The 43190-nt window shown below is 36.7% G+C and carries 40 protein-coding genes and 4 pseudogenes; 40 read left to right on the top strand and 4 right to left on the bottom strand.

The features are described 5' to 3' along the window. Positions 1–1026: 1026 nt before the first annotated feature. The 9 genes from ACSR9O_RS25965 (at position 1027) to spoVK (ending at position 10833) form a co-directional block, all read left to right on the top strand. A complete protein-coding gene (locus ACSR9O_RS25965; protein WP_101226038.1) occupies positions 1027–1482 on the top strand; it encodes an SMI1/KNR4 family protein in 456 nt (151 codons plus the stop codon). Between the two features lie 72 nt (positions 1483–1554). Next, the gene (locus tag ACSR9O_RS25960; RefSeq protein WP_101226039.1) at positions 1555–2262 is read left to right on the top strand and encodes a response regulator transcription factor; all 708 of its coding nucleotides are present in this window, start codon (positions 1555–1557) and stop codon (positions 2260–2262) included. Further along, entirely contained in the window at positions 2259–3320 is a 1062-nt protein-coding gene (locus ACSR9O_RS25955; protein ID WP_491725329.1) for a sensor histidine kinase, read from the top strand. Before ACSR9O_RS25960 ends, ACSR9O_RS25955 begins: the two co-directional genes overlap by 4 nt. Positions 3321–3418: 98 nt before the next feature. Continuing rightward, entirely contained in the window at positions 3419–4195 is a 777-nt protein-coding gene (locus ACSR9O_RS25950; RefSeq protein WP_101226041.1) for an ABC transporter ATP-binding protein, read from the top strand. Next, positions 4173–6113, top strand: coding sequence for an FtsX-like permease family protein (locus ACSR9O_RS25945; RefSeq protein ID WP_491725328.1), 1941 nt, complete (start codon positions 4173–4175; stop codon positions 6111–6113). The genes ACSR9O_RS25950 and ACSR9O_RS25945 overlap by 23 nt, the downstream gene beginning before the upstream one ends. A gap of 551 nt (positions 6114–6664) precedes the next feature. After that, positions 6665–7987 carry a sensor histidine kinase gene (locus ACSR9O_RS25940; RefSeq protein ID WP_491725327.1) on the top strand — a complete coding sequence of 441 codons (1323 nt, stop codon included), beginning with the start codon at positions 6665–6667 and terminating at the stop codon, positions 7985–7987. A gap of 366 nt (positions 7988–8353) precedes the next feature. Next, positions 8354–9274, top strand: a complete 921-nt coding sequence (gene miaA / locus ACSR9O_RS25935) for a tRNA (adenosine(37)-N6)-dimethylallyltransferase MiaA (protein WP_491725513.1) — start codon at positions 8354–8356, stop codon at positions 9272–9274. A 3-nt stretch (positions 9275–9277) separates the two neighbouring features. Beyond that, the gene (hfq, locus tag ACSR9O_RS25930; protein ID WP_034313436.1) at positions 9278–9511 is read left to right on the top strand and encodes an RNA chaperone Hfq; all 234 of its coding nucleotides are present in this window, start codon (positions 9278–9280) and stop codon (positions 9509–9511) included. Positions 9512–9876: 365 nt separating this feature from the next. Then, entirely contained in the window at positions 9877–10833 is a 957-nt protein-coding gene (spoVK, locus tag ACSR9O_RS25925; protein WP_101226045.1) for a stage V sporulation protein K, read from the top strand. A gap of 37 nt (positions 10834–10870) precedes the next feature. Here the strand turns inward: spoVK and ACSR9O_RS25920 are convergent, their stop codons facing one another. Beyond that, entirely contained in the window at positions 10871–11479 is a 609-nt protein-coding gene (locus tag ACSR9O_RS25920) for a trimeric intracellular cation channel family protein (RefSeq protein ID WP_101226046.1), read from the bottom strand. A gap of 168 nt (positions 11480–11647) precedes the next feature. Here ACSR9O_RS25920 and hflX point away from each other — a divergent pair, with 168 nt between their 5' ends. The 4 genes from hflX (at position 11648) to glnA (ending at position 16154) form a co-directional block, all read left to right on the top strand. Next, positions 11648–12898 (top strand): GTPase HflX, encoded by a 1251-nt coding sequence (gene hflX, locus ACSR9O_RS25915; protein ID WP_101226047.1) that lies wholly within the window; start codon positions 11648–11650, stop codon positions 12896–12898. A 15-nt stretch (positions 12899–12913) separates the two neighbouring features. Further along, positions 12914–14182 carry a methionine gamma-lyase family protein gene (locus tag ACSR9O_RS25910; RefSeq protein ID WP_491725326.1) on the top strand — a complete coding sequence of 423 codons (1269 nt, stop codon included), beginning with the start codon at positions 12914–12916 and terminating at the stop codon, positions 14180–14182. A 197-nt stretch (positions 14183–14379) separates the two neighbouring features. Further along, positions 14380–14784: a MerR family transcriptional regulator gene (locus ACSR9O_RS25905; protein WP_101226049.1), complete on the top strand. Its 405-nt coding sequence runs from the start codon at positions 14380–14382 to the stop codon at positions 14782–14784. A gap of 35 nt (positions 14785–14819) precedes the next feature. Next, positions 14820–16154 carry a type I glutamate--ammonia ligase gene (glnA, locus tag ACSR9O_RS25900; RefSeq protein WP_034313424.1) on the top strand — a complete coding sequence of 445 codons (1335 nt, stop codon included), beginning with the start codon at positions 14820–14822 and terminating at the stop codon, positions 16152–16154. Positions 16155–16270: 116 nt separating this feature from the next. Here the strand turns inward: glnA and ACSR9O_RS25895 are convergent. Beyond that, positions 16271–17405, bottom strand: a pseudogene (locus ACSR9O_RS25895) (site-specific integrase). A 20-nt stretch (positions 17406–17425) separates the two neighbouring features. Here ACSR9O_RS25895 and ACSR9O_RS25890 point away from each other — a divergent pair. The 14 genes from ACSR9O_RS25890 (at position 17426) to ACSR9O_RS25825 (ending at position 29364) form a co-directional block, all read left to right on the top strand. Further along, the gene (locus tag ACSR9O_RS25890; RefSeq protein WP_491725512.1) at positions 17426–17818 is read left to right on the top strand and encodes a histidine phosphatase family protein; all 393 of its coding nucleotides are present in this window, start codon (positions 17426–17428) and stop codon (positions 17816–17818) included. Between the two features lie 152 nt (positions 17819–17970). Then, on the top strand, positions 17971–18159 hold the full coding sequence (locus ACSR9O_RS25885; RefSeq protein WP_230178248.1) for a hypothetical protein: 189 nt from the start codon (positions 17971–17973) through the stop codon (positions 18157–18159). Positions 18160–19192: 1033 nt separating this feature from the next. Beyond that, entirely contained in the window at positions 19193–19600 is a 408-nt protein-coding gene (locus ACSR9O_RS25880; RefSeq protein WP_491725325.1) for a GNAT family N-acetyltransferase, read from the top strand. Between the two features lie 525 nt (positions 19601–20125). Next, on the top strand, positions 20126–20830 hold the full coding sequence (locus ACSR9O_RS25875) for a hypothetical protein (protein WP_230178253.1): 705 nt from the start codon (positions 20126–20128) through the stop codon (positions 20828–20830). Positions 20831–21017: 187 nt separating this feature from the next. Next, positions 21018–22814: a M3 family oligoendopeptidase gene (locus ACSR9O_RS25870; RefSeq protein ID WP_101226116.1), complete on the top strand. Its 1797-nt coding sequence runs from the start codon at positions 21018–21020 to the stop codon at positions 22812–22814. A gap of 774 nt (positions 22815–23588) precedes the next feature. Continuing rightward, complete coding sequence (locus ACSR9O_RS25865; RefSeq protein ID WP_260357152.1) at positions 23589–23963, top strand: hypothetical protein; 375 nt, start codon at positions 23589–23591, stop codon at positions 23961–23963. A gap of 571 nt (positions 23964–24534) precedes the next feature. Continuing rightward, positions 24535–25695 (top strand): CapA family protein, encoded by a 1161-nt coding sequence (locus tag ACSR9O_RS25860; RefSeq protein WP_101226119.1) that lies wholly within the window; start codon positions 24535–24537, stop codon positions 25693–25695. Between the two features lie 260 nt (positions 25696–25955). Further along, positions 25956–26156: a hypothetical protein gene (locus ACSR9O_RS25855; protein ID WP_230178258.1), complete on the top strand. Its 201-nt coding sequence runs from the start codon at positions 25956–25958 to the stop codon at positions 26154–26156. Positions 26157–26430: 274 nt separating this feature from the next. Continuing rightward, a complete protein-coding gene (locus tag ACSR9O_RS25850; RefSeq protein WP_101226121.1) occupies positions 26431–26640 on the top strand; it encodes a helix-turn-helix transcriptional regulator in 210 nt (69 codons plus the stop codon). Then, the gene (locus ACSR9O_RS25845; RefSeq protein WP_101226122.1) at positions 26637–27101 is read left to right on the top strand and encodes a hypothetical protein; all 465 of its coding nucleotides are present in this window, start codon (positions 26637–26639) and stop codon (positions 27099–27101) included. The genes ACSR9O_RS25850 and ACSR9O_RS25845 overlap by 4 nt, the downstream gene beginning before the upstream one ends. A gap of 201 nt (positions 27102–27302) precedes the next feature. Beyond that, positions 27303–27773, top strand: a complete 471-nt coding sequence (locus ACSR9O_RS25840) for a hypothetical protein (protein WP_061461637.1) — start codon at positions 27303–27305, stop codon at positions 27771–27773. 348 nt (positions 27774–28121) lie between these two features. Further along, a complete protein-coding gene (locus tag ACSR9O_RS25835; RefSeq protein WP_157830938.1) occupies positions 28122–28259 on the top strand; it encodes a hypothetical protein in 138 nt (45 codons plus the stop codon). Positions 28260–28371: 112 nt separating this feature from the next. Continuing rightward, entirely contained in the window at positions 28372–28917 is a 546-nt protein-coding gene (locus ACSR9O_RS25830) for a GrpB family protein (RefSeq protein WP_491725324.1), read from the top strand. Between the two features lie 306 nt (positions 28918–29223). Then, the gene (locus ACSR9O_RS25825) at positions 29224–29364 is read left to right on the top strand and encodes a hypothetical protein (RefSeq protein ID WP_157830939.1); all 141 of its coding nucleotides are present in this window, start codon (positions 29224–29226) and stop codon (positions 29362–29364) included. Here the strand turns inward: ACSR9O_RS25825 and ACSR9O_RS25820 are convergent. Beyond that, positions 29355–29510 (bottom strand): annotated as a pseudogene (locus tag ACSR9O_RS25820) (tyrosine-type recombinase/integrase); the annotation flags it as partial. The gene ACSR9O_RS25825 and the pseudogene ACSR9O_RS25820 sit on opposite strands and share 10 nt — an antisense overlap. A gap of 384 nt (positions 29511–29894) precedes the next feature. Between ACSR9O_RS25820 and ACSR9O_RS25815 the strand changes: the two are divergent. The 8 genes and pseudogenes from ACSR9O_RS25815 to ACSR9O_RS25780 all read left to right on the top strand — a co-directional run bounded on the left by ACSR9O_RS25815 (position 29895) and on the right by ACSR9O_RS25780 (position 36768). Further along, positions 29895–30089, top strand: coding sequence for a hypothetical protein (locus tag ACSR9O_RS25815; RefSeq protein ID WP_101221495.1), 195 nt, complete (start codon positions 29895–29897; stop codon positions 30087–30089). Positions 30090–30178: 89 nt separating this feature from the next. Next, positions 30179–30394: a hypothetical protein gene (locus ACSR9O_RS25810; RefSeq protein WP_101221496.1), complete on the top strand. Its 216-nt coding sequence runs from the start codon at positions 30179–30181 to the stop codon at positions 30392–30394. A gap of 35 nt (positions 30395–30429) precedes the next feature. Beyond that, positions 30430–30993 (top strand): annotated as a pseudogene (locus ACSR9O_RS25805) (ABC transporter permease); the annotation flags it as partial. Between the two features lie 467 nt (positions 30994–31460). Beyond that, positions 31461–34076: a phosphoenolpyruvate synthase gene (gene ppsA, locus ACSR9O_RS25800; protein ID WP_491725323.1), complete on the top strand. Its 2616-nt coding sequence runs from the start codon at positions 31461–31463 to the stop codon at positions 34074–34076. Between the two features lie 350 nt (positions 34077–34426). After that, a complete protein-coding gene (locus tag ACSR9O_RS25795; RefSeq protein WP_101221498.1) occupies positions 34427–34705 on the top strand; it encodes an ArsR/SmtB family transcription factor in 279 nt (92 codons plus the stop codon). 102 nt (positions 34706–34807) lie between these two features. Continuing rightward, positions 34808–35191, top strand: coding sequence for a VOC family protein (locus ACSR9O_RS25790; protein WP_260357158.1), 384 nt, complete (start codon positions 34808–34810; stop codon positions 35189–35191). A 293-nt stretch (positions 35192–35484) separates the two neighbouring features. Beyond that, positions 35485–36105: a GyrI-like domain-containing protein gene (locus tag ACSR9O_RS25785; protein WP_491725322.1), complete on the top strand. Its 621-nt coding sequence runs from the start codon at positions 35485–35487 to the stop codon at positions 36103–36105. A 408-nt stretch (positions 36106–36513) separates the two neighbouring features. Continuing rightward, positions 36514–36768, top strand: a complete 255-nt coding sequence (locus ACSR9O_RS25780; RefSeq protein WP_402942954.1) for an alpha/beta hydrolase — start codon at positions 36514–36516, stop codon at positions 36766–36768. A gap of 444 nt (positions 36769–37212) precedes the next feature. On the opposite strand, the gene ACSR9O_RS25775 is transcribed toward ACSR9O_RS25780, so the two are convergent. Further along, on the bottom strand, positions 37213–38115 hold the full coding sequence (locus ACSR9O_RS25775) for a DMT family transporter (protein ID WP_491725321.1): 903 nt from the start codon (positions 38113–38115) through the stop codon (positions 37213–37215). Positions 38116–38275: 160 nt separating this feature from the next. On the opposite strand from ACSR9O_RS25775, the gene ACSR9O_RS25770 reads away from it, so the two are divergent. The 5 genes and pseudogenes from ACSR9O_RS25770 to ACSR9O_RS25750 all read left to right on the top strand — a co-directional run. After that, positions 38276–39652 carry an aminotransferase-like domain-containing protein gene (locus tag ACSR9O_RS25770; protein WP_491725320.1) on the top strand — a complete coding sequence of 459 codons (1377 nt, stop codon included), beginning with the start codon at positions 38276–38278 and terminating at the stop codon, positions 39650–39652. A 290-nt stretch (positions 39653–39942) separates the two neighbouring features. Then, entirely contained in the window at positions 39943–41112 is a 1170-nt protein-coding gene (locus ACSR9O_RS25765; protein WP_491725319.1) for an MFS transporter, read from the top strand. Positions 41113–41340: 228 nt separating this feature from the next. After that, positions 41341–41655, top strand: coding sequence for an MTH1187 family thiamine-binding protein (locus ACSR9O_RS25760; protein WP_230178269.1), 315 nt, complete (start codon positions 41341–41343; stop codon positions 41653–41655). 894 nt (positions 41656–42549) lie between these two features. Continuing rightward, positions 42550–42678, top strand: coding sequence for a hypothetical protein (locus tag ACSR9O_RS25755; protein WP_260357164.1), 129 nt, complete (start codon positions 42550–42552; stop codon positions 42676–42678). Further along, positions 42675–43190, top strand: a pseudogene (locus tag ACSR9O_RS25750) (collagen-like protein); the annotation flags it as partial. The gene ACSR9O_RS25755 and the pseudogene ACSR9O_RS25750, both read left to right, overlap by 4 nt.

Below are 43190 nucleotides of genomic sequence, written 5' to 3'. Positions count from 1 at the left end.
AAGCTGATCTAGGATATCCAATTGTTCTTGGTTTGCAGAAATATTAAGTGTTTCATGTTCAGGTTTTGTGACTACATCTACCATATCTAATTCCCCTTTAAACTTATTTATTTTGATTTATGTGTTTTCCGCCGATACTACTAATCATACGACTCTAATCTCTTAATTTCAAATATTTCTTTTGTGATACGAATATAATTTTAATAGATATAAATAAGAGTTATTAGGTGGGTTTGAAGATTTATCTTAATATTCCGAGAAAATATTAAGATTATTCTGATGATAATACCTTTTTTCTCATTCCTTATAATATAGAACACTATAATGTCTATAATTTTTGAATATGCCATGCTTGAATGAGACCCAAGAATATTTTATCTGATTTTGGGTAAATAATATTATCGGAATTGGAGATGATGCCTTTGGTAGAACGCAGGATGTTAAAGATCCGTGGTGAGAATATTGAAATATCCTCTAGGTACAATGAAAAATATAGTAAATGGAATTGTACAGCTAAAATTCCCAATAGTTCCATCATTGCTTATTGTCGTGATAAGAATAAGATACGTGCTGAGACAGTTTCTATGAGCAGGTTATTAATTACTTATGATGACTATAAAATTATCTGAGTTGTAAAAGGCGCCAACCTTGGAGAGGAAGTGGGCGCCTTTTTTATAGAATAATATTTTTATCTGCGATATCGAGAATATATCTTCGAAAATGGAGATATATCATCGAAAACTCCTGATTTATCTACGAATTATACGATTTATCGACATAAATAAGCTAACTTTTTATGAAAAGAAACGAAATTGTCAAAAAAAATATCAGAAAATACTGAAAAGAATAGTAAAATTATGTTAATATATTTAAAAAAAGTATTATTTTCTAATAAAAATGAATAATCTATTTTTAAAGGATCTCCATAAATGGAGTGTAGGAGCTGGCCATTTTATAAGCAGCGATTAGCAAGTGAAATAGCCTTATAGAATAAAATTATCAATTAAATGAAATGGAGTCGATACAATGGTTAATATTACCGGATATGGCAAAGCAACACAAGAAGCAGTGAATAATTTTCAGGAATTTGTGGGTTTTGAAATCCCTGCAGATTATCAACAATTTCTCCTTAAGCATAATGGCGGAACAACAGCGGTCCAAAACTGTAAGTTTTATGTAGATGGATTAGACACACTCGTTTGCTTAAATGTACTTTATGGATTAGAACTTCAAGATAAAGAACTGAATTTACAAAAATGGCATGAAGAAAACAGAGATGACTTACATAAGAATTGCATTATAATAGGTAATGATACATGTGCAGGTAAAATCTTGCTGATAAATAACGAAGAGGAAAAGGGAGTTTACTTCTGGGATCAGGGTTGGTATTCGGATCCATCAAGCCAGGATGAAAATATTTATAAAGTTGCATCGAGTTTTAAATCCTTCATTGAGGGATTGAAAATCCCGGAAGAAATCTAATTTTATTGTAATCCCCTTGATTGGCTCATACCATTCAAGGTTTTTTATTGTCATGTTAATGAGGAGAAAAAGATGTATAAAATATTATTGGTTGAAGACGATTCCAAAATAGCTGGTATCTTGGTCAATTACTTAAAAAGGTATGGGTATGAGGTTTTTGAAGTGAAGCAACTGGACCAAGTCTTTGCGGAGTTCCAAGAGATGAAGCCGGATTTAGTTTTATTGGATATTAATCTGCCCTATTATGATGGTTTCCATTGGTGCCGGCTAATAAGGACGGTTTCAAAGATTCCCATCATTTTCATCTCTGCAAGGACAGATGAAATGAACCAAGTCATGGCCATTGAATATGGGGGAGATGATTATTTAACGAAACCGTTTCATTTGGAAGTGGTACTGGCGAAAATAAAGAGTGTCCTACGTAGGGTTTACGGTGAATATGCGGAAATATCTTCATTCCACCAACAAAAAAAGGAAATAGATGGATTAACGCTTTATACGGAAAAAGCGATGATCGAATACCAAGACAATCAGGTAACGTTAACCCAAAATGAGTTGAAATTATTGAGTTGTTTACTACGACAGTATGACACCATTGTCTCGCGTGAAGATTTGCTTGAAGCATTATGGAATGATGATTCATTTGTAGATGACAATACATTGACCGTCAATGTTACAAGGGTTAGGAAAAAACTTGAGGATATCGGCGTCAAGCATGCCATAACAACCAGCAGGGGAAAAGGATATCGGCTAAAAGTAATGCAAGGTGAAGAAAAGTGAATCTAAAATCCTTTTTCAAAGACCGTCTTTATTTTATATTTTATACCGTTCTATTGGTAAGCCTGCTTATTATTGCTTATGCACTAGCCGTTCTGGAAGCGGGGAATCACATATCGGTTTCAAATATCATCTATTTAATTATTCTGGCGTTGTTTATGCTGCTTTTATTTTTAGCGGGCGATTATATAAGGCATTACCGTTTTCTTAGTCAATTAACAAGGATGAAGCAAGAACCGAGCTTATCATTTGAGTATGTCGAAGCCTTTAGGGACCCCCTGTCAAATGAACAAAAGTTGTGTATGGATCTTTTTCAACAAATGAACCAGGTAACAATTGGGCAATTACAAGAACAAATCAAACAGAAGGAGCAATATGAACTGTTGATTCATCAATGGGTTCATCAAATGAAGACTCCTGTTTCAGTCATTTCCTTACTGGTTCAAGAAGGCAACAGGACATTTTCGGATGAGCCGATGAAGGCTTATCTAAAAGAGATAGAAGAAGAAAATGATCGATTTCGCAGAGGGCTGGAAATTATATTGCATGGAGCAAGGCTTCAGCGTTTTTCGGAGGATGTAAAATCGGAGCGGGTTGACTTAATTAATTTAGTCAAGCAAGTGATTAACGAGGAAAAGAAACAGTTCATCAAACGGTTCATTTATCCCAGGCTTGAAACGGAGCTTGAGAATGTATATGTGCATTCGGATCGTAAGTGGCTCCACTTCGCCATTAGTCAGGTGGTCTTTAATGCGCTGAAGTATTCAAGGCAGGAAAAGCATGACAGCATAACGTTCAACATTGTTGAAAAAGAGTCTGAGATATTCCTAAGGATAACAGATCAGGGAATTGGAATTGTCCCGCATGATGTAAAGAGAGTGTTTGATCCATTTTTTACTGGAGAGAACGGGCGAGTCCAACAAGAGTCAACTGGAATGGGACTATATCTAGTGAAGCAAATCGTAAACAGACTTGGGCATGGCGTTACGGTTCAATCGACTGTATCCGAAGGGACTACAGTGGAATTTTTCTTTAAGACAAATACCTTACATGAAAGGTGACAGAATTGTAAGGGTGTTAAACGAATATGTAATAAACTTCGATGGGAGCCTCCCTCTTTATTCATTATACTTACGGTAAGAAAGGGAGGTATTTTCGGATGTCAATTTTAAAAGCGGAACAATTATCCAAAACTTATTTTCAAAAGCAGGGGAATTTATTTCATAAAGCACTACATAATTTCACCATGAATGTACAGAAAGGGGAATTTGTCGGCGTGATGGGTCCATCAGGCAGCGGGAAAACCACTTTGCTTAACTTAATGGCCACGATTGATAAGCCCACAACAGGTAAAGTCATTCTAAATGATCAAAATCCTAATGAATTAAAAAATCAGGACCTTGCATTATTTCGCAGGAGGGAAATTGGATTTGTTTTTCAGGACTTCAACCTTCTTGATACACTTACCGTTCGTGAAAATATCCTCCTTCCTTTAGCGTTAGATCATTATAAACTGCAGGAAATGGAAAATAGGGTAAATCAGTTGGCGAACCTTCTTGGTATTGAAGGAATTTTAGAAAAGCGGACTTTTGAAATTTCCGGAGGTCAGCAGCAACGAACGGCTTGTGCAAGAGCGATGATTCATGAGCCTTCCATTATTTTAGCGGATGAACCTACTGGTAATTTGGATTCCAAATCTGCCAAGCAGGTAATGGATACCCTCACTACTCTTCAGGAGAAAAAGGGGGCAACCATCCTCATGGTCACTCATGACCCGACCGCCGCCAGCTTCTGTGACCGGATTCTATTCATAAAGGATGGTAAGTTCTTTTCGGAGGTTCACAGCGGAGGGGAAAGACAGAGCTTCCATCAAAGGATTTTAGATACGTTAAGCGTTTTGGGAGGAGTCTATCATGAACATCCGACTTCTCGCTAAGAGAAATATCCAAGGAAATGCCCAACGTTATCTAGCTTATTTTTTCAGTATTGTCCTTTCGGTCTCAATCTTTTTTATTTACGCATCATTTATCTTTCATCCAGATGTGGTCCATGCGAATATCCCTGGGGGCCAGTTAATTAGTAAAGGACTCATTGCAGCTGAGATAGTGATCATCATATTTTCAGTTTTCTTTATCGCTTATTCGAATGCCGCATTTATACAGCCGCGAAAAAAAGAGTTTGGGCTGCTGACACTGCTTGGAATGTCCAAATCCCAATTAAGAAAACTGATTTACCTCGAGCAAACGATGGTTTCCCTCATATCTATCCTTATAGGAGTGGGGGTGGGGTTTTTGTTCTCAAAGTTATTTTTAATGGCAGTTTCTTGGTTATTGGCTGTAGAGCAACCAATATCCTTTGTCTTTGTCCCTGAGGCCTTTGTTTATACGATTGTCGGTTTCATCTTGCTATTTCAGCTATTATCGCTTCTTTCATTATTCCAGATTGGAAATGCGGAGGTAGTCGATTTATTAAAAGATAAACAAAAACCAAAAAAGGCGCCCCTCGTTTCAAAGTGGTTAATTGCAATATCAGCCGTTTGCTTAAGCATTTCTTATTACTTGGCAGCCACGATGTCGTTGAACAATTCTTATATTCGAGTGTTGCCCATTTTATTATTCGTACTGATCGGCACCTATTTTTTATTCAGCCAAAGCATTGTCGCTCTATGCAGCAGGCTTTATCGGAAGAAGAAAAGCTTATATGGTGGAACGAATTTAATTACGCAAACAAACCTGATATTTAATATTAAGGATTATTCCAGGTTATTCTTTTTGACCTCGATCATTACAGCTGTGATTTTGACAGCTGCAGGAACACTTTTCATGTTCAGTGCAGATTTAAAAAAGCAAGGGATCGATAACATTCCGCAATCAATTGGCTGGGTTGAAAATGACGCTTCCATTTATTCCGTTATTGAACCATCCGCAGTGGAGAAAACATTAAAGGAAGATGGATTCAAGATCCTTTACGAAGTTAATATGACAGGTGTGCCCATTTCCCACATGTTACCCCATATGAGAACGGGAGAATCCAATGAAAATTGGTCATTATTAATCTCGGAAAGTGATTATAACAATGCGGCTGCATTGCGAAAAATTGATCCAGCAAAGCTATCTGGAAAAGAAGCGTTATACATTTTTCCTTATGGAGGACTCGACTATCAATTTGTTCAAAAGGGTGAACAAAAGGAGCTTCAATATGGTAAACAAACCATACAGGTAACAATGATTGGTCAGCGCAATCAATCGATAGTCGCTCCAATAAAATCAGCAACGACCCTGATGGTGGTCGATGATCAGCTGTATCATGAAATCACTGCTGATGTGCCTTTAAAAGATAAGGTAAGAGTACGAGGGTATGAAGTTAAAGACTGGGAAGAATCAATGGAAACAGCTGCTAAAATCGAAAAAATGTCTAATAATCCTGACCATAATCAATTGCAAACAAGAGCTCCGATTTATCAAGAAATGAAACAGGGAAGCATTTTGATACTTTTTATCGGCTTGTTTGTCAGTTTATTATTCTTTATCGTCCAAGGAAGCATGATGTATCTGCGTGTTTTTACGAATTTAGAAGATAAAAAAATCCAAATTCACGCCCTTCATCGGTTGGGCCTGACAAAAAAAGAAATACGGCAAATTTTAAGTGCGGAAATACGCATTCTATTTTTCGCTCCTTTTCTGATAGGAATGCTTCATGCCATAGTCGCTTACGTGGCATTAAGCAATTTATTGGGATCCAATTTGTTTGTCTATTCGGCCATGGTCATTGCAACGTATTTTCTTTTTCAACTGCTCTATTATCTAGTAACCAAAAAGATGTATGAGCGGGCAGTCATCAATTCGATTAAATAAAAAGCTATCAAATGTAAATGGAATCAGAGGGATCAGGCTCTGATTCCATTTTTTTATTCAGGAGATTTTCTCATTGAAATTGCGTTTTCATTAGTGAAAAATTAGTTAATATGTACTATTGAAAGAGGATTGATTCGCTATTCTGCACAAATTATATGAATTATGGTGTGATTTTACAGGTGAATCCTCCAGATTCTTGTAATATTTTCATATAAAGGGTAAAATTATTTATTTGAAGCGAAAGCTTCGAACACCACATCATTAATTTTTAACATTTTCACATACAAAATTATACTGATATAATTATTTATATGGAAATAAAGTGATTTATTAGAAAATATTAATAGTTAAAGTGTTGTAGATTAAAGTATAAAAAGTTAGATGATCAAAAAATGGTAGGTGAACTGTTAATTACTTGATTAATTATAGTATTATATGCCTGTAATTATAGAGAATATTAGTTTTTTCTCTATTTCTTTGTCACTTTATATAGTAAACTCAGAATAGGTTCGTTAACTTTTAGCTGCTAGAGATGAGGTAAGTTTAATCCTATGAAAAATAAAAAGTTAAGGGCATTTCTTTATTTGACCATTCTTTTATTGATTGTTTTCATTCTTCTAAATATGTTTTCAACATATTTAAGCATTAAAAATTCTGTGCAAAAATCCGTTGCTAATCAAAACTTGGTAGCTGCTAGATCTATTGCCGACTCGATGGATATAGAGGCCTATCAGCGTTTTCTTAATAACCAAGTAAAGAGCCGGGAATATAAGGATATAAAAGCTTACTTAGAGGATGCCCGTGAAAAAATAGGAGCATTATATGTTTATACCATTTTGATTGATAATCCGAGAGTATCCAAGTGCATGATTACTGGATTTTCTAAAGATCATAAAGGGGATTTTCCTATCGGTGGTGCATGTACTGTTCCGCCGGAGCAGGTCAAACAGGGGTATGAAGGCAAAAGCTTCATTACCGGAATTCTAGAAGATCCGGAATATGGTGAGTATTTGACTGTGGGAGTGCCAATGAAAAATCAAGATGGGGACATTATTGGTTTTTTGGGCATTGATGTGAGCGCAGAAGATATTAATGCTATTAACGGCAAGGTATTGAAAAGCAGCATTGCCATTCTTGTTTATAATGGTGGATTTGTTATCATGCTGCTGGTTACCTTTTTTGTCATTCAAAAATGGTATCAAAAGGAACTGACACGTGAAGTGGGGGATACGGAAGATACGTATCAATCGGAATTTCAATCGCTCATTGCTTCAGTCCGCTCATTAAGGCATGATTTTTCCAATCATATACAGGTGATACATGGACTGCTTAAATTAGAGGAAAACGCAAAAGCACTCGAATACTTAACAGGTCTTTCAAAAGAAGTGCATTCGATTGAATCGATGAAATTGGATGTGAGTCATCCGGGCTTATCTGTCTTGTTAGAGACGAAAAGGCTCTCGGCCCAGAATTATAACATCGATATTGAAATCGATGTTTCACCCGAATCCTTCAATCGGGTCAAAACAACCGATTTGATAAAATTATTATCAAATGTCATCGACAATGCTATTGAGGCAACAATTGAATTGCCAGAGCAAGAACGCCGAATGAATATTGCATGCAAAGCTGATGATGAAAAGTATACGTTTATGGTAACGAACTCCGGACCAATGATTTCGGAATTAGATTTGGAGAAAATATTCGCCAGCGGATTTTCAACCAAAAAGGCACAAAAGGGCAAAGTTCGCGGACAAGGATTATTCATCGTTAAAGACTTAGTGAACAGATATGATGGAGAGATTCATGTACAATCTTCGGAAAAAGAAACGGCCGTTACGATGATCATACCCGTAAATGGAAAATTGGGCTAAATTGAAAATTGATAAAAAGACATGATTCCTCAAATACAGAAGGAATCATGCCTTTTTTATGATTCTATTATCGGAATTAGAATCCCTTGCTATCAGGAGAAGGGGATTCATTTTCCCCAAGTGCCGCAAATGGAGCTATGCGCTTCAAGTGCATTTTCGGTATTTTACACTCTGACTATCTAAGAGTTATAAAGATGAAAAGTTGAATAAAAGTACCTGAATTGGACATAATGGGTAGATGTTTAGCTGCTTTCTTCGAGATTATGATAAGATAGGGAAAAAATCAATTAAGGCAGTGAGATTGTGAAACAACAAAAAGGAAAACTTCTCGTGATCATTGGACCGACTGCTGTTGGGAAGACAAAGATGAGCATTGAGATGGCAAAGTTATTTAATGGTGAAATTATTAGCGGAGACTCCATGCAGGTTTATAAAGGGATGGATATTGGGACTGCAAAAATCAAGAGGGAAGAAACAGAAGGAATTCCTCATTATTTACTTGATATTAAAGACCCGGATGAACCATTTAGTGCGGCAGAGTTCCAAGAGCGAGCTAATGCTTGTATTGAGGATATCCAAAGCAGAGGTAAACTCCCCATTATCGTCGGTGGAACAGGATTATACATACAATCGGTCATTTATGATTATCAATTTTCGGAGGCGCCATCCGACCCTGTTTATAGGGAGGGACTCGAAAAACAGGTAAGGGAGTCAGGGATTGATCCCGTTTTTGAACAATTACGCAGCGTTGACCCGGAAAGCGCGAATCGGATCCATCCCAATAATGTAAGAAGGGTGATCAGGGCACTTGAGATTTTTCATTGTACCGGTAAAACGATGAGTGAACAGCTGAATGAACAGCCTACAGAATTGAAATATGATACGTGCATCATTGGGTTGACAATGGAACGTGAAAAGTTATATCAACGCATCGGTCAACGTGTTGATGTCATGGTGGAAGAAGGGCTGATTCAAGAAGTTGAGTCATTTCATGAAAAAGGTTTGAGGGATTGTCAATCGATCCAGGCTATAGGCTATAAAGAAATCTATGATTATTTTGATGGAATGGCTTCATTGGATGAAGCGGTTGAGACATTGAAGCAAAACTCCCGTCGTTATGCAAAAAGGCAATTGACCTGGTTTCGGAATAAAATGGATGTAAATTGGTTTGATATGACCGATCTCGAGGGTTTTCCAAAAAAAATACATGAAATATCTGGATTTATAGCAGGAAAGCTTTTCAGTGAAGGCGAATACATAAATTTAGAGAGAAAAGAGGAGGACTAGTTCATGAAACAATCAGTAAATATTCAAGATCAGTTTCTTAATCAATTACGGAAAGATGGTACGTATGTGACGGTATTTTTATTAAACGGGTTCCAGATTAGAGGACAAGTGAAAGGGTTCGATAATTTTACCGTTTTATTTGAGTCCGAGGGCAAACAGCAATTAGTTTATAAACATGCGATTTCTACATTTGCTCCACAACGTAATGTTCAGATTGATTACGAAGTGAAGGAATAATCATATATATGTATGTAAAAAACAGGTTTAGCTTATAGCGACCTGTTTTTTTTTTTTGCATGCAATTCGCTGTTCTTTTTCAAAGAATCGATAATTTTACGTACCTGTTTTGAATATATATTAAGGGACGGATTATTTTCCGGGAAACCGCAGGAAATGACATTCCCCCATATAAATTGGTGGATGGGAATGGAGATTGTCGTAACATATCCTCAAAGGAAAGAATTCTGTCAAAATAAGTCGCTTTTCAGGAAGGGAATACGGCTTAAAAAATCGAATTTTCCGATGGGTTAGTTGTAACCATCATAAATCGAATGAAAATTTGTGGAATTAGAGTAAGGGTCCAAGATGGAGAGGTGAATGCATTGGAACAACCGATCCGTATGAAAAATAACGGGCAAATCAATATTGTGTTTAATGCGGAAAACAGAAAAGCGCTACAAAAGGAACTGCCGATAAAAGAAATTTTGGTGCAGGAAATCCCCCAACAGCATGTGGCATTGAAAGAGATTGAAGATGAGCTGAAATCGCTGGTCGGGATGGAAGAAATGAAAAAGATGATAAAAGAGATATATGCCTGGATTTACATCAATAAACAACGTGAGGCAAAAGGGCTGAAGACTGGCAGGCAAGCACTGCATATGATGTTTAAAGGAAATCCTGGAACTGGGAAAACGACAGTTGCGCGTTTAATCGGTAAGTTGTTTCAAAAAATGAATGTACTATCGAAAGGGCATTTAATTGAAGCGGAGAGGGCAGATTTGGTCGGGGAATACATTGGTCATACTGCCCAAAAAACAAGGGATTTAATTAAAAAGGCCATTGGCGGAATCTTATTTATTGATGAAGCCTATTCCTTGGGGAGAGGCGGCGAAAAGGATTTTGGCAAAGAAGCCATAGATACCCTTGTCAAGCATATGGAGGATCGGCAGCACGAATTCATTTTGATCCTTGCTGGATATTCGAGGGAAATGGATTATTTCCTCAGTCTTAATCCCGGACTTCATTCCAGATTCCCGCTTGTTATTGATTTTCCGGATTATACAATTGAACAATTAATGGAAATAGCCGATCGGATGCTTCAGGAAAAAGAATATCTAATGAATCGGGATGCGGAAAGGAAATTAAAAGAACATTTAATCATATTGCGTTCATTTCGGGGACCTATTTCATTTTCTAACGGACGTTATATCCGCAATGTACTTGAAAAGTCAATTAGGGCCCAGGCAATGCGGCTTTTATTGGAGGATACATTTGAAAAATCCGATTTACTGACGCTAACCAGCCAAGATTTGGTTTTCGAGGATGATGAAAAAGAATGACATGGAAAAGCCCACCAAGATGGCGGGCTTTTCAAATTTATGTTTTAGGCACCCATTTTTTATTAGGAAGATGCCAATTGTTGGTGTAAGAAAGGACGCGCAATATCGTGATGACGGCAAAGAGCGAATAAAGCTGCCATGACTGGGATAATACACCACTGCCTAAAGCCAAGCCTGCAATGATGGCCCATACTGCGTAGATTTCTTTTCTGAAGACCAATGGCTTTCTTCCGGCCAGTACGTCACGGAGTATCCCGCCGCCGCATCCGGTTAATGCAGCTGATACAATGACGGCGCTTATTGGATGATTAAGTTCCACGGCATACATCGCCCCTTGGATTGCAAAGGCTGAAAGGCCAATGGCATCACTGAAGTTTCCCCATCTATCCCAGTGCTTTGAAAGGTTTGTAGGAAAAACGAAAACGATGGTGATGGATACTAAAGCGATGACAAAATAGAAACTTTGATCCCATAATGCTGAAACGGGGACACCGATCAGCAGATTGCGGATTGCCCCTCCGCCAAAGGCAGTAATTATTCCTAAAATATAAACTCCTAAAATATCATACTCTTCTTCCATGGCGATGATGGTCCCGCTAATAGCGAATGCAATCGTACCTATGAAACTTAATACTTCCCATGTCATATGAATGTCCCTCTATGTCTTTTTGATTTTGATGGTAAAGCCAAATTTGATTTTAGCATGTTATCGGAATTTTTAAAACGGCTAAAAGCTACGTTTTCAGGAAATTTTTATATATTCAATTTTTTTGTTATGATTAACTGAAATCTACCCGAAGGTGGTGCATGTGATTTGGAAGAAGCAATAAAGGAAACGGCCGTTTTGGTTGGGTGTCAAACAACTGAGACTATTGAACGTTTTGAATATTCACTTGATGAACTGGCTTCATTGGCGAAGACGGCGAATGGTGAGGTATTAATGACCATCACCCAGAAAAGGGAAAGCGTCGATCCGGCTACATATATAGGAAAAGGAAAAGTGGAGGAACTTCGGAATCTGGAAGAGGAGCTTGAGCCGGATTTATTTATCTTTAATGATGAACTTTCCCCTAGCCAGATTCGGAACCTTTCGAAACAATTGGAGGCAAGGATCATTGACCGGACACAGCTAATATTGGATATATTCGCTCAGCGGGCGAGATCCAGGGAAGGGAAGCTGCAGGTCGAACTTGCTCAGCTCCAATATTTATTGCCGCGTTTGGTCGGACAGGGGACGGCAATGTCCAGGCTGGGCGGCGGAATCGGCACCAGGGGACCAGGTGAAACGAAGCTGGAAAGCGACCGCCGCCACATTCGTGGGAAAATAGATGAAATCAAGCAACAATTAAGTGGCATAGTGAAGCATCGCGAACGCTATCGTGACAGAAGGAAGCGTAATAAGACCTTTCAAATAGCCCTTGTGGGATACACGAATGCAGGTAAATCAACACTGTTCAACCGTTTGACGGAGGCGGATTCTTACGAAGAGAACCAGTTATTCGCTACACTTGATCCCATGACACGAAAGGCGATACTTCCTAGCGGATTTACCGTGCTGCTGACGGATACGGTTGGCTTCATTCAAGATTTGCCGACGTCTTTAATAGCCGCATTCCGCTCGACCCTGGAAGAAGTGAAAGAAGCGGATCTATTGCTCCATGTGGTGGATTCGTCAAGTACAGATTACTTTAATCATCAGAAAACGGTGCAGGATTTGCTAAATGACTTAGATGTCCCTTCCATTCCACAGCTAACGTTGTATAATAAGAAAGATAAGGTTCACGCTGATTTTGTCAGGTCAGCCAGTCGTGCTTCATTAATGATAAGTGCCTATGAACAATCGGATCTGAATGAAATCATGGAAGAAATTGAAAAGTACGTGATTGAAGAAATGATCCCGTATCATGTTTTCCTGCCATCGAGTGAGGGTAAACTATTATCACAGCTGAAAAATGAAACCATATTGCGCACTCTCTCCTTTAATGAAGAATCGGAAAGATATGAATGCAAAGGTTTTTGTCTAGCTGATCATCCAATAACCGGGCAGCTGGAGAAATATTCATAATAAAGGGGAATTTTGATGTATCAGCAGTTAACAAATGGAGAAGTGTTGAAAAACATTGCCCAGGAAGTGGAAGCAATGATTTCTCCATTACATAAGCAAGTGGACGAACGAATTGAAGAAAATCAATTTCGTGTATTACAAAGTTATCAAGCACATAAAGTGAGTGATTCCCATTTCATCCCGACTACAGGGTATGGATACGATGATATGGGCCGCGATACGCTCGAATTGATATATGCAGATGTTTTTGGTGCGGAAGCTGGATTGGTGCGCCCCCAAATTATATCAGGCACACACGCCATCTCCACTGCTCTTTTCGGCATATTGCGCCCAGGAGATGAATTGTTATACATAACTGGAAAGCCGTATGATACTTTGGAAGAAATCGTCGGTATCCGGGGAACGGGTATCGGATCTTTACGTGATTTTCAGATCAGCTATAAGGCCGTTCCATTAGCGGAAACTGGAACCGTTGATTTCGAAGCCGTCATACAAGCCATTCAACCAAACACGAAGATGGTCGGTATACAACGGTCAAAAGGGTATGCTACACGTCCGTCCTTTACGATCGATGAAATAAAGGAAATGATTTCCTTTATCAAAGACATTAACCCGGAAATCGTCGTGTTCGTGGATAATTGTTATGGAGAGTTTGTTGAGACACAAGAACCATGTCATGTCGGAGCGGATTTAATGGCTGGTTCACTCATTAAAAATCCGGGCGGCGGGATAGTGAAAACCGGTGGATACATTGTTGGTAAAAAGGACCTGGTTGAAGCTTGCTCTTATCGGTTAACATCACCTGGAATAGGGGCTGAAGCAGGTGCGTCGCTTTATAGTCTGCAGGAAATGTACCAAGGATTCTTCCTTGCACCGCATGTCGTGGGACAAGCTGTTAAGGGAGCCATGTTCACAGCTGCCTTTTTAGAAAAGCTCGGTATGAATACATCCCCAAAATGGGATGCGAAGCGAACTGACTTGATTCAATCCGTCCAATTCGATGACCGGGATAAGATGGTTGCCTTCTGTCAGGCCATCCAATATGCATCACCAATCAATTCACATGTGACACCATATCCTGCCTATATGCCGGGATATGAGGACGATGTAATCATGGCTGCAGGCACCTTTATACAGGGGGCCAGCATTGAACTGACGGCAGATGGTCCGACAAGGGCTCCATATGTTGCCTACGTTCAAGGCGGATTGACATACGCCCATGTTAAAATAGCTGTATTGACTGCTGTGAATGCGCTAATGGACAAAAAACTGATTCAATTGTAAATGAATTTAAATTAAGTATGTAATGGGAATCCAGATACAATTGGATTCCAGTAAAAACAATAGTCAAAATATTTGTGTAGTAACAAATCGTTTAATTTTTCTGAAAAAATTCACGTTATAAAATGTAACATCATATTGACAAGTTTAATAACATGATATAAGATTACTTTAAGATAAACAAAAGGAGGATGCTAAGAATGAGCGGCAACAACATTCGGCGTTCGATGCCTCTTTTTTCCATCGGAATCGTCATGCAGTTAACTGAGTTGTCTGCACGCCAAATTCGGTATTACGAAGAGCATCAACTTATTACTCCTATGAGAACAGATGGAAATCGTCGGGTTTTTTCATTAAATGATATAGATCGGCTGCTTGAGATTAAAGATTTAATCGAACAAGGAGTCAATCTGGCCGGCATTAAAAAGATTTTCACTGTAAAGGAACAGAATTTACCTAAAACTCAAGAATTAGAACAAGCGGAAAAAATAAGGCATGACCTTAGTGACGAGGAGCTTCGCAAGCTTCTGCGTTCCGAGCTTTTACAAGGAAGCAAGCATCGAACATCTCTTAGACAAGGGGATATGTCCCGTTTTTTCCAATAAAAATATGATTTATGAATTATTAGGGGGAATAGAAATTGGCAAAGTTCACACGTGAAGACATCACTCGTTTAGCGAAAGAAGAAAATGTTAAGTACATCCGTTTACAGTTTACTGACATTTTAGGGACAATTAAAAACGTTGAAATCCCAGTCAGTCAATTAGAAAAAGCACTTGATAATAAAATGATGTTTGACGGATCTTCCATTGAAGGCTTCGTTCGTATCGAAGAGTCTGATATGTACCTATATCCTGATTTAAACACATGGGTTATCTTCCCTTGGACTTCCGAAAAAGGTAAAGTGGCACGTTTGATCTGTGATATTTACAATACGGATGGAACACCTTTTGATGGAGATCCACGTGCTAACCTAAAACGTGTTCTTGCAGAAGCAAGAGAAATGGGCTTCACAGATTTCAATCTTGGACCTGAACCTGAATTCTTCCTATTTAAACTGGATGCAGCAGGCGAGCCGACGCTGGAATTGAACGATAAAGGCGGATACTTTGACCTTGCACCTACTGACCTAGGAGAAAACTGCCGTCGTGATATCGTTCTTGAGCTTGAAGAAATGGGATTTGAAATCGAAGCATCCCACCATGAAGTAGCTCCAGGACAACATGAAATTGACTTTAAATATGCAGATGCAATCTCAGCTTGTGATAACATCCAAACATTTAAATTGGTTGTTAAGACGATTGCCCGCAAACATGGTTTACACGCGACATTCATGCCAAAACCATTGTTCGGTGTTAACGGATCTGGTATGCACTGTAACGTTTCTTTATTCAAAGGCAACGAAAACGCATTTTATGATAAAGAAGGTAAATTGGAATTAAGCAAAACAGCTGAGCAATTTATCGCAGGTATCATTAAGCATGCTCCAAGCTTCACTGCGGTAACAAACCCAACTGTTAACTCATACAAACGTCTAGTTCCTGGTTACGAAGCTCCTTGTTATGTTGCATGGTCCGCTAAAAACCGTAGCCCATTAATCCGTATCCCAGCATCACGCGGAGTGAGTACTCGCGTAGAGGTACGTAGTGTCGATCCAGCAGCAAACCCATATTTGGCACTTGCAGTTCTACTAAAAGCTGGTCTTGACGGTATCAAGAACGACTTGACTCCCCCAGCTCCAGTTGACCGCAACATCTATGTTATGAATAAAGAAGAACGTGAAGAAGTAGGTATCGTTGATCTACCAGCTACTTTATATGCTGCATTGGAAACATTAAAATCTGATGAAGTCATCAAAGAAGCATTAGGTGAACATTTACTTGAACACTTCGTTGAAGCAAAAGAAATCGAGTGGGATATGTTCCGTACTCAAGTTCACCCATGGGAACGCGAACAATATATGTCAATGTATTAATATCTCAAACCCTTGGCACCTCTGGTGTCAGGGGTTTTTTTATTTGGTGGGCAAATCTAAGTTATTTAAATGTGGATATTTGCCCACCATTTGCCCACCAAATTCAGCAAAAAAATTTAATCGATTAGTCCCTTGGTGTATTCCTCAAACTTGTCTAAGTTTTTCTTTTCGAGTTTTTTGCTTATATGTGCGTATACATCAGAAGTTATCGCAACTCTGCCATGACCTAATCTTTTCTGAACATATTTCATATCTGCTCCAGCTTCTAGCTGGAGCACTGCATGTGTATGACGGAGGGAATGGATGGGAAGAGAAGGCAACTCAGCCCTTTTTAAGATACGACTGAATGCGTTAAATAAGGTAGACTTTGGCATGAAGCTGCCATCATCCCTGCAAAGAACTAGATTTAGATCATGGTGATATAAATCATTCAAGGCTAGTTTATGATGGTTTTGATGCCGTAGGTGATGTTGAAGTACTTGAGTGAGTGTCTGGCTAATGGAAATAACCCGCTTGGAGTTAAATGTTTTTGGATCACCGAACAGTTCTTGTTTGTATTTAGCTGTAAAATCTAGAGTTTTTGTAATAGAAATGGTCTGTTCTTTAAAATCAATATCGGTCCATTGCAATGCAGCAGCTTCGCCTTTTCGCATTCCTGTTTCGATAAGTAGACGGAAAAATATCCAATGATTGTAGCCATATTGATGTGCGGTAAGTAGGAAGAGGGGGATCTGATGGCTTTCCAAATATTTAATTCCTTTTTCTTTTGGTTTCCCTTTGATAGTCACTCCTATACAAGGGTTTTCTGTATTTTTCCTATTGTAACGGCTTTACTCATAGCGTTTGACATCGTACTGTGAATAATCTCTACCGTTCTACGACTATAACCCGCTACATGTATGTTATTTAGAAACTTTTGATACATAACAGGCTTAATATCGCTTAATAATATATTCTTAAAATGCGGAAGGATATGGTTACGGATATTTAACTCATGAAGTTCAAAGGTGTTTTTACGAACTGACCCTTTCTTATATTCATGAAGCCGTTTAGAAAGGTTTTTGGTAGGATAGGTTTCTGTTCTAGCCCTTCATCTAAATGTATCTCCATTTCTCTTGCAGCCAATTGGGCTTCGGCTTCTTTCTTGGTTTTAAATCCACCCTTCATTTTCTCCTTTTTGGATTGAGTGAAGGGGTCTTTGTATTTTATTCGATATTCCCAGTTATCTCCACGTTTTCTGAAACTGGCCATAATTCTCTCCTCCAATATAAATACCATTAAGTGAGAAAACAAATATTAAAATAGAGATTGATGAACGCCTCTCAGAACGGACACTAAGCACAACGGACTTACCTGATTGGTATGAAAAACTAAAAGCAACATTTAATGATATGGAATTAAAATTTGAAGGAGGAGAGTCAAGTCAAGAAGCAATGAATCGAATCGTAAATGTTGTAGAAGAAGTCTTCAAAAGTGGGACTGAAAACACAGTAATCGTCAGTCATGGAAATATAATATCCTTACTTTTAAAGAATTATAATTGTGACTTTGATTTCGAGTGTTGGAAAAACCTTAGTAATCCTGACGTTTTTCAAATAAACTGTATTAATAATGAAGTGATCTTGGAACGTATATGGGATGAAGATAAAGTAGTAAAAATCTAATTAAATACAATATTTTATAGAAATAACGGGTGCGTTTTAGCTGAAGATCAGAGCTGTCTTAAGGCAGCTTTTTCTTAGCAACTATTGGGGCAGATTTGTGAAAGAATGATTGTTAAACAGTGTTTACGGAATTTTTTATAAGAGGTGATTTTATGGATACTTCAAGCTATATATTTTCAGCAATTTATTGGGTCGGAATTATTATATGGTCGCTTAAAAATAAGGAAAAGGCTAAGAAGGAATTACTTCAAATAAAAAATATTTGGAAGACAGGAGTAATAGTATTTTTACTTGTTTTTTCTCCATTTTTAGTTGTGGCTCTTATGGTATTTATACAGTAATTTGTTGTAACTTATTAATCTAACAGGTGATTCTTCATTTTGGAATCGTTTAAAAGAGAGGAAATTAATTAATTTAGGTGGGATTAATAGAGTGGACAAAGACTTTTTTGGGTCTATATTTGTAACTATATTTGGTATTATCGCAACCTGGACTGGTTTGATTTATATGACTCGTTATCGGTTTGATAATAGAAAATTTTTTGAACACATCAAATATATAACGCCCTTACCTTTAACATTTAATTATTGGTTTCTTAAAGCTTTATTTATTTTCGGAGGATTAATGTGTGTTGTTTTGGGTCTATACGGATTTATTTAAGATATTCTTAATGAACTAACGGGTGCGTTAGCTGAAGTTCAGAGCTGTCTTTAAGGTAGCTCTTTTCTTATGGCACTAAAGGGGCAGTTTAGTTTAATAAGACCTTTAGAATCAAACTATTAGTTCATTACCTGATCCTCCTATTCAAAAAACATTTCCCTAATCTATATACTAGATTTTCCCTAAAAAGGTTTCATTGAAAACGTTTGAATCTCCTTTCCTTCTGGTGTCATAATACATGCAGTAATATTGTCCTTATGAACATCCATACCACACGCTCTTTCAATGACTACTTCCATTGAAAACATCCTTTCTACGGTTCTCAATATAATTGGAGGCTGGTGCAAAAAACAGAATAGGATTAATCTACCATGTGTGCTTCCCGTAAGGGAGCGACAGTCAGTGGTGCACCTTGGTCGTTGGAGTCAGACTAACGGATGGGCTCTAACGCACCATAGTTCATCGACCTTCCTCTCCCAGCCGTAGAATCAGTATTGACCGTTCTGGACCATTTTCATTCTCTGTGGTGAAGCGCTGATTTTTACGCTTCATGGATGGCTAACGGGTGCTTTACTTCCATTAGAGAGTTGTCTTAGCAGTTCTTTTTCTTATGGAGCTAAAGGGGCAGGTTTGCGGAAGAAAATATGTGAAAATCATACAAATTATGTGTTGAGAATAAGCTGTAAAGATACAAAAATCCAGGGAGGTGCTCATATGGAAAAACCTATACATTATACAATAGAACCCCCTGAAAATTTCAAGCAATTACTAACCTTATATGAATCTTTAGGATGGAATTCACTTAAATTAACAGTTAATGATTTGAATCAAATGTGCACTCAAAGTTGGTATGCAATTTATGCTTTTGATGAACAACAGTTAGTGGGTATGGGACGTGTTATTTCAGATGGTGTGATTACTGGAGTGGTATGTGGAGTGTGTGTACTACCGAGCTACCAGTCCAAAGGAGTCGGCAAAGAAATGTTGAATCGAATAATTGAACATTGTGAGCAAAATCGAGTAATTCCTCAACTTATGTGTGTAGAAAGTTTGGAATCATATTATGAAACTTTTGGATTTGAGAAGTTTACCATTGGTATGACAAAGAATATAAATCGATAAGTTTAATTGTTGTCTAATTAAAGGGTGCTTTACTTCATTAAGGGAGGTTGCTGCGGCAGCCTTTTTCTTATGGAACTATTAACTATCGGTGCATTTAGTTGAAGAAGAATAAAAAAATGATAAACAGTGAAGATGGGGTAATATGGAGTATTAATGTATAATTTGATTGAAATTAGAAAGGGTGAGGATTTTGAAAAAATCACATATCCTTAATATCTTAGCAGGACTTATAATCATTGGAGTACAGGTTTATCATATCGCGAATGGGGGAGATCCTTTATTCCCTGTTATTATGATAGGTTTATTTGTAGTTTCATATATTATGGAAAGAAAGGGTGTCAGCTCCTTTTACTGGGCAGGACTAACCATCTTATTGTTGTTGTTCTCCTTATGGACTATGCTTCCGCGATTGTTATTTGGACCTTAAAACAAAGAAAAACCCGGTTGTTTGTGAAGAATTGTACTTAAAGTAAAGGGTGCAAGAGTTGAAGAAGTGGTTACGTATGCTATTGGGAGGAAAAATATATGGATTTAGATATTGTAAAAGCCAATTTAAAGGATAAATATTATGAATATAGAGAAAAAGGATATGATTGTAAAGAAGCATATAATAAAATCTTAACCAGTATAAATCATTGGATTAATGAATTGTCCATTTCATTAATAAGAAAGGAAAATTCTATGACTTTAGATCAAATAAAAAAACTTTCATCTATAGTTTATGAGAATGTCGGTGAATGGGTAGGAGCTCCAAAAGTTATTTATAGCGACACTTTACCAGCAGTTGTTTATGATTATCCTAAGGAAAACGGTAATAATCCATTAAACATTGAATGTAATGATAAATATTTTATTAGTGCAAATGGCTTCTCTTATTCATATTCACAATATCTTACGGACTCTGAACTTGTTAGGGATAAAGAGGTACATAGGAAAATTCCAATGGGCTATAAAGCTATATCTTTGTATGAGAAAATGGTATTCATTAAGAATGGACAGATTATAAAAAGCTTTGAGGAAATCCCAGAACAAGCCGAAGGAGACCATTATACAATCATTACCACATCGGAATATCTTGGTCAACGTGGTTATCGAAACTCCCCAGATTTAAGTTTAGTTGATAAAACGGATTATTTAAAAATAAAACAGTTGGCCATTTCTTTGTCGGAAAAGGATAAAAAAGGAATTTATCTTGTTTGCAAAAATAACGACAACATTTATTGGCATTAAACTTATTTTTCTTATTCCACTAACAGGTGCGTTAGCTTAAGATCAGAGCTGTCTTTAAGGCAGCTTTTTCTTATGCAACTATCGGGGCAGGTTGGTTCATTAACACCCATAATATTACAGATTATGATATGATGAGAATATACGTTCGGTAAAGGGTTATAGTCTTAAATTTTTAGGGGGGAAACAAGTGAAGGAAAGAAAGTATCTGCAAGTATGGAGCTTGGATGAAGTGTTTCAGGATGGAAATCAATCATCTCAATTTCGTGAACATTTAAAACACTTGGAAATCAAAGTTTCTAAATTTGAAGAAAAATTGAAGTTTTTTCATACTCCAAAAGAATTAAATGAATCATTAAAAGTTGTAGAAATTGTTGAATTCATAATAGACATTCGAATGAACCTATCACAAGCCAATTCTTTTATAACCTGTCTTCTTGCACAAAACCCAAAGGATCAAAATGCTACAACACTAAGAGGAAAAACATCTTCTATAAATGCTCGTTTTGAGTCTGCTTTTAAAAAAGTACAAAAAGTACTTGTAAACACAAATCAACGTTTGTGGGAAGGGATACTAGATACTGAGGATTTAAATAACTATAAGTTCATACTTAATGAATGGCGTAAAAAGGCTGAGATGCATCTTTCAGATGAAGAAGAAAGTTTAGTTTCAGATCTGATGGTAGATGGTTATCATGCTTGGGGGCAGTTTTATAATTCACTTGTTAGTAGTATTAGAGTTAATGTTCAAATCGACGGAGAAAAAAATGAATTATCTGTTGGTCAAGCGATAAATTTACGTTCACACCCTGATGAAGAGGTTCGCAAAGAGTCTCATAGGGCTTTGGAAGATAAATGGAACGAGCAAGAAGAACTATTTGCCAAAATACTGAATCATATCGCAGGTTTCCGATTACAAGTGTACAAAAAACGAGGATTAGAAAATATACTAAAATTTCCTTTGATTGAAAATCGCATCAAAGAGGAAACACTAAATGCAATGTGGACAGCCATAAGTAAATACAAAAAACCTTTTACAAATTACCTAAATCAAAAAGCAAAAATGAATGGCGATGAAAAAATGCATTCGTATAACTTTTGGGCTCCTGTTACAAAAGGTAATCAAAAGATAAAATATGAAGATGCTGTGGAATTTATTTTGGAGCATTTTAGTCAATTTGGAACGGAATTAGAAAGTTTTTCTCGGCAGGCATTTGATAAAGGTTGGATAGAGGCTGAAGATCGTCCAAATAAATCGACTGTTGCGTTTTGTGCGGGGTTCCCACTTTCAGGAGAATCAAGAGTTTTTATGACATATGGTGGTACAATTACCAATGTTTTAACTTTAGCACATGAATTAGGTCATGCATTTCATAACCATGCGATGAAACCGGTTAATGGATTGAATAAACAATATCCATTGAGTATTGCAGAAACTGCGTCAACATTTTTCGAAATGATCATCTTAGATGCTGCAATGGAAAAAGCTGAATCCACTAAAGAAAAATTGTTTTTACTTGATGAAAAATTAAAACGTAGTGTGATGAATTTCATGAATATACATTCTAGGTTCTTGTTTGAAAAGAAATTTTACGAGGAACGTAAAGAGGGTATTGTTTCATCATCACGTTTAAATGAACTAATGCAAGAAGCAATAGATGAAGGGTATGAAGGTTCTCTTGATAATGCTTCTATCCATTCGTGGGTTTGGACATCACATTATTATATGACCAAATCTCCATTTTACAACTTCCCATATACATTCGGGTACTTATTTTCTTTAAGTATTTATGCAAAGGCAAAGGAAAAAGGAAAAGAATTTGAAAAAGATTATTTAGACTTGCTTCGTGATTCAGGAAGTATGTCAACAGAAGATTTAGTAATGAAGCATTTAGGGGAAGATATTACATCAGAAGCCTTTTGGGAAAAAGGAATTGAATTATGCGTTAAAGATGCCGAAGAATTTATTACCTTAACATCTTCTTAAGTTAATGGGTAAATAAATAAGGTTGCCTCAGCAACCTTGGATCAGAGCTGTCTTTAAGGCAGCTTTTTCTTATGGCACTATCGGGCAGGTTAGTTGCATAAGAACTGGTATAATTTAGAGAAAAGTAAAGGTTAGAGGTGAATTATGGCTTTCCTTATAATAGCAATCTTATTAATATTTTTATTTGACTTCACAAAAATGAGAAATCAAAATCAAACAATAATTAAACAGAATGATAGGATTATTTCTCTGTTGGAAGAGATTAAAAATAAAAAAGCGTAGTCCTTAACCTAACAGGTGCAATAAGGGAGTTGCTTTGGCATATCTTTGTTTTATGGAACTATCGGGCAGGTTAGTTGTGATTAAAAATAAAAGCCTAAATGAGAAATCCTATTGAAGTAGGGGCTTATGTAAATTAGATAATGTAGATATGAAAATGGAGGATATTGTGGAACTTTTAATGTTATTCATAGCAATATATTTAACACCTATATTATGTATAGTATTTATTGTGGCAAGTGTAGGATTAGCAAAGAAAATTAAACGAGATAAAGAGGATACTGCAATCCATACTTTTTGGGTAACAATTTCATTCACATTTATAGTTTATTCTCTCGTATGGAGTGGTTTTATTAGTCTCTAACATTTATTGTACTTGTTTGACTAGCTTAAGATCGGAGCTGTCTTTAAGGCAGCTTTTTCTTATGGAACTAACGGGGCAGGTTAGTTGAATAAGACAAGTAGGATTAAATAAATCTATTATTGAAAAAAAGAGTGATTAACAGAGAAAATTTTATTAAGCTAACTTGTGCTATAGTTCAAGATGTGTGGCTGCCACCACCATTATCAAATGAATTGAGGATGGAAATTGAAATGAAGAAAAATATGTTTAGTTTTACGTCAGCCATAGTTGGAGTTATGGCTCCATTACTTTTATTTGCTGCAATTGAAATAATTAAGTTTAGTGATATATTACTAATTAGTAGTTTGAGCCTGTATGGTGTTTCTATTATATGTACGATTATCGCTGTGATAAGGAAAGAACAACATAAGATGAAGTACATCCCATTCCTTACACTAATCCCCTTTACTCTTTATCAATTATTAATTTTATTGGTTTATTCATTAGGGAAATTCATAAATGGGTAAACTAACGGGGCAGCATTCCTGTCCTGTATTAACTGAAATACTAAAAAGTTTGTGAAGAAATCTACTTAGACTAACGGGTGCGTTAGTTCTATAAGGATCACTAAAAATAATCATACTATATTATAAAAACTGTATACTAAATCACTAGAAAAGAATCCATTTTGATCATCTTTTTCAAAATGGATTCTTTTTATTTACGCTAATATGGGGGTTCAGGAGGACCTATTGATCAATCCCAATCCCTACAGTTGATTCTTTTACATGCAAAATAGCACTCAAAAAAGTGCAAATTATCTCCAAAAGTAACACTTTTTAATAGTCTACTATGAGTGTACTCAAAACTTACAAGGTATTTCGATTTCTTGAAAAGCTGTTCGACATGTGCTTTCAGATACAGGAGGCATATCTGAGATAGCAAGCACATCTGATATAGCAACACATGATATGTCTAACTTTTTTTATTTCGTACTCTGTTTCAAACGAATGATGTGTTCATTTTAAATATCAAATAGATATTTTTGTTGTTATTTCCTAAAAACACCCTACTATAATAGTAGGAGGTAGCATTGCCATGAAAAGAATACTAGTGTTTCTAGCTACATTTATGTGTTTGTTATGGATTCTTGCACCATTTGTAAAAGGTCAATTTCAAGAGGAACCAAAAGTCTCGGAAACAAAGGCAGAAAATAAAAAGAAACTTAAACCCGACAACGCTTCATCTCAAGCTCATACACCTGTTCCGAAACAAAAAGTAACTTCAGCAACCATAGGCGCTGTGGGAGATATTTTAATTCACGATAGGGTGTATATACCCGCCCGCAAGTCAAACGGCTCGTATGACTTTAATCCGATGTTCCGATTTGTGAAGCCCTATCTGGGGAAAACGGATATTACGATGGCTAATCAGGAAACGATGATTGGCGGGAAAGAAATAGGGCTTTCCTCATATCCTTCCTTTAATTCACCAGTAGAGGTGGGAGATGCTCTAAAGGCAAACGGGGTTGATCTCGTGACAATCGCCAATAACCATACACTTGACCGAGGAGAAAAGGCCATTTTGAATGCGCTTAACCACTGGAACAGTATTGGGATGCCTTATACAGGAGCTTATCAATCGTCTGAAGACCAGAAGATCATTCGAATATTAAAAAGAAACGATATTACCTTTTCGTTTCTCAGCTATACGTATGGAACGAACGGGATTCCTGTTCCTGCGGGGAAGCCGCATCTTGTGAATTTAATTGATACCACGAGAATCCAGACGGAAGTTAAAGAAGCAGAGAAAGTTTCAGATGTCGTTGTGGTCAGTCTGCATTTCGGCAAAGAGTATGAACGGTTGCCTAATGATGAACAAAAGCTGCTTGCTCAAACGACAGCTAATGCAGGTGCTGATATTATTATTGGCCACCACCCACACGTTTTGCAGCCTGTTTCATGGCTTACAAAACCAAACGGCGAACGGGCATTTGTTGCTTATTCGCTTGGGAATTTCTTATCCGGCCAGCAGGGAGATTACAAAGACATCGGCGGTATTATGCAAATTGGCGTAAAGAAAATCCAAACCGGGGATGATGTGAAAATCGAACTGCAAAATCCAAAATTCCTGCCAACCTGGGTCAACCGCCCATATGAGATCATTCCAATGAAAACCTTGAGTGATCAGTCTGACAAATATAACGAAATCCAAAAACATATGAATCAATTCATGCCTGAACTGTCATTTGATTTTTAATGAAAGTACAGTCTTTGGCATTGGAAAAAACTAATTGTTTTACATAATGAAAAAGCCACCGGCTATGTAGCCGGTGGACCGCATATTCCTCCTAATAAGGTAAACACTATTCACCATGTTCCAGTTAAACGGCTTGAACCAACAGACGAACATAATAGGTTGCTGCGGCAACCTTTTTCTTACGGAACTAACGGGACAGAATAGTTCAAGAAAGATAACAAAAAATATTAGTGAATATGTTTGGCGTGAAAGGAAAAGTAATGGATAAGGTAAAACTTTATTTAAAATATCGAAAGAAAACATATATTTTAAATACTGCACTTTTTATTGCAGGTTTCATTGTTGTTACCTTTATATTTGGACCTCCGAAGTATTATGTTGTCCCCATTTTATCAATGATAACGGCTTATGGTTTTTTAGAGTTTGTAGAATATAAACGTTGGAAAAAAGAAAATTATTGAGTTTAGCATCCTCAACTAACGGGTGCTTTACTTCAATAAGGAAGGTTGCTGAGGCAGCCTTTTCTTATGGCACTAACGGGGCAGGTTACTGCAAGAAGAAAAGTGAAGAATTATAATTATATAAGAACGGGAATTGGAATATCTTTATTATTGATTAAGTTTTTAAACGGAAAAAGTAATCAATATTTTTTCGCTTGTAATGTAAAACAAACTTTACAAAATGTAAAGTCAACTATACAATATAAGTAGCATATACTATAAAAGGTGGTATTTTATGGTGTTAAGGAACCGAGTAAAGGAATTAAGGGCTAAGTATAATATGACACAAGGTGTTCTTGCAGAGTCTGTAAATGTCACAAGACAAACGATTGTGTCTTTAGAAAAGGGAAGCTATATACCCTCACTTTTACTAGCTATGAATATTGCACATACATTTACTTTGCCAATTGAAGAGATTTTCTTTTTAGAGGAGGATGAAAAATGAGCGTTTTTCGTAATGTGTTTATTTCCGTTATTTTGTTGATATTGTTTGGATGGGGGATGATAGCATTTTATTATGCATCAATTGATATCTCGGAATTTTTTAAGGATTCTAAACAAACTACTATGTTTGAATTAAATTTAACCCCAATATTAGCTTTTGTTTGTTTAGGAGTAATAGTATCATTTATTACTAAAAGTAAGAAGAAAAAGAAATATTGGGCAAAAGCATTGCTACTACCTGATGAGTTTAAGGAAAGTGATGAACGAGAAAAGCAAATTACTAGTCAAGCTTGTAGAGCATCATATATTAGCATGATACATGCATTTCCGATAATAACAAGTTTACTGCTTTTTTATCCGTTTATCTCTGAAACATATCCATACTATCCTATTGTTATATTTTTGTTATTGCCGTTAACACAAGTTGTTACTTATCTTATTTCATGGAAGAAAAATTATTAGTAATACTTTTACCCTTATTAAAAGTAACGGGTGCTTTAGCTGAAGAACGGAGCTGTCTTTAAGGCAGCTTTTTCTTATGGAACTATCGGGGCAGTTTAGTTGATTAAGTAAAAAAATGACAAACAGCGAAAATGGGATAATATGGATTATTGATGTATAATTGGATTGAAATTAGAAAGGGTGAAAAATAGGGGGTATGAAATGAAAGGCTTTTTTAGATTATTTATAGGAATGTTTTTAATTTTTATATTAACAGGATGTATAGGAGAAGATTATGATGTTGGTGTTCCAACTGCTCATTTATATTCAGAAGACCTTGCTACATCTGTGCAATTAGCAGAAGGAAATGTCAGTTGGAGTTCATCAAGTGGAGATGTAGATCAAAAAATAGATGATATTCAAGAATTCGGATTATCACAAGAAAAAATGAAGGTTACTGCTAACGAAAAAGTTTCCTTAGATTTTCAAGAGAACGTAAGAAATGGTGGAGATATTTGGACAGACCCAAAAATAACAGTTGCCCTACTGAAAGATGAACAACGAATTGAACTCGAATTGCATGAAAATAGGGAATTTCAAATCCCCAATAACAAAGGGGGGGATGTTTTAGAAGTTGTATTCACAAGTTCAAGAGGTACTGCCCAATATGTAGGGAATATCTTAATTCAGTGATAGTAAAAATCCCTTCTTTTTGAACAAAAGGGGATAATGCTTTAGTTTTTCACCTTAGAATGCGGTGTTTGATACCATAAACGATTATGATTAATCAAAATCAACCAAGAACTTTAACATAGCCTTTTCTTATCTTGAAACGGGGCAGCATTCCTGTATTAACTGAAATACTAAAAAGTTTGTGAAGAAACCTACTTAAACTAACGGGTGCGTTAGCTGAAGATCGGAGCTGTCTTTAAGGCAGCTTTTTCTTTATGGAACTAACGGAGCAGGTTAGTTGCACAAGGATTATTTATTATCGTTGAAGAATATATACTCATAAATAGTACAGGTTGAGGAGAGATATAGGTGGATAAAGGCAAATTAGAGTTAATAAAAGTTGTGAGTTTAGCTGTAATTGCAATTAGTTCAGCAATAATAGCTTGGAGAATGGGTAAAGTTGTTAATTACTTGTATGACTTAGTTATGTTATCAGGAAATGGCTAATTCTTTTCTTTCCTGCTAGGCCTTTTTCTTTTATCGAGGCAGGTTTGTAAAAGAATGCAGGTACAAAGATTTTTCTGTAACTGAAAAAATTAAAATCTTGAGGGAGAGTAAAATGAAAGATATTCATGATGAAAGCACATGGCCCGTTTGGGCTAATGAGACAATAGACATTGTCGAACCAAATCCCAAGTGGGTAGAAAAAGGTAATCAGGAAAAAGCACTTCTTCTTAATCTTCTTTCAACTTTCGGCATAACGGAAATTCAACATTATGGAAGTACATCTATTCCTAATTTACCAGCTAAACCAATCATTGATTTAATGGCTAAAATTGATTCATTTCAAAAAATAAAAGAAATATCTTCGTTGTTAGCTAATCACGACTGGAATTATGTACCACCTAACATAGACAATCGACTTTGGCAAAGATTTTTTGTAAAAGTAATTAACAACAAACGAGTAGTACATTTACATATTTTACTTGAGGGAGAAGAACGGTGGGATAATCAGCTACTTTTTCGTGATTTATTACGGACTAATCAGCAGTTTATTGATGAATACGCTATTCTTAAAAGAACTTTAGCAAAAAAATATAGCAATGATCGTGAAGCGTACACTAAAGCAAAAACAGAATTTATCAATTATGTTCTTAAATCTTAGTTGCGAACTAATATAAACTTGTGAAGAAATATACTTAAACTAACGGGTGCGTTAGTTGATTAAGGAACACAAATATAATCAATCCTTTTTATAAAAGAATAATTATTAAATATAAAAGGGCATGTTTTGATTAATCTTTTTTCAAAACATGCCCTATCTATTTATTCATTTATTAAGGTTTTTTTGTATTAATTTTTGATCAAACTTTGTTTCAAAGCTACACTATCACATAGAATATAAAAATATATAAAAATCTAACAATCGTACTTAAAGAAATAATTTGGTGTACTTATTAAGGGGGATAAAATGAACAAAAAGAATTTTCTATTAATTGGAAGCCTTGTGTTTTTAATTTTTTTAGGTTGGTTTGCATATCAAAAAGCAACTGATGATACCTATGAGGGGATGTCTATTATTCCAGAACAACACAAAGATATTAATGAGTAACAGTAGGTTTTTTGTGTATTATTGCTTTTTCCTGTTGTATCTAAATATTTTATGTACTTTAATACAGAAAGAACAGGAACCCCATAATGGTCTACAAGCATATATCTTTTGATGCCATTCTCTAATAGAACTTCTTGAACTTTCATTTTTTCGCCTCCTCATAAACATAATCCCTTACTCATGTATCTCTTATATATTAAACATTTAATACTAGGAATAAATAGAATGGAAAGCAATTATAGTATGTAAAAAAATAGTGGATAGTCTATGTCATTTTGAACATAGTATCCACTATTCATTATAGTACGGTTAAGCTACGTATTCCCTCTTTTGTTGAATATATATCATAACCGTCTATCCATCGGGTAGGCGTTTTTTATCTTCCTTGTAAACTAGGCATACAGAAATACATGATCTACAACATATAAAGTGATTGTAATATCATGTGCCTAGTTTAGAGCGAATAAACAATTAGGAATCCTTGCCTTTTAATTGAATATAAATAGTATAAAAATTAAGGGGGAGAAAAGGTGGATATATTTGATGAACATGCGAAAGTGCTAAAAAAGTTGTTTGACAATAAAAAAGCCCAAAAAGAAATTATAGAGAAAATGGGAAACGGCATAAATTCAGAGTTGGAGAATCAGTTGCAAACATTAAAAAAGGAATACTGCGTTTTGAGCAAATTAGAAAGAACATATGATGATCGCTATGAATTTAATTAAAATAGAGCACTTATACATTAAGGTGCTTATTATTTGCAGGAAAACGTCTCATTTTTGTCGTATTGGTTAAACGAAGGGGATGACAAAAAATGAATGATGATTATGAGAAAATCGGTATTTTATTGTCCAATATGACGAACGAATTAGTGTCGAATAGAGTAAGGGTTAAAGCTATAGTAGAATTACTGATTGAAAAAGGTCAGATAACCTACGAAGAGTATGAAAAAAGTTTTGAAAAAGTGTTTGAAAGAGATGCAAAGTCATTTAAAGATGATTTAATAAAAGACGTCAAGAGTAGTGAATAAAAGCACAGGGCATCCATTAATCTGGGTGCTTTTTTATCCTGCCGATTGCGAGTGGTATTTCATATACGGCTTACCGCCTATTTTTAGATACTCAAAGGAGCATATTCGGGAGGTTTCACTCCATGCCGATTTCGCGTTCCACCGTGCTGTGGGGGCATGTGCTAACCTCGCTGGTATCCAAAGCCTTTTCCGTTGTCGTAATCACTCTCGTTGCCTCAATATGGACTTTCGATTATCGACGGGGGTGCTGTCATGGCTCGCCGTATCCGGTATTCTTGCGCTGTTTACGCTGGCCCTGACTTTGGATCGCGGCGACTGCCGGACTGTCCGCAAAATCAGTGGACGGTGCAAGCGCCTTTTCCTATCCGTTAATCTTCCTGCCGTTTATCAGCTCAGCGTTTGTACCAACCGATTCGATGCCGTCGGTAGATCGCCCTTTGCCGAAAATCAACCGGTAACCTCGATAGTGGAATCCATTCGTGTGTTGTTGTCAAGTCAGCCAGTGGGTAATGATATATGGATTGCTCTTGGGTGGGGCATTGGGATTCTGATAGTGGCTTATACCTTTTGCAATAAGGGTGTATAAAAAGCGGGTATGATGAATGTGAGGGAAAAGATAAAATTAGCAGAGGTCAGCTACAGAGATTAAAAAAATCGGTTCCTAAACATAAAAAAAATTGCATGGGCATGACGTATACAATGCATTGAAATTTTCGGAATAACGAAGCGTTTTAGTATCCGAGAATAGACATTAAATAATGATGATTATGGTATGAAATTACCGTCATTTCTTTTAAAGTACTAAATTAAATCATGATGATACAGTTCTGCCAGGGCAAATTTATTTTGATTCTGGTATTTTTTAAGGAAATGTAAATCATTCGAGGTATATGAACTGCTTTCAAGGGGATAAACCGGGGCATTTGGTTACTGTATGATAGTTGAACTCTTACTCTTCCTAATTTAATTATAGCATATAAGAAATGGTAAATATAGACTATTTATTCTTAATTGCTACTGCTAAAATACAATAGACCTTTATTGAGATTTGTGGGAGGGATATAGAATGGGTTCATTGGTTCTCGGTTTTCAGGAGATGGAAAAAACACAGCTATTGCTCGTTGGCGGAAAAGGATTAAATTTAGGGGAATTATCAAAAATTGAAGGAATACAAGTACCAGAAGGATTTTGTGTTACAACCGTGGGATATCAAAAAGCCATCGAACAAAACGAAACGTACCAAGCTTTGTTGGATCGACTGACAATTCTAAAAGTAGAAGATCGTGAACAAATTGGTGAAATCAGCAGGAAGATTCGACAAATCATTAAGGATGTAGAAATTCCTTCCGATGTTGTGAAAGCAGTTACTCACTTTCTCTCCCAGTTTGGTGATGAACATGCATATGCAGTCCGTTCTAGTGCGACTGCGGAAGATTTACCACATGCCTCTTTTGCTGGTCAACATGACACTTATTTAAATATTATCGGCTTCGATGCCATCTTGCAGCATATCAGGAAATGTTGGGCTTCCCTATTTACGGATCGCGCGGTAATCTACCGTATGCAAAATGGATTTGACCACAGTCAAGTTTATTTATCCGTTCTCGTTCAAAGGATGGTTTTCCCACAGGCTTCAGGGATTTTATTTACAGCTGATCCGATTACTTCTAACCGAAAGCTGCTATCAATCGATGCCAGTTTTGGACTTGGAGAAGCACTGGTTTCTGGCTTGGTTTCTGCCGATTGTTATAAAGTACAGGAAGAGGAAATCGTCGATAAGATGATAGCAACCAAGAAATTGGCTATCTATGGACGAAAAGAAGGCGGAACAGTGAAACAACAGGTCGATCCGGATCAGCAAAAGACACAAACACTTACTGATCAACAGATTTTACAACTGGCACGCATCGGAAGACAGATCGAAGCATATTTTGGTCGACCACAAGATATCGAATGGTGTTTGGTTGATGATACATTTTATATAGTCCAGAGTCGGCCAATCACTACTTTATACCCGATCCCTGAAGTGAATGATCAAATAAATCACGTTTATGTATCTGTCGGTCATCAACAAATGATGACCGACCCCATGAAACCATTGGGATTGTCTTTTTTCCTGTTAACGACTCCTGCACCTATGCGTAAAGCTGGCGGAAGGCTGTTTGTTGATGTCACACATATGCTGGCTTCACTTGACAGCAAAAAAATGTTATTAGATGCAATGGGACAACATGATCCGCTCATGAAAGACGCACTCATTACCATAATAGAGCGAGGAGATTTCATAAAATCTTTACCAAATGATAAGCAAGAACAGAGTTCCGGTAAAAGCAATAAAAGTGTGTCGTCTGCTAATTCTAGGGCACAAATCGAAAACGACCCGACAATCGTTTCTGATTTGATTAAGAACAGTCAAACATCGATAGAAGAGTTAAAACAAAACATCCAAAGGAAATCAGGGTCGGATTTATTTGATTTTATTCTGGAAGATATCCAGATATTAAAGAAGATTTTATTTGACCCACAAAGTTCAGCTGTGTTTATGGCTGCTATGGATGCTTCATCATGGATCAATGAAAATATGAATGAGTGGTTAGGAGAAAAAAACGCAGCAGATACGCTTTCTCAATCTGTACCAAACAATATTACCTCGGAAATGGGTCTGGCGCTACTGGAGGTCGCAGATGTGATTCGTCCTTATCCGGAAGTCATTAATTATTTACAATATGTAAAAGATGATAACTTTTTGGGTGAACTGGTTAAGTTCGAAGGTGGACAAAAAACGCAAGAAGCTATCTATGATTATCTCGGCAAATACGGCATGCGAGGTGCCGGGGAAATCGATATTACTAGAACTCGTTGGAGTGAAAAACCAATTACACTTGTCCCGTTGATTCTGGGTAACATTAAAAACTTTGAGCCTAATGCTAGTAAACGGAAATTTGAGCAAGGGCGACAGGCAGCTTTGAAAAAAGAACAAGAGTTATTAGATCGATTGAAGCAATTACCGGATGGTGATCAAAAAGCCAAGGAAACAAAACGAATGATCGACCTAATCCGGAATTTCATCGGTTATCGTGAATATCCCAAATACGGCATGGTTAGTCGCTATTTCGTTTATAAGCAGGCTTTACTGAAAGAAGCCGACCAACTCGTACAAATAGGCGTCATTCATGAAAAAGAAGATATATACTATCTCACTTTTGAAGAACTTGGCGAAGTAGTACGCACAAACAAACTGGATTACCAGATCATCAGCAAACGAAAAGACGAGTACAAATTATATGAAAAACTAACTCCCCCACGTGTAATCACGTCTGATGGTGAAATCATTGTAGGTGAGTACAAACGAGAAAATCTCCCAGCCGAAGCTATTGTAGGTCTGCCTGTTTCTTCCGGTGTTATTGAGGGAAGAGCACGTGTCATCTTAAACATGGAAGAAGCTAATCTAGAGGATGGAGATATATTAGTCACTTCCTTTACTGACCCTAGCTGGACACCATTGTTTGTTTCCATAAAAGGCTTAGTCACCGAAGTTGGTGGACTGATGACCCATGGAGCAGTTATCGCACGTGAATATGGCTTACCAGCAGTTGTTGGGGTGGAACATGCGACTGAACTGATAAAAGATGGGCAACGAATTCGAGTGCATGGGACAGAGGGGTATATCGAAATATTGTAATTGCTGAATACCTTACAGTATAAAGGTTTTTATATTGAAATTATTATCGAATAATCATTTTTGTGTTCTCTAAGGCCATTAAAATGCCAAAAATCCCTGCTTTTTGATCAGGGATTTTTTTCTATGTTAAATGATTGTAATCGATTTTAAACACTACAATGGAGTAACACTTCATATGAGATGCTAGTGTGTTACTTTTTTGTAAAAAAAAAGTTTTAATTTCTATAATGATTCAAACTACAATTATGTCACTTTAACTTGATAAGATTGCATGATACGGTTCCTTTGTCATGCAACTCTACAGTTGCCTATGATTGACAAGCAACCGTAGAGTTGCTTATAATCGATATATGAATTGGGACAAAGACGCTATATTCAAAGCACTAGGCGATTCGACTCGTCGACTTATATTAGACGAACTATCCGAACGCAATGAGTTGACGTTGTATGAACTTACGGTACGTCTCATTATGAAGCATGACCTTTCCATTTCGAGACAGGCGATAGCTAAACATCTTTCTGCATTGGAAGATGCAGGGCTCGTAAAATCTAAACGAAAGGGAAAATATCGTGTACTTATGTTCAACAACGAACCACTTAAGAACTTGTTGAAAGGATGGATAGAGTAATCTTATCGGAACAGGACTTCTGACGAATATGGGTTGTTTTGCTTGCAGCCAGATTGTCAGCAGATCACCATACGTTGCAAATATCTAAGGAGGCAAAACATTATGAAAATCATTGTTACCAGTATATTCGTACAAGACCAAGACAAGGCACTGGAATTTTATTCAGAAAAGCTGGGATTTGAAAAAAAGCATGACGTTCCCATGGGGAAATTCAGGTGGATTACGCTTGTTTCTCCCGATGATCATGACGGTACCGAGCTTTTACTTGAACCGAATGAGCATCCTGCCGCAAAGGAGTATCAAAATAAGATATTTTCCGAAGGAATCCCAGCAACAATGTTTGGCGTTTCAGATATTCGTAAAGAGTACGAACGATTATTGGAAAACGGTGTGAAGTTTACTATGGAGCCGACAAAAATGGGCGAAGTCACAATAGCTGTCTTCGACGATACATGCGGCAACCTCATTCAAATAATGCAGCAGTAATTTCATGACGAAATAGAAGTAATTGTTATATGAGAGTAAAGCTTTTCTTGTATAAAATTAAAGGTACGATTGTGGAACGAGAAGTAGAAGGGTGGTACAAATATGTACCACCCTTTCTATCTATCATATTGGTCAAAAGGTAACACAAAAGATGTACGGGAATAGTCCAGCTTATTTTGATTTAGTGAAACAATAAGGGCTTGAAGGAATTGTTCAAATGAAGGTTTAATTAAAAGGACGTTGAAGTAGTAATCAAACATAATGAAAAGTTATAGAGAAGGGGAACAAAACTAATGAAATACGAATGGAGAAAACAAGAGAAGAATTTATATATCCCAAAACAAAAATCTGAACTTGTAACAATTCCTGAACAGAAATTCTTTTCGATTAAGGGAAAAGGAAATCCAAATGAGCACGAATTCGCTGAAAAGATAGGTGTTCTTTATTCATTGGCTTATGCGGTCAGAATGATGCCGAAGCAAGGATACACTCCAGATGGATATTTTGAATATACCGTATATCCATTGGAAGGAATATGGGATTTAACAGAAGAGGGAAGAAAAAAAGATTCTTTAAATAAAGATGAATTATTATATACGATCATGATTAGACAACCAGATTTTGTAACAAAAGAAGTAGTGGAGAGAGCATTTGAACATGTACGAAAAAAGAAACCACATCCATTTCTAAATGATGTAAAGTTCGGTACATTTCATGATGGATTATCTGTCCAAATGCTTCATGTAGGTCCATATGATGATGAACCTCAAAGTTTTAAATTAATGAATGAATTCATAAAAAATAATAATCTTGAAAGAACTTCATTACAACACAGAGAAATATATCTTTCAGATTTTAGAAAAGTCGAACCTGCAAAATTAAAAACTGTTTTGAGATATAAGGTTAAGCCATAGACTAGGATAAACTCTTCAGTTTGTAGACAAAAGGGTTCTATCAAAAGTTAAAAAAGTTGATTGGAACAGGTGTGTGTGACACTTGCGGATTTGCCTATGACCATCGTTAAAAAGCGAAATCCAGATAATAGTATTTTCCAATAGATCACGCATATTGATTTTAGTTGTAAAATAATAAGAAATAAATTGTACTCATGGGACACAACAAATCCGGGTTGACCCAATTGGAGACGGGGAATAGCTTAATATCAGAGCTGTCTTTAAGACAGTCTTTTCCTTATTCAGCCGGGGCAATTTTGTGGAAGAAGGATTCACGCGTGCTTACGAACAACTAATAGAAAAAAGCATGTAAAGGTGAAACTTAAGAACTATAATAGTGATCTTACATATAGTTAAGAGTGAAATTTCATAAAGTGGCAAAAGGTAAAAGAAGCACCTCCATTTTTCGTGGCGCATGGTGACCAGGACAGGTTAGTGTCTGTGGAAAATTCCCGACGCTTCACGGAGCATCTGCGTGATTCCTCATCCAATCCGGTTGTTTATGTCGAACTTCCTGGTGCGGGGCACAATTTTGATTTGTATCACTCCATACGGACCAAAGCAGTCGTGAATGGCATTGAAGCCTTTGTGGATTGGGTTCAAGCCAATAACAAACGTATATGATAGCAAATACTTAAACTATAGGATGCATTAGCTTAAAAAAATTATAGAATTTCAACACACCACTTAATGAAGGAAAAGAGTGTTAATCCTTTTTTGATCAACACTCCCGTTAGGGCAGTAGCATTCACTTTGTTTTTTTAGGTTTGATTTCTTTAATAATGAAATCTGTTGCTCATTAGTGTTTGGGATTTTTTCCAGTTGCTAAACAATTAACTTTTGTCTTAGTAATGGATGATTTTGACTTATCTTTGCTTTCGCATCAAATGTTTTTGTTTAATATTTACGCTAAATGAGTCCCGTAAGCCATCCATATGTTTAAGAAAAAAGTTCGCAATACTATGTTCCCTCATAATGTCGAAGGCAAGTATTGAGTCTTTACTGATAAATTGTGCAGGAATATACATTTTTTATTTGATTATACAGAAATCTCAATTGAACATGCAGTTAGGTTTTCCCCGATACAGCTCTGTTTTTTGATACAGGAGCATTTTTGCCTAATATAACAGAAAAGACAACAATCACTGCTATTATAAGAGTGAAAATTGTGATGGATTCATTTAGAAATACTGTTGCAAATAGAATCATCAAAAATGGTTGTAAGTATTGAATCTGGCTAACTCTTGCTATCCCGCCCATAGCCATTCCACTATACCAAGCAACATATGCTAGAAATTGACTAACGACTGCGAGATAAATGAAACTGATCCAAGCTTGTAAAGGGGCATGAAGCATTTCATTCGTGAGGTTTAGCCCAACTGGAATAACGAAAAATGGAGCACCGATCATAATTGCCCAAGCAATCACTTGCCAGCTGCCTATTTCTTTCGCTAATTCCCCCCCTTCTGCGTAACTAAGTCCAAGTATGATCACTGCTGCCAGTAAAGCTAAATCGGCATATTGCAATTGGCCGAATCCAAGATGAAGTGCATACATAACTACCGCTAAAGAGCTGATTATACTTGAAATCCAGAATTTGAGAGATGGGTTTTCACCTGCCCTAAATATAGCAAATCCGGCTGTTGCTAACGGCAACAGAGCTAATTCCACAGCTCCATGAGAAACAGGCAAGGTTTCCATTGCCCAAGAAGTGAGGAGAGGAAATCCTAAAACTGCACCAAAAGCAACTATAAGTAGACGTTTGAATTGGCGAAGAGATGGTAGCTTTTCTTTTCGAACAATTAGTACCACGGCTACTAAAATAGCGGCAACAACCGTTCTTCCTAAACCAACGATCGTAGTCCCAAAATATTCTACTGCAATACTTGTAGAAGGGAGCGTTAAACTAAAACAAATGACCCCCACTAATCCCAAAAATAATCCGAATTTTTCTCTTTTTTCTCCCCGCATCTGTTCCAACCCCAATCTTTATACTTTGTACCACATCTGTACCATTTTTTATTTAACTTAAAAACAGTTTTGATATAATTAACATACTATGAGTATGCTCAATAAAAATAAACCATTTTTTTACCTATCTGTCCTGGTACAGATGAAGGGGGATCAATATATGAACTCAAAATATATAAAGATAATGGAAGACATTAAGCTTCGCCTTGAAGATGGTTCGCTAATTGCAGGCAGTAAGCTTCCTTCGATTCGTCAGTTATCTGAGTATTTTTCATGTAGCAAAAATACGGTCATTAAAGCATACGTAGAACTTGAAAAAGAGCATTTAATTTATTCTGTTCCTAAAAGCGGCTACTATGTTGTGAATGAATATCAAAAAGAGACGGTAGAAAATGAGGTGATTGATTTTTTGTCTGCCGGTCCAGATAAAAATGTTATGCCTTATGTGGAATTTCAACATTGTATGAATCAAGCAATCGACCATTATAAAGAAGAGCTTTTTACATACTCTGATCAACAAGGGCTTTACTCACTGCGAGTACAGTTGGTGAAATATTTGCAAAACTTACAGGTGTTCACTCAACCGGAGAGATTAGTGGTTGTTTCTGGCTCGCAGCAAGCCCTTAATTTATTAGTTTCTATGCCATTCCCGAATGGAAAAAACAATATTCTAATTGAACAGCCGACTTATTTCGGATTCATTGAGTCGATCAATCTGCATCAAGCTACTACTTTTGGTATTGAATTATCAATGGAAGGGATTGATCTTGATCGGCTGGAATACATTTTTCGAAATAATGATATAAAATTTTTTTATATTATCCCGAGATTTCACAATCCACTTGGACATAGTTACACGAATAGCGAAAAGAAAAAAATCGTTGAGTTAGCTGAAAAATACGATGTATATATAGTGGAGGATGATATTTTAGGAGACCTTGATCCAAATCCAAAATCTGATCCTTTATTTTCTTTTGATCCTTCTGGGAGAGTGATCTATATTAAAAGCCTATCGAAAATCTTTCTCCCAGGATTAAGGATTGGTACTGTCGTTCTTCCTGCATTAATGATTAACAATTTTTTGCGATATAAATTCAGTTCTGATTTTAATAGTTCAGCACTTTCTCAAGGTGCGCTAGAAATCTATTTGAAAAGCGGTATGTTTTATAGTCATCTCAAAAAAGTAAAAGAGGTATACCGTACTAAAATGCAAATCCTTCAAGAAGCATGTGAATTATTGCTGCCGGCTAATACATCTTTTTCTAAACCGAATTCCGGATTCTATCTTTCCATCAGTTTGCCCGAGAATGTGAAAGCAAAACAGGTGGTTCATATGCTAAACGAGCAGCATATATATGTTGATGATGCCTCCAGAATGTTTTTAGCAGAATATAAAAAGGAAAATCTCGTTCGATTATGCATCTCTCAAGTGAACGAGAATCAAATTAAACTAGGGGTAGAACGATTGGCTCACTGTATTGCTTTAATTGATAGTAGAAAAAACCATATTACTCCAAATAACTTTTTACTCATTTAGAAAGTGTCGGGTTTTTCCCGTCACAACCTATATATAACCACAATAGTTATTTAAAATAATGTAAATTTCCTTAAATGTTTTTACTTGTCCCTCCCTTAATTCCTTAATATAAAGCTGTAAAATAAGAGCTTGTTTATAAGGGTAGGTTCTGATATGATTGTTTGATGAATTTTTTAAAGGGTTTAGAGAGGGTGAGTCAATTGACTAAAGACCTTAGACAATTGAAAAACGTTTCGGTGTTCCAAACGCTTCTAACTTAGAAAAATAATTTAGAAGCGAGGAATAATTATATGAAAAATCAAAGAATCTTTAATAAATCATTTCTTTTTTTATTTATAAGCAACTTTTTAGTTTTTATTGGGTTTGAAATGTTGCTTCCTATTTTGCCCGCCTATTTGTTAAGCATGGATGCATCTTCCATTCAGGTTGGTCTAGTAACATCATTATTTACGATAGGTGCTGTTTTCATCAGGCCTTTTGTAGGTTACTATTTAATTGATAACCAGAGGAAAAGTCTAGCCATTTGTGCAAGTGCAGCTTTAATGATCATTACGATACTATATCCGTTTCTTAATATTATATGGCTTATTCTATTGTTACGACTTTTCCATGGTGCAGCGTGGGGGGTATCAACTACAGCTAATAGTACAATAGTAGTGGATTTGATTCCTAAGACACGCTTAGGAGAAGGAATAGGGTATTTTTCTATATCCACGACAGTCGGGGCTATCGTTGCACCAAGTATAGGTATCCTAATCTATGACTCTTTTTCCTTCAATATTTTGATATGGTCATCAGTAATACTGAGCTTATTGGCAGTAATTGCGCTTCAATTTGTATATTCACCTACTATTGTAAAGCGTGAGAAGAAGCCATTTCGTTTTTTGAATATGATTTTTGAAAAAGACGTTTGGTTCCCAGCATTACTTACAGTTATTACAACACTTGGTTTTGGGGCTATTATTACATTTTTGGTTCTTTTTGGTGAACAAAGGGAAGTAGATCATATTTTTCTATTCTTCCTTATCAATGCAACTGTCTCAACTTTACTACGTCCGTTTACCGGAAAATGGTATGACAAAAAAGGACCTTGGTCTATTATCATTATGTCAGCTGTGTTAGGATTTTTTTCAATTGTTATCCTATCGTATACGACAAATGATTCTCAACTTATCATTGCGGCGATTTTATTTGGGGCAGGTTATGGAACTGTTATGCCATGTTTACAAACATGGACTGTTCAAAAGGTAAGTGAAGAAAAAAGAGGAGCAGCCAACGCAACCTTTTTTTCCAGTTTTGACGTTGGTGTTGGAGTTAGCGCATTTGTATTAGGTATTTTAGCTAAATGGATCAGTTTAGAGATGATCTTCAGGTTTGTTAGTCTAAGTTTTATTGTTGTTGCTGTTTTAGTCTATAAGGATTATATAAATGAAAAGATAAGGCATAAGAAATCGATCTAAAACAAGTCCACCTCTATTTTAATAGAGGTGGACTTGTTTATTTGGCTGATTCTACAGTAATTTTCTTGCCAGTAGAAGTGCTTTGATTTACGAATCTCACGCTCCAAAACTCATATCAAATTTCCCAGGTTCGAAGTTTGAGTTATAATAGTAAAAAACACCCGACTATACTAGGATGGATGTTAGTAAGCTTCTTGATTAATACATAAAAAGGATTGGTGAATAAAAATGGCAATTGTTGATGTAACGGTTATTCCTGTCGGTACACAAACTCCAAGTGTTAGCAGCTATGTGGCAGATATTCAAAGAGTATTAAAGCAATATGAAGAGAAGGGAGAAATCCGTTTTCAACTGACACCCATGAATACAATCATTGAAGGCGACCTGCCTAAATTATTTGAAGTGATCCAAGCGATGCACGAAGTACCTTTTGAAAAAGGTCTTGCTAGAGTCTGTACGAATATCCGAATCGATGACCGTCGTGATAAAGAACGCAGGATGGAAGACAAAGTAAAGCGAATTAAGGGCATGCTTGAGGAATAACAGGTTTTGTAAGTAATGGGGTTTTGAGGTTAAATATGTTAAATATTAGAATTATTAAGAGACATGGAATTCGAGTCGTTGGACTTGATAGCCAAGTGGTGCGATGGGGGGGAAGATCTCCGATAGCAACAAACTTCTAGGGATTTTGTATTGTTCCCGTATATATGTGGAAACTTTCTCGTTATTTTGTAGTAAGCAATTATAGAAGCAAACAGTCCATGCGGCAAATTCTAGAGCGCATGGACTTTTCTTTTTTCTTATACCTATTACACGAATAGATATTGACGTGTAGAAGTGGTAACATTGGTATATTATTTCTGCAAACCACACATTGATTTTAACGCTCCTCATTAGTCCTCTAACATAAAGTTACGTAGGATTTTTATTTTATCTCGATCTTTTTAAGATAAAATTCCCCTTCAAAGTAAACATTTCCATTAGGAACAAAAGGAGCGGTGCCTTAAAGAAGACTGGGGTAGCGACTACAAAGCCGCTGTAGTAAAAGGTATTACGAAGGCAAAAGAATTACCGTAAATCCCTAATTTATTGCCTTACAATCCTAAAAAACCAACTGTTGTTGTGTATAAGCCATTGAGGTCGATATTATATTTAAGGGGATAGTGAAGATCTTTGATGCAATCGATGAGGGGAAAGCCTCTTTTTTTATTTAGGATTTGTTGAATAATGTGATTTTATTATGAACTAACGATGAAGTTTTAAGTCTAACTGCTTATTTATTAATTTAAATTTCTTGGGGGTTTTTTTGATAATAATGAATTAGAAATACACCCCAATTTTCTCCTTTTGATTTTACCATGTAGCCGTTCCGCTCTACACTCCAGGGCAATATACATGTTAAAAAGAAAGGAGGCATGGTTTGTGTGAAGGGAAAAAATGAAGAAGGAAATCTCAGGAAGCAAAAAAAAGTTATCAGAATTAAAAGACGGTGCAAAAGTTGTGAAAAGATACATTGTAAATGCGAAAAAAATCATGAATCTTCCTGTGGTGACAAGAATAAAGTGAGTTGCCTACAATGTGGAAAGAGACATTGTAAATGCGAAAAAAATCATGAATCTTCCTGTAACGACAAGAATAAAAAATTTTGTTGTCGTTGTGAAAAGGAACATTGTAAGTGTGAGCATAAAGAAGGACCCCGTGGACCTCAGGGGCCCAAGGGGCCTAGAGGACCAAAAGGATCAAAAGGAAAACAGGGACCGGTAGGACCAAGGGGACCGGTAGGACCAAGGGGACCGGCAGGACTAAGGGGACCGATAGGACAAAGAGGAGCAACCGGAGCAACGGGAATCCCGGGAGCAGCGGGAATCCCAGGACCGGCGGGAGCAACCGGAGCAACGGGAGCAGCGGGAGCAGTCGGACCAGCGGGACCAACGGGAGCAGCGGGAGCAGTCGGACCAGCGGGACCAACGGGAGCAGCGGGAGCAGTCGGACCAGCGGGACCAACGGGAGCAGCGGGAGCAGTCGGACCAGCGGGACCAGCGGGACCAACGGGAGCAGCGGGAGCAGTCGGACCAGCG

The sequence above is a fragment of the Peribacillus sp. B65 genome (assembly GCF_058513295.1).
Note: the sequence above shows the minus strand (reverse complement) of the source record. Positions and strands in the feature narration are given on the sequence as shown.

What these genes read in the sequence shown, in the direction of transcription:
- ACSR9O_RS25885 (WP_230178248.1), top strand. Translation starts at nt 17,971, where the DNA reads ATGGATACTTCAAGCTATATATTTTCAGCAATTTATTGGGTCGGAATT.
- ACSR9O_RS25960 (WP_101226039.1), top strand. Translation starts at nt 1,555, where the DNA reads ATGTATAAAATATTATTGGTTGAAGACGATTCCAAAATAGCTGGTATC.
- ACSR9O_RS25775 (WP_491725321.1), bottom strand. Translation starts at nt 38,115, where the DNA reads ATGCGGGGAGAAAAAAGAGAAAAATTCGGATTATTTTTGGGATTAGTG.
- ACSR9O_RS25845 (WP_101226122.1), top strand. Translation starts at nt 26,637, where the DNA reads ATGAGCGTTTTTCGTAATGTGTTTATTTCCGTTATTTTGTTGATATTG.
- hfq (WP_034313436.1), top strand. Translation starts at nt 9,278, where the DNA reads ATGAAACAATCAGTAAATATTCAAGATCAGTTTCTTAATCAATTACGG.
- ACSR9O_RS25760 (WP_230178269.1), top strand. Translation starts at nt 41,341, where the DNA reads ATGGCAATTGTTGATGTAACGGTTATTCCTGTCGGTACACAAACTCCA.
- ACSR9O_RS25910 (WP_491725326.1), top strand. Translation starts at nt 12,914, where the DNA reads ATGTATCAGCAGTTAACAAATGGAGAAGTGTTGAAAAACATTGCCCAG.
- ACSR9O_RS25880 (WP_491725325.1), top strand. Translation starts at nt 19,193, where the DNA reads ATGGAAAAACCTATACATTATACAATAGAACCCCCTGAAAATTTCAAG.
- ACSR9O_RS25875 (WP_230178253.1), top strand. Translation starts at nt 20,126, where the DNA reads ATGGATTTAGATATTGTAAAAGCCAATTTAAAGGATAAATATTATGAA.
- ACSR9O_RS25945 (WP_491725328.1), top strand. Translation starts at nt 4,173, where the DNA reads ATGAACATCCGACTTCTCGCTAAGAGAAATATCCAAGGAAATGCCCAA.
- ACSR9O_RS25965 (WP_101226038.1), top strand. Translation starts at nt 1,027, where the DNA reads ATGGTTAATATTACCGGATATGGCAAAGCAACACAAGAAGCAGTGAAT.
- ACSR9O_RS25830 (WP_491725324.1), top strand. Translation starts at nt 28,372, where the DNA reads ATGAAAGATATTCATGATGAAAGCACATGGCCCGTTTGGGCTAATGAG.
- ACSR9O_RS25770 (WP_491725320.1), top strand. Translation starts at nt 38,276, where the DNA reads ATGAACTCAAAATATATAAAGATAATGGAAGACATTAAGCTTCGCCTT.
- ACSR9O_RS25825 (WP_157830939.1), top strand. Translation starts at nt 29,224, where the DNA reads ATGAACAAAAAGAATTTTCTATTAATTGGAAGCCTTGTGTTTTTAATT.
- ACSR9O_RS25920 (WP_101226046.1), bottom strand. Translation starts at nt 11,479, where the DNA reads ATGACATGGGAAGTATTAAGTTTCATAGGTACGATTGCATTCGCTATT.
- ACSR9O_RS25905 (WP_101226049.1), top strand. Translation starts at nt 14,380, where the DNA reads ATGAGCGGCAACAACATTCGGCGTTCGATGCCTCTTTTTTCCATCGGA.
- miaA (WP_491725513.1), top strand. Translation starts at nt 8,354, where the DNA reads ATGAGCATTGAGATGGCAAAGTTATTTAATGGTGAAATTATTAGCGGA.
- ACSR9O_RS25790 (WP_260357158.1), top strand. Translation starts at nt 34,808, where the DNA reads ATGAAAATCATTGTTACCAGTATATTCGTACAAGACCAAGACAAGGCA.
- ACSR9O_RS25855 (WP_230178258.1), top strand. Translation starts at nt 25,956, where the DNA reads ATGGATAAGGTAAAACTTTATTTAAAATATCGAAAGAAAACATATATT.
- ACSR9O_RS25755 (WP_260357164.1), top strand. Translation starts at nt 42,550, where the DNA reads ATGAAGAAGGAAATCTCAGGAAGCAAAAAAAAGTTATCAGAATTAAAA.
- ACSR9O_RS25850 (WP_101226121.1), top strand. Translation starts at nt 26,431, where the DNA reads ATGGTGTTAAGGAACCGAGTAAAGGAATTAAGGGCTAAGTATAATATG.
- ACSR9O_RS25785 (WP_491725322.1), top strand. Translation starts at nt 35,485, where the DNA reads ATGAAATACGAATGGAGAAAACAAGAGAAGAATTTATATATCCCAAAA.
- ACSR9O_RS25950 (WP_101226041.1), top strand. Translation starts at nt 3,419, where the DNA reads ATGTCAATTTTAAAAGCGGAACAATTATCCAAAACTTATTTTCAAAAG.
- ACSR9O_RS25795 (WP_101221498.1), top strand. Translation starts at nt 34,427, where the DNA reads ATGAATTGGGACAAAGACGCTATATTCAAAGCACTAGGCGATTCGACT.
- ACSR9O_RS25840 (WP_061461637.1), top strand. Translation starts at nt 27,303, where the DNA reads ATGAAAGGCTTTTTTAGATTATTTATAGGAATGTTTTTAATTTTTATA.
- ACSR9O_RS25810 (WP_101221496.1), top strand. Translation starts at nt 30,179, where the DNA reads ATGAATGATGATTATGAGAAAATCGGTATTTTATTGTCCAATATGACG.
- ACSR9O_RS25765 (WP_491725319.1), top strand. Translation starts at nt 39,943, where the DNA reads ATGAAAAATCAAAGAATCTTTAATAAATCATTTCTTTTTTTATTTATA.
- ACSR9O_RS25940 (WP_491725327.1), top strand. Translation starts at nt 6,665, where the DNA reads ATGAAAAATAAAAAGTTAAGGGCATTTCTTTATTTGACCATTCTTTTA.
- ppsA (WP_491725323.1), top strand. Translation starts at nt 31,461, where the DNA reads ATGGGTTCATTGGTTCTCGGTTTTCAGGAGATGGAAAAAACACAGCTA.
- ACSR9O_RS25860 (WP_101226119.1), top strand. Translation starts at nt 24,535, where the DNA reads ATGAAAAGAATACTAGTGTTTCTAGCTACATTTATGTGTTTGTTATGG.